The sequence below is a fragment of the Catalinimonas alkaloidigena genome, assembly GCF_029504655.1.
Taxonomy (GTDB): domain Bacteria; phylum Bacteroidota; class Bacteroidia; order Cytophagales; family Cyclobacteriaceae; genus Catalinimonas; species Catalinimonas alkaloidigena.
The window spans coordinates 4,964,572-5,022,242 of sequence record NZ_JAQFIL010000001.1; the positions used below are offsets into that span (position 1 = coordinate 4,964,572).

The window sequence follows — 57,671 nt, forward strand, 5'->3', positions numbered from 1 at the left end:
GGGATATTAAGCCTGGCAGCGGCGATTGCCGTAGCATTTTATGGTTTTTTGGGTATTGAAGTACTGTTTATTACACCAACCGCATTAATAGTAGGTATCCTGGGTGGTGTATTTTTTAGTTATATGGATTTTAAAATACTAGGAAATCAAGACACAATGCGAAATCGGCAAAAAGCAAGAAAGCAAGCTCAGCTTCAGGAAATAGAAGAGCATTCTGACATCATCTAGGATATCATCGTAAGAAGATACGGCTGTTTCCAGCTTTAATAGCTAAGATCAAGATATTCATTTACCACTTTATGAAAGATTTCTTCGGATTAAAGAATAAAGACATCTGGGTATTTGGAGGAGCCGGTTATCTGGGTCAGTCCATTGTAAGCTTTCTACATGATATGGAAGCTAAGGTCTTATGTATTGATCTTGAAGATCGAGCTTTGAATTTTGTACAACAAGCATCATTGGAGGGCAAAGTAAGTACTGCCAGTCTGGATGTACGTAACATCAGCGCATGCAAAGACTTTATTGACAAACAACTTGAGCAGAGGGGAACACCTTTTGGCCTGGTCAATCTCACTTTCACTTCCACTTCTAAAAAATTGGAAGAACTCACTGAAAAGGACGTTGATGATTCAAATCACGGTGGCTTGACTGCTACCTTATTGATTGCCAGACAAGTGGGTAGCGCTATGGCCATAGAAAAAAGAGGAAGTATCGTCCTCTTTTCCAGTATGTATGGCATTGTTTCTCCTAAGCCTGACATTTATGAAGCCCCCATGGTAAAAAACCCCATAGAGTATGGAATAGGAAAAGCAGGGGTTATTCAAATGACGCGCTACCTGGCAGTACACTGGGGCAACATGAACGTTAGGTGCAACTGCATTTCACCGGGCCCCTTTCCCAATCCTACAGTACAAAAAAACAACCCTTTATTTACCGCAAAGCTGGCGCAACAATCCCCTTTAGGCCGCATAGGACAGGCTCACGAAATGTCCGGGTCCGTGGCGTATTTACTCTCCGATTTATCATCCTATGTAAGCGGACATAACCTGATCGTGGATGGAGGGTGGACCTCCTGCTAGATTTGAAATTTGTAATCAGCCTGTTTTAAAATTCAGATTTGGGTTCTTCCAGTGAATTCGGGCTACGTATACACTACCATCACTACCGTACTTTTCTACTCCCTGAGGTTGCATCCATTCAGCTACCGTGACCCATGTTTCATCGGGGCTGACATCTGTCACGCCAAAATTACCCAGGCGTGCTCCTCTTTCAGGTACCAGTACCTGCTCTGTGTTACGAATGACACACAATTTTTCAGGATCTACCTGCGCCATAAATAAGGGGGCTCTATGTCGAAAGACATGATCGTTATTGGCACCTTTGCGGGTATAAAGCAGAAAAAGTCCATCACTATGCGATACCCAGTGCTGCTGCGTATTGTAATTGCCCAATCCTGAGCCATCATCAAATTTCCACTCCTGAATCGGTTCATAATGCAGGCCATCCTCACTTATGCTTACGTACCCACGATTGTCATTGCGGATGGTGAGGTAATACACACCATTGAAGCGTGTGATAGAAGGTTCATGCAAGCCACGGCTCTCATCCTGAATACTGAGTTCATTGCCGTGTTCCAGATGCCGGAGTTCCTTTCCATCAAAACTACATCGGACTACTGTTACCCTGGAATTTGACTGCTTAGGCTTAAAGTAGATTGGAAGCAGTATATTGCCATCTGCCTCATCGTAGCGCTGAACACAACCTGCACCTGCGCTCATAAACTTTTCATCATCGGGCATTATAAGCTTCTTCCAAGCTGACCACTGATTATTGTCAGGCTCATAAATAGCATAGGCGGTATGCCTGGGGCGAGGGTTTCTGATCTCCCACTCAGGGGTGTAGACAATGGTGTGCCCCGTACCTAATAGTGTTTTGGTAGTAGCATGATATCCCGGCCAGAAATCGCTGGCAGCGACCGGATGCTGTACTCCATCAATATTTTCATAGCGAGGGGCCAGGCTTACCAAATGTTGGGGGGGCGTCCAGAATTTACCCAGATCATCAGTATGCATCCCAAACATACCTTTAAAGACATCACTACCGCTGAGGTCTAGCGTATTCATGGTCATGACCACCCGTGGATTACTTTTTTTCTCTGTAAGTGGAATAATCCCTGCCCTGGGATGTGCCCAGCATTTCTCTCCATCAAACAAGCGGGTGGGGACCTCTAAAGACAAGCGGTGTTCAGCCCCATCCTGTTCATCAGAAATTAATCTCTTAACTTTCAAAGATGGCAGTACACTTATTGAAATGCCAGTAATTAATGAAGTTTTTATGAATTCACGACGCTCATTCATTGGGTGGAATTAGGTTGTTATTAGATGGATGATAATCATTCTAAATCAGACATCCAATATATAAATATCATTGGGAATGGTAAAGATAGCGAGGGTACTCCCAGTCATCCTTGAATCCATAGGAATAAACAGTATCATGCTCCTGACTTAGCTGTTCCAGCTTTAGATTATCTCTCAGAGGGTCATCTGTAGCCTCTTGCCATTGCTTCAGCGCTTGCAAAAGCCTCTCTTTAACTTCTACATAAGCTGTATCGTCAGCAAGGTCACGAAATTCCCAGGGGTCATTGATCAAGTCAAACAACTGTATTTCCGGTGAGTTTATCCAGCGGCTGTAAACTTCCTGTATGGAGTCTGGCGCGCTTTCTATTTCTTCCCGTGTAGGAGAGCCATCCAGGGCTTCAGAACGGTTTTCAGTATAAGCCAATGCGCTTTCATTTTTTCTATCCTGCAGTAGGCTATAGATCAATTTGTACTGATGGTCACGCACCGCTCTGCGTGGGAAATAGAGAATAGGGTCACAATTATATTCAGTGAAAAGGTATTCTCTGAAGTCTGTTTCAGTGTCTTCAAAGAGTGGGATCAGGCTTTTTCCACTTACCTTTTCCGGTATAGTTAAGCCAACTACATCAAGTATGGTAGGTACTATATCCACAGAAGAAATCAATGCACCACTCGACCTGCCCGGCTTTATTTTTCCGGGCCACTTCACCAGGAACGGCACTTTGGTAGAAGCTTCGTACACATCAAATTTTCCTCTGGCCATTTCATCGCCATGATCTGACAAATAAATCACCAGTGTATTTTCTTCTTTGCCAGAATGCTCCAGTGCTTCCATCAATTCACCTATGCACTTGTCCAGCCTCAGTAAACAATTATAATAGCTGGCCGTGACATTACGTATTCTTTCATTATCAAACCCTATATAGGCAAAGGGCGTAACATCCTCAGGCAATATGGGATCTTCTGGATATCCATCTACAGAATTTTGCCAGGGATAATGCGCTTCCGGCAAATTGACCATCAGGAAAAAAGGTTTCTCCGAAGTCCGCATCATAGTATCAGCATAGGCGGCATAGCGCCCCAACTCTTTCTTGGAGAAATTTGAGGCTGTAATAGGGTGATAATCTATTGGAAAGCTGCTTTCGGGATTAACATGAAGCTTACCGATCATTCCTGTCTGGTATCCGACTTCCTTTAATAAGCTATATATATTTTCAACATCACTAAGCATATGATAACCCTGGGTTGCCAGACCCAGTTGTCCGTTCTGATGAGGATATAAGCCGGTCAGGATACTACTGCGAGAAGGGCTGCAAACCGACTGTGCGACATAAGCATTCTCAAATAACACCCCCTCTTGCGCTATCTGATCCAGATGAGGCGTACTAATAATGGTATCTCCATAGCATGAGAGATGAGGACCATGATCTTCTGATACGATGAGCAGCATATTAGGCGGCATCTCCCTTTGCTCATAATCTTTATGATCGGGCTGACAGGCCAGGTCAAACAGCATAATGGGTAGCAGAAGACAACGAATCAAAGAGTTTCCCATCTTTAAGTAAAAATGAAGTGAGTGTTTAAGGCTTATAAATTTTGGTCTTTAAGCCATTCTTCTTTACCGGGAAAGTCTTCCTCTTTCCAGCTACCATCATCTTCTTGTGGATGCCATAAATCTAGTCCGGCAAATATCTGAGCGGGATCATTCCTTTTTCCAAATTTTTCAGGTAGTGGCTTGTAGCTGGCCGGTGTGCCGTATGCCAGGGAGTTGGGGGGTATATCTTTCAAAACAGTAGCACCCGCACCAATAAAAACATTGTCTCCAACCTTTACACCCGGACCAATGGTAACTCCCCCTCCTATTACGACCTGCCTGCCTATTTGGGGACCTGATACCCCGGGAGCACGCATGGGGAGCATGGCGTTCAAAAAGTTGACACCAGGTCCGATAAAGGTCATACTGCCAATCACAGTACCACTTGGAATATAAACATGAGCCATAATTTTCACGCCTTTGCCAATCGTAATTTTACCTTCCAGGGTGGTTCCATGCAATATCACTACCCTGTCTCCAATATCACAAGCTGCCCGGATGACTACATTATGTCCACAGGTAAACCTGGAACCAATTTGCGTATCAGCGTAAATCACAGTACCGGAATGTACCCTGCTTAGTTCACCAATTTTAGCGGGCTTTTTCCAGCCTTTGTACTGATACCCTAGTTGTACATTGGGAGCGATTTCACAATCAGGGCCCAGCTCGGCATTTTGAGTAGGTGGTTTTTGGCTCATATATTTTATGTATTGGTAAGCAAGCTAATCATGTGAGGTATATTATGAAACTTCAGCCTTAAAAGGTCTTATCTATCTTAAGGAGTTCTTTTTAATTTTTTTGTAATCTCCATCTTCAAAGACTCCAAATGAATATAAATCCGCGTCCTTCATTACAAATTTTAACCGAACAGTCTTGCCCTTTAAATCTGACAGACTCTTACCGTTACTCCACTGTACCCTATGATTGATGAAATCACCTACGATTGTAGGCGCGTCCTTTTCCCCAAAGCCTTCTATTTCTTTTCCTTTAGCATCCAGTACGATCAGTTTAATGTAGCCAGCGCTTGAACTTGAATAATTCAGATAGAGGTTGGTCCCATCCAATTGTAAAGGTTTGGTAATCAGGCTGCCGGCTTCATAACCCGCACTGATGGAGGCAAAACCATCTGTACGCAAGCTCAGTCTTTCCAGCCATGTATCCTGAGTAGCATAAGCCCGAGTCACATAAATAGACATTTCATCCACTGCAGTAGGTATCACTCCCATAGCTGGTATGTTGCAGCGAGCACTCCAGTTTTGCAGATCTCTACCCGGACGAATGAATGACTCTAAAAATGTACGGTCATATTGATTGCCTCCACGAGATGTCATAAATACTCCATCTGAAATCCCTTGCCATTGAGAAGTAAGGGTTCCGTTAAGAATTAGCTGATTGTCAGAAAGGACTTTTTTATCAGGAAAAAAGCGAAAGGGCATTGAGATTAATATTTGAGGAGCACGGAAATATTTATGCGTAGCATTGGTGTACAAATGCTCAATTTCCGTATCGCCAAAGCCCATAAATTCAGGCTCAGACCAGCTTTTAAAATCTTTGGAGGTAGATCTGGCGATGGTTCTGATACCACCTTCGGGATAGGGAACACCAGGCTTTGCCCCTGTCCAGCTCCTAAAATAGATCACATAGTTTTGCTCCTGCTCATCCCAGCTCAGCGCATTTTGCGAGTCCAAAGCATGATCGGGAAACAAATCTGCTGTATCTGCAGTGTAGCGAGACCAATGGATACCATCAGGAGAAACATATCGCTTTAAGCCAATATGCGTACTATTATCCCGGTTGGCGCCACCTACCCCTTTATATCTCTCTTCCTGAGGCACTCCTTCCCTGTCGTCAAAATAAACTGTAAAATTGTGGGCTACTTCGCTTTCGTCATTTACCATGATGACGTTGTTTTTCTTACTGCCATAAATCTCGTATATGCCCAGATTAGGCTTGGTCCAATGTATGCCATCATGGCTTTCCGCATAGCAGGTTAGGTCAGTACCTTTATGATTGATGTGAGCGCTGCCACGATAGTACATTTGAAAAAAAGTGCCATTATCAATGATGGTAATATAGGCTGGCGTTACACCCTCCCAGGGTTTATCAAAATGCAGCCCTTCCCCAGTAGGATGTGGTTTATGAAGTCTTTGCTCTACATTGTTTAATTCTGAAATTATATAGTTATCGACAAAAAGCTCTCTTTGGTTTTGTAATACTATAGGTGCTTGTGCATTCGCATAGGTGCTCATTGTAGCCGCTATCACTAAACTCAAAATTAGTTTAATCATTATTGTTGTAAGTAATTAGTTTGGTGGTTGTGAATATCTTAAATATGCTATTTTGTATATCAATTCAATATAGCCTAACGTGCCATTCCAGAAAGTATATCTATAGCATCTATAGCAAAGGCATCTCCTGCAGGCGCTTTGTATGGAGGGCAGTATCTGTGAGCATTATAAAGGTCAGCAGGAACTGAATCTTTCCTGCTCATCCACTCTTTAAACAGGCCCGGACGGTAGCGGTAATTTCCAGACATATATTCCATATCATCCGCCCCCTTAGCATCTGGAATGTATCCGTATGCACCATTGGTATAACCACAGGTAAGCACGTAGGGAAGGTCTGCCTCCCTTTTGATTTTAAGCCCAGTCTCTACAAAAGCTTCATAAGGCAGTCCTACAAAGCCTACATCTCCGAAGCGTGCTACTACCATAGGCACCGGCAATTCATCTGGAATATTATTTAAATTAAAAGTAGTGTGTTGTTCCAATGCCCATACATACCAGGGCCTTACCATATCTACCAGTTTGGCTCTATAGGGAGGAGAAAGCGCTTTGGGGAAATTCATGCCAATACACTCTAGTGTATTTTCATCACCATCATTTCCTCTTTTGATAAAATCATCAATACGCTCCAGGTCTTTTCTGAGTTGTGCTTCGCTGGGTAGTTCATTTAATGGGACTTTGACAATAATCTGCTTCAGTTCAATACCACTTCGTTTTGAAGGTTTCAGTCTGGTAGTAGCCAGGATCAATGATTCTCCCAGTTGCTCTCCCAGTTCACGGGCCTGTTCAATAGTACCGGTAAGCATATGCTTAGAATTGATATTTCCGGCACAACCCTGAACAAACGCGACGGGTGCTCCTCCCAGATGCTCAGACAGAATTTCAGATCCCAGTTGTGGAAACTGACCATAACTGATGAGCTTTTCCGGATTGTAGGCGGCTACCGGATGGCCCGTAAAAAAAGATATAGCCGCGATAGGTTTGGCATCAACATCCTTAAATATTACGACAGCTGCATCTGGATCAATCACACCATGATAGCCTTTTCCCTCTATATTTAAGCGATCCTCTTCCCTTACAAAATAGGAGCGTCCGTCTTCACGATACCCTTTGCGATTATAGGTAATTCTGTTTTCCTCAGCTACCCCCCACTCCACAGTTACTGGGGTGCTTTCCTTTGATAATTTTTCAGTGGCTTTCTCTATTTCAGTTTCAAATTCTTTTCCCAGTTCCCAAGTGAGGTATTCTGGACTTGATTGATCCGGCATTTCAGAGAGAAGGAAGTCCACGGTTGGCACCGTATGGTCATGAGAAGAATTAATAATCACAGCTTCTTTAGGAATGTTTAATAAAGCTGATAGTTTCCCAGAGATATAATCAAAAGCTTTTTCATTAACAAGAGCCAATGGTGTTGTAAATAGACATACCTGCTCATCATCATCTTTCAAAAGTAATATGGTGTTTTTTAGATCACCGTATACAGATTTTATTTTATGTCCTGTACGTGAAGAAGTACTGGGGCTGCCAACTTTTGGATGTATGCTAAATGTAACAGCAGATACCTCTAGTTGCGCTGTCTGGGCAAAAGCACCTGCCCCAAAAAAGAGGACCCAGATAAGCAACCAGGGTAAGATCTTGATTCTCATTACAGTAGTATTTTTATGTAATTTTCCTGACCAGAAGTTAGTTTATAAAGCCTGTTTCCGTCGCTTTCATTTTACAGACATAGCTATTCTTTTTATATGCAGTTTCAAATAGTTCAGTCTGATTCTGATAGACTTCCTACCGGGCAAATTCAGACAATGCCTCTATGGCTACTTCAGAGCACATATCTCCGGCAGGGGCTTTGTAGGGTGCTATGTTCTTTTTGTAGCGAAAAAAGCCAGACATGTATTCCCTGTCATCTGCTCCCCGGGCATCCGGAATGTAACCGTAATGGCCGTCGGTATAGCCTCCGGTAATCACGCAGGGTAGTACGGAAGCCTGCTTAATCTTCAGGCCCGTCATCACGAAGGGTTCGTACGGAAGCCCCACAAGCCCTACATCCCCGAAACGGGCTACTACGATTTCTATCGGCAGGTATTCCGGCAGTTCGCCCAGTTTGTCCTGCTCATAGTGCTCTAATGCCCAAACATACCAGGGCCGGACCAATTCAACCAGTTTGGCCCGATAGGGTGGGCTGAGTGCTTTAGGGAAATTCATGCCTACGCAGTGCAAGGTATTCTCGTCTCCGGCATTTCCTCTCCGGATAAAATCATCTATGGTAGCCAGGTCTTTCCGCAGGCTCTCTTCGCTGGGTAGTTCGGCAAAAGGGATTTTCACCTCTTCCCTGCTCCACTCCAGCCCAATACGCTTTGAGGGGCGCAACGTTTTGCTTGCGTGGATGAAGGTTTCACCTAAATATTCCCCCAACTGCCGGGCCTGTTCAATGGTACCGGACAACATATATTTTTCGTTAATGTCGCCCGCGCAGCCCTGCACAAAACCTACCGGAACACCTCCTAGATGCTCAGAGAGCATTTCAGATGCGGTTTGAGGAAACTGCCCGTAACTAATCAGTTTCTCCGGATCATAGGCGGCCACCGGGTGTCCGGTAAAAGAGGTGAGTGCCGCTACTGCTTTATGTTTCTCGTTTTTAAAAACCACCACGATGGCGTCCGGATCAATCAGCCCTCTATACCCTTCGCCAGCCAGTTTGATTCTGTCTTCTTCCCGCATAAAATAAGTCTTGCCATTAGGATAATAGCCTTTACGATTATAAGTAATCCGGTTTTCTTCCGCTTTTCCCCATTCTACATAAACAGGCTCCAGGTTTTTTGATACATAGTCAGCTGCTTGTTGGAGTTTCTTTTTAAAATCAAGCCCTAATTCCCAGGAAAGTACTTGCGGTGAGTCTGCATCAGGTTTTTTATCACTAACATTAAGAAAAGGAATTGTGTGGTTATGAGAACTGGAAGCTGATATTGCGCCCGGATCTATCTTTAAGGTATTTGAGAGTATTTTTACGCTAGCTTTTCTTAGTGCTCCTGATTCCACTCCTAAGGCAGAGGTAATCATACAAAACCTGTTCTCTCCCTGTTTAAAGTAGAGTACCGTAGTTTTTAAATCTCCATAAACTTCTTCTATGAGATGGGCAGTTCTGGTATGCCCACTAGGCGTACCCACTTTTGGCTGTACCGCAAAAGTATAGGCAGCCACTTCCAGTTTTTCCTGCTGGGCGAATAATTCACTATTAATTCCAACGAATAAAAAAAGTATCAGGTAATAGGTTTTCATCTTCATAATGTCTGCAATCCGTATCTATAAAATTTCAAATCAAAATTCGTAAACAGAAAATTACAACTGGCCATATGCTAAATAACCAGTTGTAATCAGAGCTTAACTTAAAGCATAGCAATTAATATCCGGGATTTTGTTGAATCAGGGGTTCTAAGCTTAGAATATCTGACCCAATGGGATAAAGCAAAGCGTTTTCATCTTCTCCTTCCAATCCGGGAACCAACTCCTGTGCCTTACCAAACCTTAGCAGATCCCACCAGTATTTACCTTCATTTAAAAACTCCAGTAGCCTTTCCTTTAAAATAACCTCATCATTAAATTCCTGCGAAGCACTCACAAATACATGTTCTGAGAAAGCATCTCCATAAGCTCTTTGTCGTATCAAGTTGATCTCTTCTGAAGGGTCCTGCCCCAGTGCGTTTTTAGCTTCGGCCCTCATAAGAATAACATCGGCATAACGGTAGATAATATAATCGTCATACATATTACGCGTACTTCCAATAATCTGTCCGGGCCATTTCTGATCTATATTATACAGCAGGCTTGTACCCGCCTCAGTGGTTTCATATACTTCTATAACAGAGCTTTCTTTTCTCAAGTCATCTTCATCAAATTCTTCTGTAACTATTGATGACACTTGCCAATAGGCAGATTTGCCACTATAGGGTGTAATTTTGTCAATGACTTCCTGTGCAGTATTGGGATATGTTGGCGCGGCCAGGGCAGTGACTCCCCCTAATACGGTGCGTACTGACGACTCTCCTTCCTCAAAGTGGACACTCATCAGGATTTCATTATTCCCATTGTTGTCAATCTCAAAAATACTTCCGAAGTCACTTAGCAATTCTACTTCACTATTTTCAATTTCTTCCAGCGCAGAAAGGGCTTCATTGAAGTCAGCATCACCTCCCCCTAATCTTTTGCCAGTCCACAGAAAAACATCCGCTTTGAGCGCATTGGCAGCGGGTCTTGACCACATAATCCGGCCTTCAGCATAAGAATCATCAGAATATAAACTTATTGCCATTTCAAGATCTGATTTTATCAGGTCAAAAACTACGCTTTGGTCCGCACGTTCTTTATAAATCTCCTCAGGGTTAAAACCTTCTGTCGGCTCGGTTACCAGCATAACATCTCCCCAGGTTCTTGTCATGATGTAGTACAGATACGCACGCATAGTGTAAGCCTGTGCAATGATGTTATTTTTTTCAGACTCACTGCTAAACGCTATTTCCGGTACATATTTAATAATCAGATTCGCATCATGCACCACAGAATAGAGGGAGGTCCAATTGGGTCCGGGATTAGCACTGCTGAGCGCATTGGTATAAGCGTAGAAATTTACGGATGGGTCAAAACCAAAGTTTTGCACCCAATTTTCACTCCTTGCTTCTCCCCACACAAAAATATTATTCACCTGTGTTCTCATTCGGGCATACATACCGTTTAAGCCCGCAAATGCTTCTTCCTCTGATTGCCAGAATGAGGTATTACTGATTTGACTTATGGGGGTTAAGGACAAATCATCGGTACAGGCATGCGAAATCAATAACAGAAATAAGCTATATATTGAGATTATGATCGTCTTCTTATTCATGATCTTGCGTATTAAAAGATTATAATGAGGGAGAGATTTTCACACCGAAAGTGATATTTCTGGGGTTTGGATACCTACCATTATCTGTACCACCCTCTTCAGGATTCAAACCGCCGAAGTTTGTAAAATAGTGTAAGTTATTGGCGGTGAGGTTAAAGCGCACATTACTCATTCTGAGTCTTTCGGATATTTCCTGAGGCAGGCTATACACCAGCGAAACTTCACGGATGCAGAGAAAATCTCCGGACTGATAAAACCTAGAGTTACCTCTCCTCAAATTTTGCTTCTGGTTCTGATCAGCCCAATAATATCTTGGTATATCAGTTACATCTCCTTGCTCCTCCCAGGAGCGGGTTATATCCGCACCAATAGCATTCTGTCCACTAAAATTACCTAGCACTCGGGCGGCAGTTTCGTTATAAATGGTGTGCCCCAGCGTATAATCCAAAGCGATGGTCAGCCCCAGATTCTTGTAATTAAAGTTATTACGTATACCTCCGGTCCAATCGGGATATATATTCCCCATATAAACTCGATCTGTTTCGTCAATGATGCCATTTCCGTCTATATCTTTCCAGTTTACATCTCCGCCTCCTTTGGTTTTATCATCTCCGATCACAAGCATATCTACCGGTCCGGCCAGGGCTTCTTCATCTGTAGCATAAATACTCTCCTGCACATAACCATACAAGTCTCCTATCTGCCCTCCTTCCTGCAATCCTCCTTTGTACAGATAGTCACCAGCATCTTCGTCCCATACCAGTATACCACCAATCCTGTTGTTCTCCTGTCCGTTTTCCGGAAGCTCTACTATTTCGGTATTTACATAACCTGCATTCAGGGAGAGGTTCCATTGAAACTCTGATTCCAGAGGTAATACCTGTACCGCTAAAGAGACCTCCAATCCTTTATTTTCAAGGCTTCCCAGATTGGTAAGGATGCTGGAGAAACCGGTACTACTGGGGAGGGCCTGATTTGTCAACAGATTTTCAGTTATTCTACTGTATACATCCACAATACCGGTCACTCTATCGTTAAACAAGCCAAAATCCACCCCAAAATTTAAGGTTTTAGAGCGCTCCCACTGCAGGTCCCTGTTGGCGAGACTCGAATTGTAGATGGCAGCCCCTCCATAATATCTGTCTCCCACAGAATACTGACCTTGTGCTTCGTATGGCCCTAACCCACTGATATTACCATTAACACCATAGCTTGCTCTTAATTTAAGTGTGGTTAGCAGAAAAGCATTCTGATTCCAGAAGTTCTCACGGTGAATATTCCAGCCAGCAGATATGCCGGGAAAGAACCCCCATTTGTCTTCTCCCAGATTAGAAGCTCCATCATAACGGGCACTCAATGTGAGCAGATATTTGAGGTCATAATTGTAGTTTATCCTTCCGAAGTATCCATACAGAAGTTGCTCTGTCTCTTCACCACCTACTGCCCAGGGAGTAGCCGAAGCGTTCAAGGTAGGAATAAGATCAGTTGCCGCATACCTACCTGATGCTGAAGTATATCTGTTCAGGTAATTATAGTAAGAATATCCACCTACGGCATCTACATCGTGTAAGCCAAAATTTTTATAATATTGGAATACCGCATCCGCCTGATATTGGTGTGAAGTGGTCTGCGTGACAGAAGCCTGACGGTTTTCCACATAGGTACCCACGCCATTTTCATAAGCCATTAAAAAGTTTCTGTTATAGAAGTTATCATTTACCATGGAAATTTTTGGCTTGAATGAGAGTCCGGGTAAAAGTTCCCATTCCGCACCGGCGAAAATCATGTAGTTGTCACGCTCTCGCTTGGAGTCATACCTGCTGATGTAGTAGGCTGGATTTCCATTGGTAAAAAGCCTGCCAGGGGCCAGTGACCCATCTTCATATTGATATTTGGAGGTTTGAGCAGTATTGATATTATTTTTGAATACGACTCCGGTATTAGGCACCTGCGTATCCTGGATATTCGCGTATACGATCCCTCCATTAAAACTCAGCCTGTCCGTAACATTGATCACTCCATCCAGGTTGACAGTTAGTCTCCTAAAATCTGTATTGATGGTGGTTCCTTCATTGTCCAGGTATCCTAAGCCGAGATTGAAATTCGCCTGTTCAGAACCACCTGATATATTTAAGCTATGATCGTTGGAGTAAGCACGCTTAAAAATGGTCTCCTGAAAATCCATTCCCTTAAATATAAGCGTCTGAGAAGGATCTAAGGGGTCCTGTATAGTTTCCCACACCGCACCCCACTGATCGGCCGGCAGATCCAGCAGGTATTCATTTTCCGCAGAGAGTAACATGGTAGTAAAGCGGGTATCATTGGTAAGGTCGTTACCTATCCCCCCCGCATTGGCCTGAGTTAAGAAGTTAAGTACACTGGGAGATCTTTCTCCACTGGCAGCGATTCCTAATCGCATATAATACACAAAGTCACTGGGGCTGGCTAAATCATACGTTTTACCTACTTCTGACTGCGTAAGTCTGTAATTGTAGTCCACGCTGATCTGACCTGCTTCTCCGGATTTAGTTTCTACGATTACGACACCATTTGAAGCTCTGGCGCCATAGATAGCAGTAGAAGCAGCATCCTTTAGTACCTGAATTGACTCTATGTCATTTGGGTTGATATAATCTATATCATCTCTGATCACTCCATTCACAACATATAAAGGAGTAGAACCATCTGGATTATTGATTGATGTACCCCCTCTTAATATTATTCTTGGACTTGCTCCGGGCTGGCCGGAAACACTCTGTACCCTCAAACCGGGAATGTTACCCTGAAGTGCAGAAGCTGTATTCGCATATGAAACATTTTCCAGCACATTGTTATCCAGTTTACTTACAGATGAGGTCAGCGTTTCACGGGATTGCTCTCCGTAGCCGATTACAACGACTTCACCTAGCTGCTGAATATCCGGGATAAGGACCACGTCTACCACACTTCGCTGATTTATCATTTCTTCTTCACTCAAATATCCCACAAATGAAAAAACTAAAGTAGCATCAGGAGCAGCCTGAATCCGGTATTCCCCATCGATATTGGTGATGGTTCCCTGATCACTGCCTGAGACAAGAACATTGACACCTGGTAAAGTTTCTCCTTCAGCGGAGGTAACTGTACCCGTAACTATGTTATCCTGGGCGTAAGCAGAAAATGTGGTTATCAACATAAGCACTAAGAGAGACTTGTACCTCTGCATGATTGGCCACCATTGATAATTTTGTAGAAGGTTCCTTTTCATTGGTTAAGTGTTAGATAGTTTACAAATTTTGTGGGTTAGAATATTCAATTACCTTACGTCTTATTTATAGATTTCACACGTTAAACCATTCATTTTCAGACAGTAACAAGCCTATAAAAGCATATTAACAGCTGATTCTACAAAAACATATGGCGAACAAGACAACATTTAGAACGTGCTTTTCATAATGGTAAACAAACATAGTTCCCTCTACCAAATTATACTATTACTATTCTTTACGTTTATGATACTTTCTTTTGAAAAAAATAACTTTATGTTAAGTTATTGTTAAATATCTTGCCGCATTAGCAGAATTATATGCTCTCTATATTACCTTGCTTGGTGGACATGGACTTACCTCAAAAGTCAGAGGCCTGCTTAATAATGCTTAAGCACTATTTATTTTAATTAAATCAAGCCTGAGCTGCTTTATACTTTTAGGGATGAATTTTTTTAAATATCACAATTAACCCCCAGGGGGCTTCAGATCAGACCGGAGAGGTGAAAAAAACAAACTCCTGACTGTTCAGCTTTTGCGCATTCCAGTACAATAACCGGTACAGCAAAGGAGTTTGTTATCACAATCTACCACAAAATTAAAGATCAGGAAAAGTAGTTTAAATATTGGTCATGGTAACTCCCAAATGGCAGTGGCCATATGATAACGCTGATGGCTGCTAGCCTCTGCCGCATAGTAAGCAGTAACTATTTTACCGTCAGGTCGCTGCACTGATGCCGGATAACCTAAATCCCAGGTATCGAGATCGTTCACGATCTGAATTTCATCACTCCAGCTTTTCCCTTCATCCTCACTTATCTTTATCGCAACGCCATAGCTTCCAGCTATACGGTTACCATAAGTGATCAGTAATTTACCGTCGTCGAGACGCATCAGGTGAGCAGGGTGTTGTTTTTCCTGTGTCAGTGGCCCTTCCAGCGTCCAGGTTTTGCCATCGTCAGTACTGCGAAAAAGATCAGTAGCAGCACCGGCTCTCCACCTTCGGGCAGCGGCAATCCACTCTCCATCTCCTAAATGAAATAATGCGGTCTCATTATGCCCACCGCTAAAGGCAGTGTCACCCTGCCCATCACTGATCACAGACATCTGCTCCCAGCTTACACCATCATCATCACTACGGAACATCACTACGATATTGATGCGCTCTTCATTTATCGTTTGGCCTGCATAAGCCAGCATACGGAGTGAACCATCTTCCGCAGGAAGGATATCACCAAAAGGAATGAATTCTGAAGTTTCCTGCTCCCCACTGGAAGCAGGAAAAGTGTCTTTATCAACTTTCCAGGATTTACCGCCATCCGAAGAACGAGCTACCCAGGGTCGGAGCACTGAAACTAATTTATAGTCATGATCATATTCTTCAGTGCGGGTCGCAGGCTCTAATGACCAACCGGATGGTATCACAATCAAATCACCGTTATTTGCCAGGCCAGCAGCCAGGTTCATCCGGTTTGTCATCGGGTCCGGGCTCACCGGACTACCAGTTTTTTCCCAAAATACGCCATCTTTACTCGCCCAGCATTCCACTTCACCAATGGTACGCGCATGACTGGGCTGGTTGAATATTGAAGCTATGATGGTACCATCTTTTAGGGTAGTCAGGTTGGGCCAGGCGCAGACATTGTCAATAGCAATAAAACGGCGCTCAACTTTTGCCATCTGTACACTATCCGTAGAATCCGGAGCAGTGGTCAATATAGCATGACTTTCTTCCTGAGGACTCTCTTTTTTGTCACAGCTAACAGTAAAAATAAGTAGTAAAAGCAAATAGAATGAAAAATCGTAAGCTTTTCTATTGTTCATATTTGAGTAGTTTTATGATCGTTAATCAAATTACTTATAATTACGCGAATTCAATTTACTCTATTTCCAATATAGTTCCGGCTATGTGTCGGGTACCATCCTCAATATTATAATAATAGGTGACAAGCACTCTCTTTTCATCCAGTTGAACTGACCAGGGATAACCGATGTCTGTTGTCCCTCCATCTTCACGTAATATAATCTCCGGAGCCGTTGCATAGTCTGTGCACTCAGGGTTCAGGATACGCGCCCGGATGCCTAGTGGCTCATGCCTGTAACCATAGACGAGCAGTACGCGCTTGTCCGGCAAGCGCATCGCCTGCAGAGGATGCCCCTTAAAACCCATACTTTTCCAGGGCTGGAAGCTTTTGCCTCCATCTGTAGATCGGGCGATACAGGCCTGTCCATCAAAATTAGCAGTCCTCAAAAAGGCCACAAGGTCCCCTTTGGGAGTCTCATAAATAGAAGTTTCATTAAAAGCGACCTCATCATCTACTGCTACCGGACATGAGTATTTCCAGGTGAAGCCCTGATCTTCAGAGATTAAGAGATAGTTAGAAGTCCGCTTGGAATTTTCGGTCAGAGCAGCTACCACCCAAAAGATACGGCCGTCCTTACCTTCGTACAAAGCGCCTCGGTTATGAGCGGGCATGGGCATACCCAGCGCATTGTAGCGAGATTCCGGCTCAATAGTGGGTGGAAAAAATGGTCCTTCCCAGCTATGTCCCATATCTGCGGATCGTAAGCTATAACCTCCAAATGCGATAGAGCCAGGCAAGTTTTCACTGAAGGGCTTTTTAAGATTAGGGACTCCGTCAGGGCGCACAAATGTCCAGGCATAGGACATACAAAGTAAATTTCCATTGCGCAATTGCAAGAGGCAGGGATCCTGTGATCCACCAAACGCAAACGCATGAATGAGTTCTGGTTTCTGCCCCCATTCTTCACCATTGCTGGAGCGTAGGCCTACCAGATAGCTATTAGGGTCTACATGATAAGTTTTTTCTTCTTCAAATATTTTCCGATCAGGGGCTCGCCGGAAGGCCAGGAAAAACTCTCCATCGGCTAATCTCACCACAGAAGGGAAGGCAGCATGGAACATAGAATCCTGATAGATAATAATATCTTTGATTTTGCGTACCCCAAGCGTACTACTGTCTCCCTCTGAAAAGAAAGAATTACCCCAACGCCCATAAACGGGGGTATTCAATCCCAGACAAACTACACCCAAGAAAAGTAAAACAGAAAAAAACTTGTTTAAGGTAATTAATTTTTGAAGCATTATGTCATTTTTTAGTTTGCCTGATAGGCCGGGTTCTGCTCTACAAGAGGTTCCAGACTTAAAACAGAAGTGGATATTGGAAATAATATTTTACCTTCAGGATCATCAAGTGCTGCCAGACCCGGCAACATTTCCACGGCTTTATCAAAACGCACAAGGTCCCACCAGCGCTTGCCTTCAAATCCAAATTCAAGTTTTCTTTCCTCCAGAATGGCCGCATCATTCTCCTCTGCAGAACCATTGACAAACACATGCGCAGCAAAAGCATCTCCGTAAGCTCTTTGTCGTATCATATTCATTTCTGCTGAGGGGTCCTGCCCCAGCCCGTTTTTGGCTTCCGCTTTCATCAAAAGTACATCCGCGTACCGGAATAGAATGTAGTCATCCAGGAACAGTCGGCTTCCACTGACTACTGTACCTCTCCCTTTTACATTCACGGTAGTATAGTAGCTCCCATCGTTAAGATAAATTTCAAAGAAGGTAGCATCCTTTCTGCTATCATCAGTGCTAAAAGAGTCTTTGAATGAATCGGTAGGCACAGTAATGTTGTTTCCCCCGATAGGCAAAAGAAAATCCTGTGTTTCAGAAGTAATATCACTGGGTAACGCACTTTGAATCAGGTACATATCAGCGAAGTAATTGTCACCCGTTTCATACTGTGCAAACTTTACGGACATCAGAATCTCTTCATTGGCTTTGTTGTCATAGTTAAAGATGTCCGAATAGTCAGTTACTAAAGCAACATCTGCTGTTTCTATTTCTTCCAGGGCAGTGAGCGCCGTATTCAGATCGGTAGCCCCACCACCCAGCTGTTTTGCTGTCCAAAGATACACCTCTCCTTTCAGTGCGTTTACTGAAGGTTTAGACCACATGGTCCGGCCAGAGGCAAAAGTATTATCCGGAAAAAGATCCAAAGAAGTATCTATATCTGATTTGATCAGGGAGAATACATTCTCTACAGGCTCACGTTCTTTGATCGTAATTTCTGCGCTTACTCCCTCTACAGGTTCAGTACGTATGATCAGATCACCCCAGGTTTTGGACATCACAAAATATGTATATGCCCGCATGGCATAAGCCTGTGCCAGAATCAGGTTTTTATTAGCATCATCCGTAAACTCAATTTCAGGTACGTACTTGATGATCAGGTTTGCGCTATTGATCAGGGTATAAAAACTCTGCCAGCTGGGCCCTGCATTATCAGGTGTTAACAAGTGATTATAATATTTATCCCATCCTCCTGAACCCACTGTTCCTAACTGAAGTATGTCAGCACGTGCTTCTCCCACATAATACAGATTTCTGGAAGCGATGGTACGTAGGTTAACGTACATGCCTACCAGGGCTCCCTGAGCATCTCCCTCTGTTTTCCAGAAAGAGTTGGAGGTGATTACACTGGTTGGGTCTACTTCCAACTGATCTGAGCAGGAAGTGATGATAAATATGGACATGATAAGCATGCCGATTCGCTGTATCTTTTTCATGAATTCTTGCTTTAAAGGTTTTGTTAGAAGGTTATATTAGCACCAAAGGTAATATTTCTGGGAACAGGATAGCGTCCATAATCCCTACCTCCTTCCTCTGGGTTCAACCCTTTGTAATTAGAAAAATAATGCAGATTATTTCCGGTCGCATTCAGGCGAATGCTATATACTTTGATTTTTTCCAAAAGCGCAGCGGGGACATTATAAGTCAATGTCAGCTCCCGAACTGCCAGGAAGTTACCTGACTCATAGTAAAACTGTCCCAGACGGGAAGGAGAAATATCGGATGCTCCTCTTGCACTGTACCATCCATAAACTGACATATTGGTAATATCGCCTTGCTGTTTCCATGATTGGTCAACCATCTCCTGCGTCATGTTCATGTTCAGCTTCCACATACCATTCATAAATCCACGGGCGTAATTTTGTATTGTATGACCTGTGGTAAAGTCAAAGCGTGCCAGCAAAGAGAAGTTTTTGTAGCTCAGGGTATTGGTGAAGCCACCTGTCCATTCAGGGTAAATATTGCCCATATATACCATATCTCTGGAATCTATGGTGCCATTGCCGTCTGTATCCTGCCAGATGATATTCCCTCCTCTTTTTTCCTGAACACTGGCTCTGATATCTGCTGGTGCTGACACCGCATCCTCATCGGTGGCGTATACCCCTAACTGATAGTATTCATAGTAGTCACCAATGGTACCCCCTTCCTGCAGGCCACCCTTCCAGACGTAATCCTGGGCAGACTCATCCCACACATTGTAGCCACCCACACGATTGTTCTCTGTGCCATTATCCGGAAGTTGAAGTATCTTGTTTGTCACCTTAGCAGCATTGAAAGACACGTTCCACTGAAGTGCTGATTCAGCCGGTAGCACCTGAGCACTTAATTCAATCTCAAATCCTTTATTTTCCAGCGTCCCCAGGTTGGTAAGGATACTACTATATCCGGTAGATGGAGGCAGAGTAAAATCTGTCAGCAGGTTATCTGTTTCTCTGACATAATAATCGAGCATCAGCCCAATGCGATTGTTGAGCAGTCCAAGATCAGCACCAATATCAAATGTAGTAGAACGTTCCCACTGCAGCGCAGGATTGGGAATCACGGAATTATTGATGCCTGACTGTCCATCATAGATTGATCCCACATCATATGATCCCTGAGCGGCAAAGTCGCCAAGCGTACCGATATTACCATTAATACCATAACTAGCTCTGATCTTTAAGTTTGTCAGGTAGTCAGTAGGCATCATATTACTCCAGAATTGTTCCTGATGCACATTCCAACCAGCAGATATGCCCGGGAAAAAGCCCCACTTGTTTTCTGCTCCCAGGTTAGAGGCACCGTCATAACGCATGCTGAGCGAGAGCAGGTATTTGTACTGATAGTTATAGTTGGCCCTTGAGAAATAGCCAAGAATAGTGCGGTCACTTATTGACCCTCCTACGGCAGTAGGTTCTGCGGAAGCATTCAAAGTAGGGATCAAATCGGTAGAAGCACCCTGTCCGGAAGCACTGAAGCCAGAAATTTTTCTACCGAAATAGGAGTAACCTGCTTTTAAATTCAGATTATGATCTCCACCAAATGAATTTACATAAGACAATACAGCATCTGCCTGAACCTGTGTACTTTTACTGAAGTAGGCACTGGCAGCACGACTATCCACATAATTACTGGGGCCATCATAAAATGAAGGCTGGAAAGCATGACCATTCTCAGACTTTTCGTAGAAGGATATCTGAGGTTCAAAAGATAATCCTGGTAAGATAAACCACTGGCTACCAAAGGCTAAAGTAATATTGTCTTCCGTATTATCATTGACCACATTGGTAAGAAAGTATTCAGGGTTCCCTTCAGACCTGCGTTGTCCGGGTGCCAGGGTACCATCTTCAAACATATATTTGGTGGTGGGGGGTAAGGTAGTAGCCCTTGCGAACACACTAGACATGCTCGGTATCTCATTATCACCAGCTCTTGACAACATAGCGCGAGCAGAGAAACTCAAATTTTCGCCAGCCTTTACTTCACCGTTCAGACTCAGTGAAAATCGCTCATAGTCAGATGTGATGGCGATCCCTTCACTGTTCAGATATCCTACACTGGCACTGAAGGAGGCCTTATCAGAACCTCCGGATACAGACAAATGGTGATTATGCGAAATAGCCGTTCTGAACAGGACATCCTGCCAGTCGGTATCCTTAAAAATTATTGTTTGTGAAGGATCTACCGGGTCAGGCATACTTTCCCAGCCTTCGTTAAGTTTATACTCATTCTCTGAAGTAAGATACTGCGTGGTGTAGGCAGTATTATTGGTCAGGTCATTTCCGGTTCCAAAGCCAGAGGCCAGCTGGTTTCGCCCACTGGCATCAGCATAACGGTCGTCGCCCAATACACCAAGTCTGGAGAGGGTTATATAATCTCTTGCATTGGCCAAATCATAGGTTTTGCCTACCTGTGACTGGGTGAGGTCGTAAGAATAGTTTACCCTTACCTTCCCCGATTGCCCTGACTTAGTAGTGACTACCACCACACCATTTGACCCTCTGGCACCATAAATCGCAGTGGATGCGGCATCTTTTAACACCTGAATGGATTCTATGTCTTCCGAGGCGATATTATTCATATCCGGGCGGATCACGCCATCAATCACATACAAAGGATTGGCACCATTGGGATTATTAATGGAGGTTCCTCCCCTCACAACTACCCTGGGTGCTGCTCCCGGTTGTCCGGAGGTACTTTGAACTCTTACCCCAGGTAGCGTTCCCTGCAATGCAGAGGTAGCATTTGGATAAACCACATTTTCTAATACCTCATTATCTAGTTTGGAGACCGAAGTAGAGATCGTTTCTCTTGACTGCTCTCCATAACCAATGACCACCACTTCCCCAAGTTGCTGCACATCAGGTTCCAGCGTCACATTGATCATACTCTGACCATGTACCCCAACTTCCTTTGTATAGTAACCCACAAAAGAAAAAACCAGCGTAGCATCATCGGAAGCCTGTATTTTGTAGGCTCCGTCAATATCAGTAATGGTACCCTGGTTACTCCCTTTAACAAGTACATTTACCCCAGGAAGTGATTCTCCATCAGATGAACTCACTTTACCTGTAACAATACCATCCTGAGCTTGCAAACGGCCGGTAAAAGCGGTTACACAAATACACAAGAACAGGCTACTCTTCAGTATATAGGATGATATACTGCTAATCCGTTGATATAACTTTTTCATAAGCGTATGGAAATAAATTAGTTTTCGCAATAGCGATGGTGCAATAGTTTAATTGTTGCCACTGGTAGTGGGTGTTGGCATACTATCCTATACAATTTTTTTTCACTTTAAACACATACTGTCAAATCCCAGCTAATTTCCTCTCGGGTGTCATGATCTCACGGAAATTGTAGGTTGACAGTCTGAAGTAGATTTGAAATCAGTATACAGCTCAGCGTATAGCTTTCCTGTAATCCTGATACAATGACAAAACATATGTTATGCACCAAAAGTAGAAAAGAGCAACCTATCGTTCTATTACTATCCTTTATATTTGTGGTACTATTTTTCCTGACTATAAAAAGCTAAGCAGAGTACATCCTTATCTATTAAAAGAAATAAGGTTTCCTGTGATACCACGGACAGAACGTATTGCCCGACAGATTGACAATACTAAGCTTGACTTCGTCATCAGAATGAAAAATTGTATTATCATTTACGATAATGGTATAAGATAAAAGAAAATATATTATCCAAATTTGTATGCATAGCGACCATTACTAAAACTTATGGAAAAGCTCAGTCCAGCACAGATCAAAGAGAATTTTGACAGAGACGGTTTTGTCTTTCTTCCAGGATTTTTATCCACTAAGGAGATGGCTGAGTTGAACAGTAAGCTGGAATTGTTTATTAAGGAAAAGGTTCCGGCTTTAGCTGCTCAGCATGCTTTCTATGAAGATAAAAGTGATAGTTCTACCCTGAAGCAATTGTTTGAACTACACACGTATGATACTTTCTTTAAAGCATTACTGTACCAGCGTAAATTAAAAAAACTGGCAGAAGATATCCTGGGAGAAGAAGTGATCGCTCAGAATCTGGAGTATTTTAATAAGCCTGCCCGAATAGGCAAACCTACACCTCCACATCAGGATAACTATTATTTCATGCTAAGCCCACCCTCAGCAATCACCATGTGGCTGGCACTGGAAGATGTAGACGAAACTAATGGCTGTGTACGCTATGTCAGAGGTTCACACCTACAAGGAATGCGTCCTCATGTCAAAACAGAGGTATTCGGATTTTCTCAGGGCATTATCAATTATGGTAGGGAGGAAGACATAAAAAATGAGCTTGCTTTTCCAGCAAGTCCGGGAGACCTGCTCATCCACCACGCTATGACAGTACATCGCGCGGACGCTAACACACATCACTCCCGTTCACGCAAAGCCCTGGGCTTAGTATACTGGGGTAAATGCGTCGCGAAAGAAAATATGGAGATCAAAGAAGCTTATAAAAGGATTGTGGCTGATGAAATCAAGGCCAACGCCATTGAAAAGTCAAGTATATAAACATACCACTTGTTTAGTTAAATCAATCAGCAATCAGACCTATGTTTGTATTGCTGATTTTTTTTTGTAAAAAGGAAACACAGTTGCTATGCTGGCATCTGTAAAATAGCACTAAATTAGTCAGGCGACTTCCACATTGATGTTCACAATCTTTCTGTATTCACTAGGCGTCATTTTTTTATACTTCTTAAACTGACGGTTGAAGTTGGCCAGATTGTTAAAGCCACATTTGTAAGCCACCTCTACAATATGAAAATCACTTTCAGATAATAGCTTACAGGCATACCCTACTCTCAGGGTGTTAACATATTCTACAAAAGTCATTCTGAAATTCTCTTTAAAGAAATTACAGAAAGTTGTTACTGCCATATTGGCTACTTGAGCTACTTCGGATAATGATATTTCTTCCTGAAAATTCAGCATGATGTATTCAGTGACTTTTCTGAACTGATCAGAGCTTCTCAGGGATATTTTCTGTACAAATCCATGGCTCGCCAGCGCTTTATATTCAGTGGTTTGGGAAAGAATATCAAATATGGAAAGTAAGGATGCCAGACGTTGGATGCCGTTCATAGATATCATCTTCTTCATGATCCTATTGATCTCCGTACGGGCCTTTCCATGTATGGCAAGTCCTTGATTTGTACATTTCAGAAAATTAATAAAAGATTCCATTTCAGGGATTTTAAAAAAATCCGCACCTAAAAACTCTTCATTAAAATGGATTACGATCGCATCCGCCACATCACTGGCTTCTCCATTAAAAAACTGTGGATCATTAACCCATACATGTGGCAAATACGGGGGCATAAATACTAAATCCTCATCTTCAAAATATCCAATATGATCACCAACCATTCTTCTTCCGCTACTTTTAATTACCAGCACCAGTTCATACTCCGGATGATAATGCCAGGGACAGGGAAAGTATTCACCGACTTCTCTAAATACTGTAAAAGACTTATCAAATTCCTGGGGTAATCTTTGTTCTACGTATTTCATAGCAGGCAATTTTGTTTAAAACAATATTTTATATAAGTATAAACAATTGAAAGATTATTCTGTAGCTTTTTGAAAGAAAGTATAATAAATGTAAATGATAGTAAAAGGAATTCGGGCAGCATCCTCCTACATTTGTTAATGTAAACATTCCGAACTTTTGTTATACATAAACCTATATATATGAGCAAGAAGAAAGTTATACATCCTGACAGAAGTCCTGACTTTGTTACAGGTGCTTATTCAGATGGCGTGATTATCAACGGCATACTCTACATAAGTGGACAGGCCGCTGTAGATTTCAAAAGCTCCCAATTTGTGTTAGGCACTATACAGGAAGAAACAAAAAGAACGCTGAATAACATCAAAGCAATAGTGGAAGCGGCAGGTGCGGGCATGAATGATGTAGTAAAATGTACTGTCCACCTTTCTGATATTGCCGACTTTGACCAATTCAATGAAGTATATGCACAGTTTTTCTCGGGGATCAGGCCTGCCAGAACTACCGTGCAGTCTGTACTGGGAGAAGGGATAAAAGTAGAAATAGATTGTATTGTTCATCTACCTGCCTGATATAATCTATGATGCTAGAAAATATAGATACCAGTAAAATTCCTATTGGTGTGGTAGGCCTGGGCCTGATGGGGACAAGCATTGCTACTACCTTCATACTGGCAGGCCATCCGGTTGTAGCTTTAGCTCCCATTCCTGAAGATATGAATCATGCTACCACCCACATCAGGAAGCAACTTGAGCACTGTCAGTCAACGGGCTTGCTCTCTAAACCTATCGATGCATACCTCGCTAAGCTTTCAATCACCGAAGACTACCAGCAACTCAAAGACTGTCAGATGGTGCTTGAATGTGTCATTGAAATTTTAGAGATCAAGACAGAAGTATATCATAAAATAGCAGAAGCGATTGAAGATGACGCCATTGTTGCGAGCAATACCTCAGCTATTCCGATCAGCGTGTTGCAAAAAAATATTCCGAACCCGAAACGCTTTCTCGGCATTCATTGGGGCGAACCTGCTTATTTGTCAAGGTTTCTGGAGATCGTTTGTGGTGAACAGACTGACATAAACAAGGCTAAATGGGCGAAAACGCTTGCCCCCTACTGGAGCAAAGAACCAACGCTTTTGCGCAAAGACATCAGAGGATTTGTGACCAACAGGCTAATGTACTCCATTTACCGGGAAGCTTTGACCCTGGTAGAAGAGGGAGAGACTACGCTGGAAGATACTGACAAAGTATTCAGGTACGACGCTGGCTCCTGGATTACACTTATGGGCCTATTCAGGAGAATGGATTTCAATGGTCTGAAAGATTATACTACTATCCTGAACAATCTTTTCCCTGGCCTGAGCAATCGTGAGGACGTGCCTCTGCTAATGCAAAAACTCATTGAAGAGAAGAGCAGGGGCGTTCAAAATACAAAAGGACTTTATCAATATAGCAAGGAGGAAGCTAAACGCTGGGAGGAGGCATTCTCTTTATTCAATGGTGACATATATCACCTGGCTAAAAAGTATCCCGTCAACCTCGCCAAAAATATTAACGCTAAAGATTGAAAAATCTAACCTATGAAAATTGAGACTCATGCAAATTCTGAAGAATTACTAAACAGAGCCAAGAAAGTATTGGCTGGTGGTGTTTCTTCTGAGTTTAGAAAATACAGTTACCCGCATGCGCTATTTTATTCGCATGGCAAAGGAAGTAGAATATATGATGTTGATGGAAATGAATATCTTGACTTTACACTCAGCCAGGGCCCACTTATTTTAGGCCATTCACATCCTGAGGTATTAAAAGCTGTACACGAATATTCTGAAAAAGGACAGCTATTTGCAGGGCAGCATATACAAGAAATAGAACTTGCCGAGAAACTTAACCGTCTCATTCCCTCAGCTGAAATGATGCGCTTCTGCCTGGATGGTTCAGAAGCAGTACATACTGCCTTCAGACTGGCCAGAGCCAAAACCGAAAAGCAAAAATTTTTACGTTTTGAGGGCCACTATCATGGCTGGCTGGATAATGTGTGCTGGGGAATTTCCGCGCCTAGCCTTGACGCGCTCGGCGAGAGAGAATCTCCTACTGTCTCTCCCTGGTCTAATGGCCTTCCTGCTCAGTCTGGAGAAGAATCTATCGTGCTGCCCTGGAATGACCTGGAACTTGTACAAAAAACTGTGGCCAATCACCATCAGGAAATAGCCGCCATCATTACTGAGCCTATCATGTGCAATAATGGCTGTATATTACCGGAAGAAGGATTTCTGCAAGGGCTACGAGATATTTGTGACAAATATAATATCACCTTAATTTTTGATGAGGTCATTACCGGTTTTAGGGTAGGATTGGGTGGCGCGCAGCAGTATTATGGTGTTACGCCTGACCTTTCCATCTTTGCCAAAGCTATGGGGAGTGGATACCCAATCAGTGCTATCGTCGGAAAATCTGCCTGGATGTCGCTGATAGAAGAAGGGAAAGTCATACATGCCGGTACCATGAATTCATGCAATCCTACAGTTGCCGCTGCGCTGGCAACCATTGAAGTACTGGAAAGAGAAAAAGCGCATGAACGAATTTATCGTTTAGGCAGAAAACTTATGATGGGGCTACAACAAGCCGCAGAAGAAAGCGGACACTCCCTGCTGGTTCAGGGCCTTGGCCCTATGCTCCATACCGGTTTTTCACCGCTGGAAAAAGTAAAAGACTACCGGGATACCTTCTCTTATGACAAAAAGCTACTTAGCAGCTTTGTAGCCGGGATGCATCAAAGAGGCATTCGCATTATTGGAAGAGGTTTATGGTATATAAGCGCTGTGCATACTGAATCAGATATTGATTTTGCAATACAAAACGCGCGCGAACTACTTAAGGAAATCAAATAATACATTCAGCTGAGGGATCAGCTGGTAAACCTAGTTATATGAAAAATGACGGGTCCCCCAAGGCCAAAATACTGGTAGTGGGCAGTGACAAGGTAGCCTATAGCCTGGTAGTATGCTTACTACAGGCCGGTCATCCTGTTAAACTTTATACAGAGCAAGGCAAACAGGCCAGGCAGATTATCAACACTCATTTAGATGACTGCTTCAATTTTCAGTCTGAGTACATTTCCGCATCTGCTGATTATGAAGTACTTACTTCATTAGAAGACAAACTGGATGTAGCTATTGCCATGGTCATCACTTCAGAAAACTTATCTGAGAAGAGGGCTGTGCTGGAAAAAACGGAAAAAGCTCTTTCTAAAAATGCTATCATCGCAATCAATACAGAAAGCTTTGCCCTTCAGGAGGTTCACCTGCATGCTACGCATCAGGAACGTGTCATAGGCGCCAATTGGACAGAGCCCGTCCATACTACTTTATTTCTTGAAATCATTACGAATAAACTGACATCGAAAAGTGTAGTAAAAGACTTTTTCCATTTAGCCAAAACGTACTGGAGAAAAGACCCCTACATTCTGAATCACGGCAATGGGATAAGAAGTAAAATGATGTGCGCTATGATACGTGAAGCCTTTTTTCTGATAGAAAAAGGCTATGTAACTCCCGAAGATATTGATCGCGCATGCCGGAATGATCCGGGATACTATTTTCCATTTGCGGGAAACTTCCGCTACATGGACCTGATGGGAGCCTACATTTATGGTGTAGTCATGAAGGATCTGAACCCCAACCTGTCTAAGGAGCGTCACATCCCCGATTTCTTCAACCTGCTTATGGAAAAAGGATGCTACGGAATGGAAAGCGGCCGGGGTTTTTTTGAGTACGATGAAAATGAAGTGAATAATTGGAACAAATTATTCCGTAGGTTTAGCTATGAGATACAGGAAATAATTGAAAAGTATCCGTTCAAATATCTGGAAGAGCTTAAAGAAGAAAATAAGAACAAATGACACCAAGTCTCATTATTGATGCCCACCTGGACCTGGCCATGAATGCGATTGAATGGAACAGAGATCTCTCTCGCCCTCTGCAGGAAATACGGATGAGGGAGATGCATATGCAAGACAAGCCCGACCGGGGAAGAGGTACTGTTTGTATACCGGAACTTAAAAAAGGAAAAATAGGGCTGGTAGTAGCTACTCAACTGTCCAGATATACCCCTCCCGGAAGCGCATTGCCCGGCTGGCACTCTCCTCAACAAGCCTGGGCGATGACGCAGGCGCAGCTCGCCTGGTACAAAGAGATGGAAGCAATAGGAGAAATGGTACAAATTACCAACCTTAACCAGCTAGACCAGCACCTTGCCTTATGGAATGATGATCAAATTCCAGATGAAAACAAGCCTCTTGGCTACATTCTTAGCCTGGAAGGCGCAGACTCCCTGGTAGACATATCTTATTTACATAAAGCTTATGAGTACGGACTAAGAGCTTTAGGATTGTCTCATTTTGGTCCGGGTAGGTATGCTCCGGGCACTAAAATGGAAGGTCCTCTTACTGCTTTAGGGGTTGAACTCCTCAGGGAGATGAACAGCCTGAATATTATTCTTGATGTCACGCATCTCACTGATGAAGGTTTTACGCAGGCACTAGATATTTATGAGGGTCCTATCTGGGCAAGCCATCATAATGTAAGGGAAATAGTACCCACCCAACGGCAACTCACTGATGAACAAATTAAGCTGCTGATTGAACGTGGCGCGGTGATTGGCGGTATGCTGGACTGCTGGGCTATGGATATACGGTTTATAGATACGGTGTCAGACCCCTGGCAACTAAATGTACGCCTGGAAAACCTGGTAGATCACTGGGACCATATCTGCCAGATAGCAGGAAATACAGAACATATCGCTATTGGTAGTGACCTGGACGGTATCTTTGGTACTGAGCAATCTCCCTGGGATATGGATTCTATCGCTGACCTGCAAAAATACCAGGGTATATTAGCTCAAAGAGGTTACACACAGAAAGATATTAATAATATTTTTCATGGCAATTGGTTAAGATTTTTAAGAAAATCCTGGAAAGCATAAGCTAATGAACACTCATACCCTTAAAGCAGGTACTGCTAAAATTGATATTACCCCTCCACTGGGCACTATTATCAATGGAGATCATATTATGCATTATGCCCGCTATATTCATGATCCCCTTTTTGCCAAAGCAATGGTGCTGCATAATGGAAAGTCAACAATCGCCATAATGGTTGTGGATATTTGTGCTATGGACCAGCATTTTTTGGATCAGGTCAAGCAGGAGATACAGGATAAAACTTCCATTCCTGCTACTCATATTCTTATTTCCAGCACACATACACATGCCGCAGGCTCAATTATGAGCTTACTGATGTCTCCGGCTGATCTCCCTTACAGACAACAGTTACTTCCATTACTTGTAGAAGCCGTAGTACAGGCGCATAAGCATTTACAAAACGCTAGAATAGCTTTTGGCGCTGTTGATATTCCGGAACACCTCACCTGCCGAAGGTATCAGATGCAGGAATCTTATACGCCTCAAAACCCCTTAAATGATCAACCAGATCTGGTAAAGACCAACCCTTTCGGACTGGAACATCTCATTGTAAAACCCACTACCCAGACTGATCCCCAGCTTAGTTATCTGGCGGTACAAAGCCATGAGGGCAAATGGCTGGGTCTACTTGCTAATTACTCATTACACTACGTGGGTGACTGGGAAAATGGTACGATTACAGCTGATTATTTTGGTCGGTTCGCTCATTATCTTCAGGCTGAAATATCTGCTGACAATAGTTTTGTAGGGATCATGAGCAATGGCACCAGTGGCGAGGTCAATATCTGGGACTTTCAAAATTCCGATCGGTATCCTCATGAACATTTTGCCAAAAGTGAGCTAATAGGAAGCCAGATTGCTAAAAAAGTAGCTCAATCTTTACAACATATCAGCTGGCAATACGAAGCTGAACTTTCCGCACTATATAGTAAAGTGCAGGTGAAACGGCGTAAGCCTGATGAAGAAGAGTTAGCATCTGCCAGGTCCTTGATAGGACCTGCAGATCTGGAAAATGTAATCGCTGATGAAAATGGATTGAAAACCATATACGCACGCGAACAAATCCTGCTCAATGAACTTCCTGATACTCATGATTTCCCGTTGCAGGCGCTTCGGATTGGTGATGGCATTATTGGTGCATTAGGCGGTGAGTTCTTTTCTGAAACTGGGCTTAAATTAAAAAAAGAAGCAGGTATTGAGCACTACTTTACTATTACGCTGGCCAATGATTACGTAGGCTATGTACCTCCTGCACATGAGTTAGAGAAAGGAGGGTATGAGTGCTGGAGATGTCGTACTTCCTGTCTGGCCCATGAAACAGAAAATCTACTTAGTGAACAACTTTTACAATTAATTCATACCCTCAAGTAAGTGCGCATGAGCAAAAGTAATACGGAAGATAAGTGGTATATCATTGATGAAATAGAAAAGGTGGATTCACCCACTTTGGTAATTTACCCGGAAAGGGTAAAGTCCAATATCCGGCTGTTAAAATCTATGATAGATGATAGCCTTCGACTTCGTCCTCATATTAAAACACATAAAACAAGAGAAGTCAGCAGGCTCCTGATGGAAGAGGGTATCCAAAAGTTTAAATGCGCTACCATCGCCGAAGCCGAGATGCTGGGAAGCTGTCATGCACCGGATGTGCTGCTTGCATATCAGCCGGTGGGGCCAAAACTTGAACGGTTTATAAAGCTTGTTCAGTATTATCCAGACACTCTATTCTCTTGCCTTTGTGATCATCCTGAAGCTGCCCGTCATATGAGTGAACTGGCCGAGTCGCATGAGCTTGTGATACCCATATATATTGACCTTAATGTGGGTATGAACCGTACCGGGATCTCATCAGAAAAAGAGGCCTTTGAACTATCAGAGCTTTGCTCTCACCTGCCTGGATTGCAATTCATGGGTTTTCATGTCTATGACGGGCATTTATCCATCACGGACCTAAATTTAAGGACGAAAGCCTGCAATGAAGGTTATTCAATGGTTGAAAGCCTGGTAGAAACGTTAATTGAGAAAGGATACCCCAAACCTGGGATCGTTGCTGGAGGTTCCCTCTCTTTTCCCATTCATGCTCAACGCAAGGATGTAGAGTGCAGCCCCGGAACTTTTGTGTACTGGGACAAAGGCTATCAGGATCTTTTACCTGAACAGCCCTTTTTACCTGCAGCAGTCCTGCTGAGCCGGGTAGTTTCCCTGCTCGACGAACAGAAATTTTGCCTTGACCTGGGCTATAAAGCTATTGCCGCAGAAAACCCACTAGACCACCGAGTATATTTTCTAAATGCACCTGAGCTGAAAGTAGTTAGCCAGAGTGAGGAGCATCTGGTTGTAGAGGCTGATACAAAACATGGTTGGAAAATAGGTGATGTCCTCTATGCCCTGCCCATCCATATTTGCCCTACCTGTGCCCTTTATGAAACTGTGCAGGTGGTGAGTGAGGGGAAAGTGGCTGACGAATGGGAAGTTGTAGCCAGAAAAAGAAGTATACATATATAAATATTTAACATATCAATTAATCTAGCAACACCCACACATATGAGAGAAAGTAGAGTACTCAGAAAATTAAGAGAGGGAGAAGCCGCCAGTTGTTTTAAGGTAAACCTGGGAGATGGACAGGCTTCAGAAATTGCGTCTATCTCTGGCTTTGACTGCCTGTGGATAGACAGGGAACATCTGGCACAGGACTGGTCGGTACTTGCCAGTCAAATCTGGTCTGCCAAAGCCCATAATACAGATGTTATGGTTAGAGTTCCAAGAGGAAGTTATAGCGATTACATTAAACCTCTGGAAATGGATGCTACGGGCATCATGGTGCCCCATATCATGAGCCTTGATGATGCCAGGAAAGTGGTAGAAATGACCCGCTTCCATCCTATAGGAAAGCGTGCCATTGATGGTGGAAGTGCCGATGGAGCGTATACCAATATGGACTTTACGTCTTATCTGAAACAATCTAATGAACAAAAGTTTATCGTGTTGCAGATTGAAGACCCTGAGCCGCTGGATGAACTGGAGGAAATTGCCGCTCTAGAGGGGTACGACATGCTCTTTTTTGGTCCGGGAGACTTTAGTCAGGCCATAGGTGCTCCGGGAGAGTGGAACCATCCTAAGCTGGTAGAAACGCGAAAGCGGGTGGCAGAGGTAGCCAGAAAACATGGAAAGTTTGCCGCTACATCAGGTAGCATTGATATGCTGCCAGAGTTTAGGTCTTTGGGCTATCAGTTTGTGAGTATAGGGGCCGATGTAGTGGGTTTAAGCCTGTATTGTAAGCAGTTGCAGGAAAAATTTCATCAGACCAAATAAGGGCAGACATGCGCAAAAGACGCTTAGGCAGCACAGAACTTGAAGTTTCGGAAGTAGCTTTTGGAGGCGTAGAAATCGGTATACCCTATGGCATAGGTATCGCCAGCGAGTCCGATATGATCACCGAGAAGGAGGCGATTCATTTGCTTCATACTGCATTGGATGAAGGTATAAATTTTTTTGATACTGCTCGTCTGTATGGCAAAAGTGAAAACATCATGGGCAAAGCATTTCTGGACAGGCGAAACCAGGCCGTTATCGCCAGTAAATGTGTATATATTAAAGATGAAAAAGGCAATATTCCTGATTATCCCCAGCTTAAAAAACTTATAGAATCCTCCTTAGACGCAAGTCTAAAGGCTTTACAAACCGATTATATAGATATATATATGCTGCATCAGGCAGATGAGGAGATAATAACTCACGAGGGCGTATGCAGCATTTTTGAAGATTTAGTACAGTCGGGTAAAATACGGGCAAAGGGAGCATCTGTCTATTCCAGTGAGCAAACACAAACTGCTATAGCAACAGGGCATTGGGATATGATTCAGCTTCCGTTCAACCTCATGGATCAAAGGCAGGCAGATACATTTTCCGCCGCAAAAGAAGCAGGTGTAGGCATCGTTGTTCGTTCTGTCCTATTTAAAGGTATTCTTAGTGAACGTAGTAAGAACCTCCACCCTGCCCTTAAAAAAGTAGAAGCCCATATCAAAAACTATCAATCATTTGTCGACGATACGTTTCCAGACCTGCCTACGCTGGCCAGCAAGTTTGCGCTTTCCTTTGAGGAGGTATCTTCTATATTGGTAGGCATAGACAGAATGGAATATTTGCGTAAATCTCTGGAAGCTGCAGACGGTAAATATATGGATGAAAGTACACTGTTAAGAGCAAGAGCAGCACAATACCCTGACCCTGAATTTCTGGACTTACCTGCCTGGGACAGATCTGGCTGGCTAAAATAAATACACTCTTATAATCTGAACAAATAGCAATATGATAAAACTGGGCATTATTGGCATGAGTCCTGGAAACGCACACCCATATTCATGGTCATCTATCGTCAATGGTTACTATGACGGAGAAGAAATTAGGCGAGTGGGTTATGAGGGCATCACCAATTACCTGAACGCCAACCAGGATACACTAGGTATAGAAGGTGCCACTGTTACCCATGTGTGGACACAAGACAAGTCAATATCAGAAAGTATCATGAAAGCTTCTGGTGTTAAGCATGTTGCTGAGCGTATGGAAGATATGATCGGACAGGTAGATGCGGTTATACTGGCCAGAGATGATGCTGGTGAACATGTTAATATGGCCCGACCATTCCTTGAAGCAGATGTTCCTATTTTTATTGACAAACCTTTGGCTACTACTTATGAAGATCTGGAGTTTTTCACCAGTCAACAGGAAAAGGGTAAGTTTATTATGTCCTGCTCCTCCATGCGTTATTCTACAGAATGCCGTGCTGTTAAGATAGATAAGGATAAATTAGGTAAGATTGAACTCATCACTGCTGTAGGTAAAAAAGACTGGCTTAAATACGGTATTCATATGCTGGAAGCCATTTTTGCTTTTCTGGATGATGCCCAACCTCAAACAGTACAACATCTTGGTTCAACGAATAAAGACATAGTACTCATTGAGTTTGAAAATGGTATCAAAGTAAGTGTACACCTCTTTATGGACATTGCATTAACTTTTCAAATGTCGGTATATGGTCAGAAGGGATGGGAACTTATAGAAATGAAGAACTACTATGCCATGTTCAGAGATAATCTGATAGAATTTATTCGCTCAGTTAATGAAGGAAAGTCCAGGCTTAGCTATGACAAAACGGAAAGACTCATCCGTACACTAATCGGTGCTGTAGAAAGTAGAAACGAGGGAGGTAAGCTCATTTATTTATAAAATATTTTTAAAGTCATTTTTTCAAAAACACCTATAAAATGCACGTAAAAGAGCTTTTAAGCTTAAAAGATAAAGTAGTTTTAGTTACGGGCGGTAGTGGTATGTATGGCCAATCCATTGTGGAAGGCCTGGCGGAAGCGGATGCCAAAGTAATTATCGGCTCTCGTAATAAGGAGCGTGCCCAGGAAGTAGCACAAAGATTTAGCGAGCAGGGATATGATGTACATGCTCTTCAAATAGATCAGTCAGATCATACGTCTGTACTGGATGCAAAACAGGAGCTACTCAACACCTATGGAAAACTGGACGTCTTTATCAACAATGCCGTATCACGTCCGATGAAAGGTTATGATGAGCCTATAAGCCAGTTTGAAGAATCCATGCAGGTGAATGCCACCGGTATGATGGATGTATTAAGAGAACTATCAGAGCTGATTATCCAGAGTGGTGGAGGAAGCATTATCAATATAAGTTCTTTCATGGGCATGTATGGACCGGATTTGTCAAATTACGATGGAACAGATATGGGAACGCCACCTCCTGATTATTTTTTCCATAAAGCAGGCATGATTAATATTACCCGTTATCTGACCCGGGTATTAGCAAATAAAAATATTCGTATCAACTGCATTAGTCCCGGAGGATTATTTAACCACCAGCCTGAGCGCTTTCTTAAGAATTACTGTAAAAAAGTTCCGCTGGGCAGAATGGCTAACAAAGATGACATTAAAGGCCTGGTAGTACTTTTATCTTCAGATGCAGGGGCATATATCAACGGAGAAAATATAGTGATGGATGGCGGATATTGTGCCTAAGAAATAAAGTTGAGCAAAGCCTATGATCAGTGGTGTTTATTCTTTTAGAATAGCTGGAGTTGAAACTGACAGAGTAATATTACCGGAATAACCAGAAGGTACTTTAATAAAACAGAAGCAAACTAAGGTTTTAGCGCCTGTAGATTGATAATGATGCTATGTAGGGTTTAAGCTTCTGTTTGCTAATGAACTCATATGGTTTGCACAAATATTTATGCCTGAAGTCACTTATATATGCTGCGCCAGCAACTTTTATCATCTTATTTATGCAAGAGTAACTCTGCTAAAATAATGATTTACTGTACCCTTTATTCTACTTTCCGAACCTATCATTTTATAAAACAATCAAAACGATGAAATACCATTTCATTTCGCTGTTACTCCTATTACTTTATACTACCTCCTATAGTCAACAGGATGACAGTTCAGAATTTACATCTGAAGCTTTTGAGGAGGCCGTACCCTGGACACATTTAAATTTTCATAACAATCCTGATAACTTTCAATTTGCGATCGTGAGTGACCGGACAGGAGGGCATCGGCCGGGAGTGTTTGGCAAAGCAGTGGAAAAGCTCAATTTACTTCAACCTGAATTTGTCATGTGTGTGGGAGATCTTATTGAGGGTTACAGTAAAGATTCCGCTGTGGTAAACGCACAATGGGATGAGTTTCATGACATATTAGAACCGCTTGAAATGCCATTCTTTTACCTTCCTGGCAACCATGATTTTACCAATGCTATGATGAAAAATCAATGGCTGTATCGCTATGGCAGAGACTATTACTATTTCGTGTACAAAAATGTGCTATTCATCACCATGAATACCAATGATGGCAATGGTGTAGAGGTAAGCAGAGAACAAATTGACTATACCAAACAGGTACTTGAAAAATTTCCCGATGTACGCCATACTTTCATTTTTATGCATCATCCCATTTGGAGCTATGGGAGCACTGATCAGTTTACTGAAATAGAGCAATATCTTGAAGGAAGGAAATTTACAGTATTTGCCGGTCACACCCATAGGTATCTGTTTGAGAAAAGGAAACAAAATAACTATTATGTCTTAGCCACTACGGGTGGAGGGACTCCTTTACAAGGTCCTAAATTTGGTCGGTTTGATCATGTTACCTGGGTTACCATGACTGAAGAAGAACCCACCATTGTTAACCTTAAACTTGATGGTATTATCAATCATGATGTGTCTACTCGTGAAACGGCCCAAATGACAGGATCATTAATCAACAGTACCAGATTTAAAACCCAGGTTCTCCTCTCCCCGAGTAAAAAGGGTGAAGGGATTCGCTCATTTTCAAATATATTTACCAAGGGGCTATTAAAACTTCAGGTTCAAAATACGGCAGATGAGCCCCTGCAGTTCAGTGGTAGCTTCTTTCACAACCATCAAATTGCGGTAGATATCTTAAAGATCAATGAGGATATTCCTCCTAATTCTTCCAAAGAATTTGAGATCAACTTATCTGCGCTGAAAAACATACCCATTGCTGACCTAAATTCACTGGAGATGGATTGGACTATCGGTTATAAAACTGCTAAACTAGAACAACCTTTTCAACTTGAAGGAATTCATAATATTGACATAAACCCGAGTCCTCAACACATTACTTTTTCAGCAGACACTATTTTTCTGGAGGCAGTACCCCTTGAAATAAAGCAACCTTTCCAGGACATTAACATTCATTATACTTTGGACGGTACAGAGCCTACATTGCAGTCTCCTGTATATCAATCTCCTTTAACGCTGGAAGGTACCACCGAGCTAAAAGTAAAGTTCTTTACATCTAAGGGTGATCATTCTGGCCTGATGGCACAAACTTTTAGAAAAACGGCTCCCAAAAAAGCGATAAAACGTAAAAGTAAAGCTGGGCTGAAGTATGCTTATTATGAAGGAGAATTTACCACTCTGCCAGATTATGAGTCTTTAGAGCCAATCAATACAGATGTGATAGCTAGTTTCAATATAGATTCTCTTGCTGGTCCACGGGGAGATTACTATGGGTTTACTTTTGATGGTTTCCTTGAAATTCCAACTGATGGAGTTTATACATTTTATCTGAACTCAAACGATGGCAGCCGACTCTATATTGCCGATGAACTTGTTGTGGATAATGATGGTATCCATATTTCAACCATCAAGCCTGGACAGATTGCTCTAAAAAAAGGAAAGCACCCTATAAAAATTGAGTATTTTGAAGGTAAAGACTATCAAAATTTATGGCTCGGATGGGAAGGGCCTGGCTTTGATAGAGAAAGTGTTCCTTTTAAAAATTTATCTCATTAAGTAATACTCCTGAATATAGCTATATCTCTTTTCATTAGACTTATGGCGCATAAAGCTATATGTTCTCGTTTAGATATATGGACCATTACACATAAAAGAAGCGGGCTACTACCCGCTTCCTTCAGCTAGATTTTTTGTACCCGAAGTCTGGTGAGAGCAGGAATAAAGTATACCGACACATATGATTACAATTATGCTTCCTCCTTGACTCACACTCATTCAGCATCCTCTGCCCTACCTTATCATGAGATCATGACATAGTAAAAGCATTTGACGCTCAGAATCACTTACAGGTGAGGAAGTATACAAGTTTATTGGCGAGCGTTTTTACTTCAACTGTTTGACCAGCACATGCTCGGCGACTTTGTGGCTGACCTGCACTTCTTCATCACGGATTTTCAGCTTTACACTGCCGTCAAACACCTCTTTCTCCAGCACCTGCAAAGTATCTCCTATGCGCAGCCGTATCTTGTCCAGGTACTGCAGCAGGGCCGCCTGATCGCTGGCTACCGACACAAAGGTAATGCTTTGCCCGGCTGAGATTTCTGAAAGTGGCAGGGTAATAGCCTCCGGTAAAATACCGTCTTTGGAGGGTATAGGATCGCCATGAGGGTCAAACTCAGGATTGCCTAAAAAATCATCCAACTTATTGATTAGTAGTTCGGAATGTACATGTTCCAACTGGTCGGCGATTTCGTGTACTTCTTCCCAGCCAAACTTTAGTTTCTCTACCAGAAACACCTCCCAGATTCGGTGCTTGCGTACTACCTGCAATACCACCCGCTTACCCTTTTCCGTGAGGGTCACGCCATGAGATTTTTTGTAATGGATCAGGTTTTTCTCAGATAATTTTCTCAACATATCTGTCACCGAAGCAGGTTTGTTAGAGAGATGATCCGCCAAAGTAGAGGTCCCAACCTTCTCATCCTCCTGCCCTGTGAAATGATAAATCGCTTTCAGATAATCTTCTTCCGTCTTTGAATACATGCCTGTTGTTTTGATACGGCAAAGATAATCAAATCGAAAAGACCTGTATTGAACTACGTATTTAGATTTTCTCCTGAGGTCAAATAATTGCGCTTTCACGCCCCGTGTTCCCACCTACAATACCCCTGGCCATCGGAGAACGCATGCATTCGCATAAGCTGAAAAGCACACAGAGCATGGGCAGGCACAACAGCCGCCCTATCTGTTGAGCAGATGATTATTTTAAAAACTCTGCTTTAAAACTGATATCGGCCGTAATCCCGAAAAAAGGGCGAAAGTATATGCTATCGTCTATATCGATAGGCAGATTGCTGCTGGGATCATTGCTCGCCTGGTTTTGAAGAATCGTTACTCCTCCGGAAAACCTGATGAATTCGTATAGCTGATACCCCAGGCCTAGATACAAAGGGCGCTTTACGATAGGACCACTCACCTTGATACCCTCAACGTTTTCAAAATCTTTAAAATAAAAACCTGCCACTACCGCCGTATTACTCATCAGCTGTGGAGCAAAAGTTTGTTTACCTAAAGGTAAGGTAATGCCTGCCATTCCACCTGAAGAGTTATTTACTCCTTCCAGTTTGTGCTGCAGCAGTATGCCACCATATCCTCCATGGACAATCATAGCACTTTTTATTTTTTCTGTCGGGTATTTACTAATCTCACGGCTATCCACCAGAATTGAAAGCCCCTTGTCCATATGAAGATTCAACTCAAAACCTATCAGGCCCATTAACTCCCCTAGCTGCTGCCGGATCGCCTGTTCTTCATCTTCAGTCTCTGAAGGCTGAAGGTACAGTATTTTCAGTTTGCCCTTCACGATATCTGAAAAGCCTTCAAAAGGAATGTTCCGATGGAAGCGGTAATGGGCGAGCCTGGCCTGTGTCATGGCCTGCATCTCACTAAGCATCAAAGAAATTCTTGACATTTTACGGATTCCCCGCCTGGGCAGATGTAGGCTTTGCCCTACATAGGTTTCCAAAGTGAAAAGCATATCGTTTTTTATCTCCTGAACTTCCCAAGGTTCTGCTTTCCGGTAATAATTAATGAGAAAGTCATACTCCGTATTACTTCTCAGGTAATAGTTAATCGGCAGTAAGAAGTGCTGTGAACGATCATTATAGCTTCGCTTCCATAGATTCTGATAAAGTACATGCTCTCCATGTCTTTTGCCGGACATGATTATCACTTCCACCATGTTGGTACTACCCTCAATCTCTCCGCTCATAAAAAAATATTTCTCTGCCGGCAGAGGCTGATCCATATTAAAGGAGGACCTTTCGTAATCAAAAGTAATGGTCTGTTTCTGTGCCAGCAGCAATGAGCAGCTACATAACAAACCGAGTATGGTCAAACTTATTTTTTTCATTTTATTAAATTTTTGGAGTAAAAAAGGGTTGGTACTCTTGATCAGGCAGTAGGGTTATGTTCCCCCATTGGCCACGCCAGTGAGGGCTAAGTTCTCTCTACTGGCTCAGCAGAAATGGCTGGAATACTTCCGGCTGAAAATTAGCTACCAGACTACCCATACGTACATCATATCCCATCAGAGGAGTGGAAGCAAAGTACTCTCCCCCAGCGGCACTTTCTACCATAGTGGCACTATTGCTGAGCAAAGCAGGAGGATAAGCACTGGCAAATGCCTGTCCTACCATTTTCTTATTACTTGCCATGATGATGTTGCCTTCAGGATCTACAACCATGACAGAAGCTACATACTTCTCTTTTACAAACTGGGCCAGGTAAGTATCAATCTGTTCGCGGTTGTCGCGAATCATTTCAGCCCTTACTGCCCAGGCCAGGGGTTTCATTAGCATATGTACATAAGTCCGATTACTAAATTCAATGAAGGTTTCCGCCTGTATTCTCAGTTCGGCCATCGCCTGACTGTTTTGCTCTGTCAGGGTGGTTATCGCTGCTTCGTGCGCTTGCGTTGCCCTCCGTAAACGGCTCTCCATAATAAAATAGGTGAGTGCCACACTTAGCAGCAGAGCGAGTATCAATATATTTTTGAGGCGATCTTTCAGATTATTTTTGGGCAGCTTTATGTCCTCAAGTTCAGGGGTGTTTTTAGTTTTCATTGTATTGAATTTAAGTGGTTAAATCTTGATTAATGCTTTTCGCGATTCTCACAGCACATTGCCTTAAGCTTCTTTTTCTGACTTTTTGGGCAGCTCATCTTCTTTCTTTTCTTCGTAAAATTTGTTGAATACTTCCGACAGCTCATAGGTCAGATGGTCGTATGCCTCCATAAATTTATCCCGGATATCATCACTCCATTTCTCGATGGAATCGCCTTCCACGATTTTAAGCAGTTGACGTTTCTGCTGCTTCAACCTGCGAATAATCGCACTCGTGGCCTTTTGACTAACTTCCGATTTTCTGTTGAGGCTTTCATTCAATCTTATGATCATATGATCATATTCTTTTATTTTAAGCCTTGCCTTGCTTATAAAATTTTGCTTTTCCATGTGCTTAATGTTAAAAGGGTAATATCAATATGAGTAAAGAAAAAAGACGGAGCGGAAACCAAACCGCCTTTTAGTATTAATTAAGGGTTACCTGAAGATTACTGGTTAACCATGGGTACTACATCATCTGCAAACTGTAACTCCAGCATGCTGATGGCTGACCGATGCTGCTCTATATTTTTGTTCAGCAGCATAAGTTCTTTTTTTAGGTTTTCGATGATCTCATCCAGGGCGATTAGCCGTGAACGGTTGGAGACGTTCTCATTTTTCAGCGTAATCTTTTTCTCTTCTTTGGTTTTTTCCGATGCGATCAGTTCTTCTACTTTAGGTACTCGCTTGCCCAGATTCTTGTACTCTTTTTCATTCTTTTTAAGCGTAGACTTCAACCTTTTCTCCTGCTGCTCATCCGCTTCGATCAGCGCATTGAGTTTCTCTGTTTTGTAGTGTTTTACAAAGTTTTTAGTAAAGCTACGCAGGTTGCTCATTTCCTGGGGGTAGTCCAGGCTGTTCAGCCCAATGTCATAACCCAGCAAAAAAGCTACGGCCAGGGTAGTTTCTCCTCCTTCGGTAAAAAACCTGGCTTTCAGGTCGCCTTCTTTCTGCGCAATGCCGGGGATCAGGACCTCTTCGGCCATGAGCAAATCTCTACCTGACTTTTTAACTTTTACATTCAATTGTCTTTTAGCAAATTTTTTATAACTTTTCTTCAGTGGATCCATAGGTTCATCCACCTGCATTACCCAGGCATCAACCATATGCTTCCCCATTTCTACTTTTTTTTCTACTGGCCGGTACACCTGTGCATAAGCAGTGGAAGCGACCAGCACAGTAAAAGCAATGAACAGTACGTGTAAGGTTTTCATGATGTATGTGATTTAAGGTTTGTGATAAAAACTACTCTTATGACAGCTTATAAGACAGGAAGTCACATTTTTTCGAAAATAATACTTAAGTAAATTTTATCAGTATGCACTATCTTAAACTATGGCCGGGAACAGCCGGGAGCCAGGACAAAAAAAATTTCGGAAAGATGTGACTTTTCAAAAAAACTGCTGTCTAAATAAATTCTTATGATACCTAAACTGTGAAACCCAAACAATTACATAAGCTCAGTGATGAAGAAATTACTGCGTTTATTGTAAAACACAAGGATTCCCGACCATTCCGTATTCTCTATGAGCGGTATGCGAATAAGGTATACGCCAAATGCCTGAGCTTTACCAAAAGTCAGGCGGAGGCCGAGGACCTGGCCCACGATATATTTCTAAAAGTATATCTAAAGCTCAGGACATTTAAAGCGAGTGCCCGGTTTTCTACCTGGCTCTATAGTATTACATATCATTACTGTGTGGACTTTGTCAACAAAGTTCGCAGGGACAAAGCGCATCACGAAGCCTATGTCAGTGAAATAAATGCCTATGAAGAAGACACGCATGAGGAAGAGATTCTTCAGATTCAGATAGAGAAGCTAAAGCAGATATTGGAGCAGATCAAACCGGAAGACAAAGCCTTGCTGCTGATGAAATACCAGGATGATCTGCCCATCAAAGATATTATGGTAATCACTGCGCTCTCAGAAAGTGCGGTAAAAATGCGGTTGAAAAGAGCCAAAGCTAAAATCATTGAATTATCCCGATCATGAACACTAACCCATTTAAAGCACTGGAAGAAGAGGCCCAAGCGCCCGAAAAGCTGGGAGACAAAGTAATGGAAAGCATAGTATTAAGTGAACTGATCATGGATATCGCTGATCTGTTCATCGTAAAAACAGGAAAAACGATTGCCAGCCTTTTTAAAACTGATCAACTTCACAAAAACCCCTAGGTTATGGAAACACTTAGCGAATGGGAAAGCATCGCTTTTTCTTCATTGCATGCCTTTGGCAATACCCTTATGAACGCCCTGCCCAATATATTGGGGGCTGTGGTACTGCTCCTTATCGGCTGGCTCATAGCCCGAACCATGCGCTACATTACCAGAAAGCTCATGCGTACCCACCCCATGCAAAGCATAAGTGAACGCCTTCATGAATTGCCATGGTTAAGAAGTTCGGACGTTAAAACTGAGGGCGCCAATGTCATTGCCAGGTTTGTTTACTGGGTTGTGCTTCTGTTTTTCTTTGTTGCCGCTTCAGAAACGCTGGGGTGGTCGGCAGTTTCTCAAACAATAGGCATGTTGCTAAATTACCTGCCAGCCCTCTTAAGTGCCGTACTGATTGCCATTATCGGCCTGTATATTGCTCAGGTGGTAAAAAACCTCTTACTGACAGCCCTGCACTCCCTGGAAATGCACTCTGCCCATATCATCAGCAGTTTTGTATTCTACATTATTGCTGTTTTTGTAATACTCACCGCACTGGAACAGGCAGGAATTGATACCAGCATAATCACCTCCAATATTACACTGGTCATAGGTGCCATTATGATTGCCTTTGCCATCGCTTTTGCTATGGCCGCCAAAGATATCCTGCAAAATATTTTGTCCTCTTACTACAGCAGGCAAAACTTCCAGGTAGGTAATATCATTAAAATAGGAGAAGTCAAGGGAGAAATTATTCGGCTGGATAATATATCGGTGGTAGTCAAAACTTTTTCTTCTGAAGTGGTATTGCCAGCCCGGCTACTGATCACTGAAAAAGTGGAGAAGATAACAGAATAAACTTCTAAATACGGCTGACTTCGGCTCTCTTTACTATTTTCTTATTCCATCTTTGCATACATGCCTGTTGTTTTGATACAGCAGAGATAATCAAATCGGAAAGACAAGTGAGTAGCACGCATATTTAATTTGGCAGGCTGATAAGAGTCGCTCCAGTCCCCGCTTTGTGAGACCGACAGTCTCCATTGCGGAGCACATCGGCACGGGGTGCCCCCGCACAAACCGCAAGCATCAGTACGCTTATCATCTTAAGTAACTGAGCATAAGTAACAAGGTCTTTTTACTGTAAAATACTGACGTGCAGAATTTTATGCTCGTAATAAAATAGCACCCGGCGTGGGTCGCTGTTGCTTATTGCGCCTCTTCTCAGCCTGCAATGATTATTCGGGTAATACGAGAAATATGTGAGCTTCTTTAATGCTGCTTTCTACCAGCGTTTTTACCTGCTCAATCGCAGCATTTTGTAGCTGCAGAACGCGGATAAGATTCGTAGTATCATCAGGCAGCACACTTACCGCTACTTCAGCATTGGTGGATTGCGCATCGTACATCTTATGCACTTTTTTCACATTGTGCCCCCATTGCATCATGGCTTCATCAGCCTTTTCCAGCTTTTGTACGATTTCCTGCATGCGCTGAAGCAGGTCTGTATTCATTTCCTCTCCCCCTCTTTGTTGCAAGGTATCAATACGCTTGTTCAACAGACTTTTTAAGCGCGCGATCTCATCCATATGAGACATTACTTCCTCATGCACTTCAATAGCTTCCTGATAAATCTCCTGTGCCTGCACATACTTCTCATCGGTAACGCTAGCCTTAGATGAGGGCTGGCAGCTCATGGTGAGCAAAAAAGCTATTACATACAGGTTTATGAAAACACTATGCATATACAAATATGATGGGTTATAGGGTTTAAAAATTATAAATCAGGCTGATCATGATGCGTTCTTTGGACTCAATGGCCGCAACCTCATCACTATTCATCTGCTGGGATACCGGGTTTTTAAAAGTAAACCCAACTGCCACATCACGATAATAAATATCCAGCCCCACCTGAGCCAACCAGACTTCTCCTCCACTGTTCAACTGCCTGATGCCATTATCCGTATGCATCTCTCCGGTTTCGTAGTACATACCGATATTCGGAAGTATGGATAGATACTTCATCTGCCTCCAGTAAAACAGTTGAGTCGAAGCATTCCATTGATTGCCAAAACGATAGCCTTCAGGATTTTCTGTATTCAACTGGGCAGTCGTGCCCAGGTTCAATCCTACGTTCTGGAAACGCACCGTATAAATAGTATTTAGTACAAAGTCAGTACTTCCGGTGCCCAACTGAAAATTAGGATTGACCAATAGTCCCTGATCCTGCTGACGAAAATCTCCGGTAGGCAGTTTTACGCCTCCTCCGGCCAGCCAGGTATGCCGCCAGGGATTCCCCACATCTTCTCCGGTATTGACGAGTGTATAATTCGCTAAGACAGAAATATCACCAAGACCTGCTGCCGTAACTTTCTGATGGCTGCCCTCCATCTGATTGAACGAATAGGGAATGGAAGCAAATAGCTGAATGCGGTCTGTCAGATAAAGCCGGCTCCACAATTCAAAAGTCTGGTAGGTGTCATTGGAATACTCATCTTCCATATACTCGCTATTATGGTCCATACGTGCAAAGAAAGAACTGTAATACCAACGCAATCCCACAAAATTTTTGTCATACTGCGGCAGGATTCCGAAATAATTGCTTCCCAGCGAGCAACCGCAGACATCGCAGGCCAGGCTGGCAGTAAGTGAAATACTAAAAGCAAAAAGCGTAAAGCATATATTTTTCATAATGTCAGTGGTTTGGGTTCGTAAATCGTTGGTCAGCAACAAAGTCGTAGTCGCTGAGGGTTTTGAGGAAAGCAATAATTTTTGTCTGTTCTTCTTCTGTCATGGAAATGCCCAACTGCGCTCCATTGCTGAGCAAAGGATCTAAAGTAGGCGAGTCCACTACCCCACCTGCATAGTGGCGCAGTACCTCTTCCAGCGTCTGGAAACGGGCATTGTGCATATAGGGCGCTGTACGCCCCACATTCCTCAGGCTCGGCACTCTGAACTTGCCCTGATCGGCACTGTGCTCAGTAATTCTGGCCCTACCTTCATCACCGAAACTGGCATTGATTCCATTATTGCGAAAGCTAAAGTCAGAAAACAGTATGCCTTCATGGCAGGAGGCGCATTTCTCTTCAAAAAGCTTCATCCCTTCTAATTCAGCATCCGTCAGGCTTTCCCCTTCGTTTCGCATGTACTTGTCATATTTGGAATTGGCCGAGACCATCATCACCAGAAACTGGGAAAAGGCATGCAGCATATAAGGTGAAGTGATGGTATCTATGCCAAAAGCTTCTTTGAACAATGCCGGGTACTCATCATCCTGGTTAAGCTTATCCACCACATTGGCCAGGCTTTCATCCATCTCCTGCGCATTTTCAATGGCATTGGTAGGCACAAAGTCCAGATGCGTTACGCCTCCATCCCAGAAGAACTCCCGCATAAAAGCAAGGTTGGTCAGAGCGGGAGCATTGCGTGTACCTCTCCGATTATCTACACCTACACTCATAGGATGCTGCGGCCCATCGGCAAAAGCTGTTGCCTGTATGTGACAATTATTGCAGGACACTGAACCGTCACGCGACAGTACAGGATCAAAAAACAGCTTTCTGCCCAGCTCAAATCCTTTCTCTGTCACAGGGTTATTGTCAAAGGTGTAGGTAGGCTCAGGAAAGTTATCCGGTTTAACAAATATATATTTCCGATCTACCATACCTTCTATTTCATCTGTCTGACAGGAAAACAGCAGCGTCAGGCAGACACCGAGTATAAGGCTGCCTACCCATCTGCATACATTTGCGGTAAATCTACTGATGTACATGATCCACAGTGAAGGCAGCAGGTATCTGGTCTGCCAGGGGCGCTCCCAGTAAAGGTGAATGTACGGAGTAGGTTTGTGAAAAATCAATGGCTGCGCCATCCAGAATTTTCAGCAGGTCAAATACGATATGGACCTGCGGTTTCATGTCCTCGCTTACGGTTACCGCTGCGCCTAAGTCAAGCGTAACTGTACGGATGTTATTGACATAATTATCGTCAGGCTCCACCTCTTTCCATCCTCCTACGTGCAGCCCAAAGGTATTTTCCTCAACTAGCCAGCCATCCCCTTCTATCCTTTCCTGTGGAGAGTCGGCAGCTGTGCCTTCTATGCCCAGGTTGATGTAGCCAGCGTTCCAGTTCCAGAACCAGGCGTCTTCGGCAGGGTCCAGTATGCCTCCGGCAGCACCTTCCTGCACGCCTTCTTCAGCGATGCCAAGTATAAACGTGATTTTATCATAGGCTCCTGTAGGAACATCATTCAAAGTAATAAACTGAGAAGAAGCATCACTTTCCAGTACCAGGTAATAGCCTTCCACATCATCAGCATTGGCACTGACGTTCATCACGTCTTCAAACCGCTCTCCATCCGGTCCTTCCAGTTTGATATTGCTGACGTAGTAGCGGAAAGTAGAAAGGTTAAATTCCTGACCCGATGCATTGGCGTAACGATAATCTGTAGAGCCTGCCGGATCAAGCTGCATCTGCTGCGTACCTACATAATTATCAAACTCTACGACAAAAGCGCCGGAAGCTTCGAGAGACATATTCTCATCTTCATCACAGGCAATGAATAGTGTCAGTAATAATATACTTAGTAAAATATTGTGAGTGGTTTTCATCTTTTTTTTAGAATATTGATTATGAATTGTCTGGCTGATCTATTGCAGCTTAGTAATAGGAATAAGCGCTTCTCTCCTGATAGGACATACTTATGCCATCAGATAAAGAAGACCCGTATAAGAAATCAAAATAGTTAGCTCCTCTCTCACCCCTACCGTAATTATTGGGTAAATGTGTTTTCCTGCTATTGCAAAGGATATACTTCAGCTTCCTATAGGCTTCTGGGAAGTATAGTAGTTGAGGGTGGTTTGGGTAAAAAAGGAGCTTACTAAGCTCGGGGAGGATGAAAAAAACCCTGGGAGAGAAGCAGCTGATACTCCTGAGGGGGAAAAGGGAAAAATATCTGTATATAATATTGCGATGCTTTCAGCGCATCTCTGCTTTCCATCTGCATACAAAGTGGTGACCAGCAGAGCTTGACTTCATGCTCATTGGTACTTTCCTGCTGGCTCGCATGGTCTATGCTATCCTGGAGAAAGCACTTTCCATTGCACTGTAATTCCGGTCTGTCCTGGTTTTCACAGAACAATCGCACAAATACCTCCTGGTTGTATTCATAGTTGAGCACAATCAAAGACATCTGCCAGGCATGCAGGCAAAGCAGAACTGCCAGAAAGAGCGATATGTACGATTTAGCGTTCAAAAACAGATAAGTTTATTCAACAGCAGTAATCTCAAACATATTAGCAGCATAATTATCGGCTACACTTTGAGAAAAAGGATCATGCATGACTACCGGATGCTCGGCAAAACTCACCGGATTGGGTTCAGCAAACATAGCAGCTACATCAGCTTCTATGGCTAAGCTTTGCATACCATTATTCTCCAGGCTCAGCGTGGGAAGGCTAAGCTGCTTCAGGTTAAATTTCAGCACTCGGTAATTAGGATCACCCCCGATATGATAGACATAAGCATCATGCATACCCTCTTCTGACGCACCGAACTGCCCTTCCAGCAAGAGAAATTTGTAGCCGGTATTCCAGTCCCAGGCCATCTCATTACTCGGATCCAGAGCCCCCACTTTGTCGGTAGAAGTATTGGCGGCATTGTCTACGCCAATGGCAAATTCCACTTCATTGTATTCTCCGGCAGGAACACCATCTATTTCAATCCGAAAAGCTTCTCCATCTTCGGGGCGCACCAGATGATAGCTGTACGGTTCCAGATAAAAGGCTCCGGTAGAAGAATTCCTGAGCTTTACATTACTGAGATAGTACTTAAAATCCTGAATCACAAAGCTTTCTCCTACGGCATTAGCATAGGTCTGTGTATTAAGCATTAGCACTTCGCCATTCACCAGGTGGGTGAGGTTTAGCGTAAGGGTGGCACCTTGCACCATATCGTCGGTAGATTCTTCCTGGCAGCTGCTTAAGCCTAGCAACAGCAGAAATGAGGTGATGATGTTGATATACTTCATCTTCATAAAATTTGAATGTGTAATAGGTAAACGAAGCTGTCATACCTTAATTTTACGCAAGATCCCTTACCCTGATATTTGTTCCGGGCAATAACTCGCGTAATGAACAGTGAGAAAAGATATGCGTGTGTTATACGCGGGGAGGATGGAAAAATAGCTCAGCTATAGGAGTAGCATGCAGGTTTTCCTGAAAAGCAGAAAATATAATAGCCGGAGATTCAGGCGTTAAGAAGGTGTTTTCCCAATAAGAAGGGATAAAGAAAACCGCAAATACCACATGTGATAGCTGGTTTTGCTCCTGCTGGTCTTCCGCCTGTTTGAGCTTATCCTTAAGAAAACAAGTACCACGACAAACGGTGATCTCCTTTTCTCTTTCTATGCAAAGAAACTCAGCGATGTAGTCCCTGTTCAGCTCAAAGCTCAGCTGCACCGCACTCAACGACATCGCATTGAGGGCAATAATCCAGACAAGGCCTAATGACAGGAATCTTTGCATGGGTATAAATGTAGAAGAGGAAAGGCATATTTGCAACAAAATTGCAGTTTCACTCAAAAAAATAAAGCCCTCAGCGCCAAATAAGACACTAAGGGCTTTATAAGAACTAACAGCTTTAGACGATTCTATTCAATTTCCGGTACCAGGCTGTCATCGATAAACAGCTTGTTCTTTTTAATTTTTAGAGGGTTTCCCAGCTCCTGATAAGGCTTGAAACTTTCCCTGCTTTTCAGTCTGGCACTCAAGCCTCCTGAGATCAGGTCCAGCGCGGTAGCCAGCAGTGGATCGCTTTCATCACCGAAGGGTTTGGCATCCAGCAGATTGTCCTCTACCGGATAGTCGGGCGTAAGCCCTTCACTAAAATCTGTTACACCTTCGGCATTGGTATATTTAAGTACAATCGGCATGATCGCCCAGTCATGACGGGCAGGCTCTGCTAAATCAGGGATCACCCACGAGCCATAATATTTACCCACTGTATGCTCACCTATCATCACCACATCCATATAAGGCTTGAGGCCGTTGATCAGCAGCTCACTGGCAGAAGCGGTTCCGCTCCCGGTCAAAAAGTATATACGGCTCAGGTTCAGGTTATGACCATTGGAGACAAACTTGCTGACCAGATTTTCAGAATCATCGCCTTCGTAAGCTACAATTGATGATTCCAGCAAAGTATTATAGTCAAATTTGACCAGCACTTCTTCGCTGTTAACGACATTTACCGGCGCCAGGGCGCTGGCAAAATACTGCGCGGTATATATCTCTCCTCCCGGATTATAGCGAAGATCAATAATTACCTCCCTTACATTTGCCTGGGCAAATTCGTCCAGCGTACTGCCCAGATTGTTTAACCACTCTTCATTCTCTCCGGAAATAAATTCGGTATATACCATATAGCCCACTTTCTTGCCGGCAGCGGTTTTCACTTCTTTGTACAGGACAGGATCGGTCTCAATCACCTCCGCAAATAATGAAATGGTCTGGTCTGTGGGGTTGATGCCTTCTGCCTCATCATATGCTGCAAGCGTAACCATATACTGGCTTTGGCCGTAAAGCTCATAGTAATTCTCAGTATTTAATGTTTCTCCATCAATAGCCAGAATGATATCGCCTCTCTCCAGACCGGCACGATCTGCCGGTGAGTCAGGGTAAACATATTCTACCACGATAAACACTTCATTGGAAGCAGACAGTAATCCAAAGGCAGGGGAATAGCCCATACTGCTGTACACGCCGCTGAACTCTTCCATCAGCCCTTCGTAATCATCAGTGATATAAGAAAACTCATCTGCATCATTAATGAGAGAGTAGAAGTAATCTTCAGGCTCTTCACCGGAGGAATCAGGAAGGCTCACCTCCTCATTCCAGTAGTAGTAGGAGCTCATCACTTCGTAGATCCAGTTGTTCAGCAGATCGTTCTGTGCGTTGTCTGCCGTATGATCCCCGCTGACGTCATCAGTCGTTAGCGGAGACACAATGTCTTCATCCTGCTTGCAGGCAGGAAGAAGCAAAATTATAAAGCTTAGTGAAGCTAAGAATATCCATACGCTCTTTTTCATGCTCATTGGGTTTGAGAGATTACATCATTAGTCTCTACAGGCTTACTTAATCTTCCTCATCATACTCAGCGGTAGGGTCAAATTTCCATAGGTCGTCAAAACGGGACTGACCGTTTCTTCCGGTAGCCACATAGGCCACAGCCTCTCCTTCTCCTGTAGTCAGTACAAAAGCAACGGCTTCTTCTCTGGAGGCTCCTTCCATACTCGTCATTTGTGCCCAGGTGTCAGTCACCGGACTATATTCCCAGGTATCTCTCACCGCAGAACCTGTAGAGCCGGTGGTGACATAGCCCTTACCGTTAATCGCAAAGCTTACCGCATTCTCTCGGGCAATGGGATCATCTTCTTCGTCCAGGTCCAGCATGGCGGTCCAACGGATGTCAATGGGGTCAAACTGCCAGAAGCCCTGCTCATACAGACCGTTGTTTCTTCCCCCTCCGATATAGGCCATGCCGTCAATGACGAAGGCAAAAGCATCTACCCTTTTGGAACCACTAAACGGAATCTGTGTCCAGTTACCGGAAGCAGGGTCGTATTCCCAGAAATCTTTCAGGTCATTGTCGCCATTGTTGCCTGTCCCCACATAGCCTTTGCCATCAATGCTGAAAGCCACAGCACCAATTCTGGCATCTCCGGGAAAATCTTCTTTCTGTGTCCAACTGTCAGCAGCAGGATCATACTCCCAGAAGTCTTTGAGTTCATTTTGTCCGTCATAACCGCTAGTCACATAGCCTTTGCCATTGACAGCAAATGCAACCGCGGCATTGCGGGCATTGCCGGGAAAACTAGCCCGCTGTACCCAGAAATTTCTCTCTTCATCATATTCCCAGAAATCATTCAGGCGGTCGCTTCCATCATAGCCCAGTCCGACATAGGCACGTGAACCAATGGAGAAGGAAACCGCTCCGCTGCGGGAAGGCCCGTCAAAGTCAGCCACTTCTATCCAGTTGCCTTCAATGTCTGCTTCATCTTCATCATCTGTTGTACAGGCAGACAGGCTTAATGTGATTACTAGCAAGAGTAGTAAGTATTTATTATTCATAGTAATTAATAATTAGTGCTGTTTAATTGTGTATATGAAATCTCTAATCTGGTAATATATTCTTCGTGCTGACTACTGCCCAGATATAGCCGGCTTACACTTTTGTTGTAAGAAGGAACGGTCAGCAGCAGAAAATCTTCGCTGATGGCATCGTTTAGTAGCTTCTCAGTGACATAATCTGTAATGTCAAAGCGATACCGGGTTTTCGCGATCATACTCATCATCCAGCTCTAACAGAGTAGTCCAGACCTGGGTAGACGTGCTGGTAGTACCATATGACAGCAGCGGAATAATTTCATTGTTATGATTGGCAGAAAGAAGGATCAGGCTGTCGGGCAGTGGAAGTTCCTGTGCGTGATTGACCACGGGCTGAATCACTAACTCTGCTTGGGTAACATACATGTATTCTCCCAGCTCAGGAAAATCTTCCAGATGAGGAATGCTCAGCTTAGTCATGATACCCGTGCCTCCCTGGGCATAAGTTTGCATCTGTGTACTACTGTCTGCCAGGGGATTCCTAACATCCTGAAGAACGGACAAGCGTGTAGCCGAGCGGTTGGCAGCAATATGGTTGAATTGCAAGCTGGTATTGGTCAAAGGAAAATCATAGGTACTCCGCTGAACCTCCTCTGTGGTTTCATGATAATAAAGACGCATATATACTTGCTCAGCAGAAGCCGTATAGCCTACAACTGCTGTATTTTGTGTGCTGTCAGCTACCAGGCTAAAGCCGGGTAGATAATCCTGAAAGTCTTCAGTATCCTGAAGAACAGGATCATTGTTGAGGGCCATCTCAAATAAACTTTGCCCCCATTCATCGGACAGACGAATCGCCAGGGAGTCCCTTCCCTGCGCATTAGATAAAAAGTGTACTTCACCTGCTATACTTTCGGCATAAGGTATAGTCTGGGTGTTATAGAAATATGCACCTTCTTCCGGCGATAGTTCTTCGGTAAGACGATGAAGCCTCAGGTGTTGGAGCCGGGTAGTATCCCCGTACACATACTCATGGGCAGTCAGATAAAGCACCAGGGAGTCAAACACAGTGTTTTCAGAAAGAGAAAGCGTCCCGTTCAAGCCCAGCTGAAAATAAGACTGCGCCATAATTTTACCCAGTTGTTCATCTTCATAGTAGCCACTCAGTATCCTTCCGGAACCGGAAGAGACCATGGAATCGGCCAGCACGGTTGCCATATCCAGGCTTAGGGTATCTGTATAGCCCAGGTAAAAGGGAGCAACCAGCTCTTCTTCCAGCATCAGGTCTTCATCGCCGCAGGCGCTCATAAACAGAGTGATCCCGCCAGCTATCCATAGGAAAGCCAAATTTTTTATTCGCATTGTATGATTATTACTTTAAATCAAGGGTGCTTAATGCTTTAAGCAGTTTGCTCAGCAATAGAAAGGGATAATGACTAACAGCCAAAGGTGAAAGAGCCTTTCCTATCAAGCAAAGGCTCCCAGTCCACCATACTCTACTAGCCTCTGCGGTGTCTGTACATACGCTTTACACGGAAATCCATTGTGATCTCTTCTGTCTCTCCATCTAGGGTGCTGGTAGCGATATTGTCGCAGGTGCCATCACCAAAGTCTATGATGGTGGTCACATCATCCACGGTGCTTTCTATAGTTCCGCTGGTGATCCAACGACAGTCACGTGAAGATACCAGAGGACTGGTGATGGTCTTACTATACCTCACTCCATCGGGAGTAGTCCCGCTTGAAGCTCCGCTAGTATGATACACATTATCATCGCGATCTTCCGTATCCTGTCCGCTGACGATCTCGCGGGTGCGGTTGGATGAGCGGGTAAAGGTTTCTCCTTCAGGTGTAGTGATAGCGCTTTCTTCCGTGGTGGAAGTAATGGCCTCACTTATTATGATATGCTGAAAAGTACCTTCAACCTGATGGTCATTTACTGTAAAATCTTCAAAGGTAGTGATGATTTCAGTACCTACTTCATTTCTGGGACCACTGATGGTAGTGATAATTTTTCCTGACATTACCGCTCCATTCCAGAAATCACAGCTATCCCCATAATCCAGGGTCATCACGATTGGGTATTCCTCTCCTTCAGATGTTTCTACTGTCCGTGTGGCACAGCCAAATTTACCCAATCCACCACCGAAACGTCCGTTAATGGCGAAGGATGCAGGCAGGGCATCCTCCACTTCCAGCATAATGCTGCTGAATAAATTTTCAGCAAATGCGGTTTCTTCCAGTATCGTTTCCGAGGAAACGTTTGAAACTTCATCCTCCTTACAGGATACCGCTACCAACATCAATAAAATGCCTGCCATCAGCATCAAATGATGGCTAACTCGTGATTTTGTTTGCTTCTCTCGTTTCATAATTCATAAAGTTTACTTATTTATACTTCATTTTAGGTTTATGCTCACTGTAAGAAGACATAGATCTTCCATCTACCAAAGCGCTCAAAATCGCGCCTGGCGTAAATTTTTCAGGCTTGAAGTCTTAAAAGCTTAGCCTTGATTCAACACTTCTTTACTTAGTCTGCTTTTATCAAATCAATGGTGGACCATCGTCAAAAATTGAAATTCAGAAATATGCTAAACGTACGTTCCATCAGCAACTGATCTACTGTAACAAGTTGTATTGTGCTGGGACTCCTCTCCCTTTGAAAGACACCGAAGCGATCAAACAAAAAAGTCCTGCTACCTACGTTCTGCTGGTCATACAGGTTAAAGACCGATAAGCCTATATTGGCTTTACTTTTCCCAATCTTAAATCCATAGTTTACTGAGGCGTCCATGCGATGATACGCAGGCAGGCGGTTGTTATTTTTCTCATGGTATATCAGCCTTGTTCTTCCGTTTTCATAAGCGAGCTCACTTGGAGCAGAGTATGGTTGACCAGAACCATAGACCCAGTTGAGCGAGAAGGTCCAGGGACTGAACTCCCACTGACTACTCAACTTGAACTCATGGCGCTGGTCACCATCTGCGAAAAAAGGTGCTCCTTCATTAATTTCATTAAACTGCTGCACAGCCGAAGACAGGCTGTAGCTGAGTGAACTGCTGTTATGCTCCCAGTTTTTGCTCAGCATCACATCCAGGCCTTTGACCTCACTTGTGCCGTCGGTGATCACCTTATTAAAATTCCAATAAGGACGCGTACCGCTGACATCCACATAACTTTCATAGCCTCCCCTCATCAGGCCACTGATATTTTTTTGGTATACTTCAGCATCCACTAACCAATTGTTTTTGGTATAGCTAAAGCCCGTCATGTACTGCTGTGATGAAAGTACAGACAGGTTATCACTGCCTGACAGAAGCCAGAAATCCTGATCAAAAGCAAGCCCTAAATTGGAATTGGCTTTGTTGATAAACTGATAGTATTGCCCGGCTGCCCCCTTGAGAAACAGGCCTTCCCTGAGTTCGTAATTTGCCGACAGGCGAGGCTCAACATAAAGCTGCTGATCCGCTGAATAGTAGGTAGTCCGTATGCCAGTATTCACTTCCAGCTTCCCTAACGGTCTATATATATGCTGCACATAGATTCCGCTCTGCGTTCCCTGATTCAGAATCTGAGAGCCTCTTCCCTGCTGTTGATTCTGGTCGGCGTACAGGATTTCGTTAGAGGTCATAAAAAAACCGAAATCTACTTCATGACGGGGGGTAGCAGTGTACTCAAAATCCAGCTTTACGGCATACTCTTCCAGTGTGTTTTCCCTTTCTAATGACATTGAGGCTGCCGGACTGGCAGTGATTTCACCTTCGTAGGCTGCCATAGAAAGCTGGTACTGCGTATGATAATGCGAATAGCCCAGACTGAAATTACTAAACAGTCGATCATTCCAGATACGGCTCCAGCTTATACCCAGCCCCGTATTACCCAATTGATGTTGTTCCTGAATGCTCTCCCCATAGGCTATATTGGGAGAATCAACCCGCAAGTCGGTACTTTTATCATAATCATCTGCCCCTTGATAAAAGCTCAGGCTTAGTTTATCTTTATCACCCGGACGGTAGCTGAACTTAATATTGGTATCATAATAATAGAATAGCTCATGCTCATCACGTCCGCGATTGGAGAACTCGGAAACCAAAGGGGGCAAATCATCATCCGCATACCTGATCAAAGTATTGTATAAGCCTGTTTGCCATATATCAGTGTAGGAGCGCCGGAAAGCAAGAAATGCGGTGGCTTTTTCCCCTATGGGTGTTTCGGCTTTGAGATTAGCACTCAGTGGGTTTAAACCCAGACTCAGAGAGGGCTTGTACTGATTACCACTTTTACCCGTAATGTCTATCACGCCAGATGCTCTGCCGCCATATTTGACGCCAAACCCACCTTTGTATACCCTGATATCTTTGATCGCATCACTATTGAGAGAGCTAAAAAATCCATACAAATGATCCAGATGATAAAGGGTGAAGCCGTCAAAAAGTACGAGGTTCTGGTCAGAAGAACTCCCCCTTATGCTGAGTTTTGCTGAAGTCTCATTGGCGATGCTGATACCAGGTAAGAGCTGCAGGCTACGAAAAACATCCTTTTCACCAATCTGCGGCATGCGTTCTGTTCTGGCGGGATTTACAATATGCTGACCGCTCCTTTTACTTAAAGCTACCAGTCCGATGGCAGGCTGATCCACTACTTCTATCTCACTCAATATTGAATAAGTTGATTTTAAGCTTACCTCTTTCTGTCCCCTACGCTGCCTATCCAGGCTTAGTACCGAAGGGGCATAGCCCAGATGGCTTACGACAAGTGAGTCCTGCAAAGACGACAAATGAGATAATGAGAAGAAGCCTTCCTGATTTGCTACTGTACCCTGTGAAGTACCGGCTATGGAAACTGTGGCATAAGGTATGCGTTCACCCGTTTCAATATCACGAACCACAGCAGCATAGGTATACGCCTGTGCTGATATAGTATTTTTCTCTGAGTTTGCGGCGTATACCAGCTCAGGCAGTGCCCTGCGAATCACCACCTTTCCATTGCCCAGCAGCAGACAGGTCAGAGGCGTACCGGAGAGGATACTTTCCCAGGCTTCCTCCAGAGGCCGCTGCTGAAGCACAAGGTCAACCTGATAGGGCTGGACCAGTTTGCGCTCATAGGCAATTTTCAGATGGTATTTTTTTTGCATATGTTTAATGACTTTCAATAAGCTTTCTCCCTCAAAAACCTCATTTACAAATACTGTTTCTTTATGCTTTTGCCCTATTACTTTAGTAGTAAGAAGTAGACACAGCATTACCGTTAAGGAAAAAAACAGCACTTTTCCCACAGTTAAAGCGTCTAGTGGAAGTCGCTTTACATCTACTTCACTGCTAAATCCAAGAGGCATTAAATTTATTCCTGCCGAATAATCACTTTATTGTTAGCACTATCTAATTCATATGTTAATTCCATGGGCAGGCAGATCATCTGCAATGCTCCATCCAAATCATGATTGGTAAACTGCCCGGAGTATTTTCTTCCCAGTA

Annotated in this window: 50 protein-coding genes (2 of these 50 only partly in view); 18 read left to right on the forward strand and 32 right to left on the reverse strand. The window is 43.4% G+C overall.

Features of this window, described 5'->3' with window-relative positions:
- A protein-coding gene (locus OKW21_RS20215; protein WP_277482665.1) for a sodium:solute symporter family transporter crosses the window boundary here: on the forward strand, positions 1-228 show its 3' end. Its footprint begins 2,268 nt before the window's first position; 228 of the gene's 2,496 nt are visible here — the last part of the coding sequence; its start codon lies off the left edge, out of view; it ends in the stop codon at positions 226-228.
- 71 nt (positions 229-299) lie between these two features.
- On the forward strand, positions 300-1,079 hold the full coding sequence (locus tag OKW21_RS20220) for an SDR family oxidoreductase (RefSeq protein WP_277482668.1): 780 nt from the start codon (positions 300-302) through the stop codon (positions 1,077-1,079).
- A 15-nt stretch (positions 1,080-1,094) separates the two neighbouring features.
- On the opposite strand, the gene OKW21_RS20225 is transcribed toward OKW21_RS20220, so the two are convergent.
- The 12 genes from OKW21_RS20225 to OKW21_RS20280 all read right to left on the reverse strand — a co-directional run bounded on the left by OKW21_RS20225 (position 1,095) and on the right by OKW21_RS20280 (position 22,186).
- Positions 1,095-2,288, reverse strand: coding sequence for a sialidase family protein (locus tag OKW21_RS20225; RefSeq protein WP_277482670.1), 1,194 nt, complete (start codon positions 2,286-2,288; stop codon positions 1,095-1,097).
- Positions 2,289-2,424: 136 nt separating this feature from the next.
- Positions 2,425-3,912 carry a sulfatase family protein gene (locus tag OKW21_RS20230; RefSeq protein ID WP_277482673.1) on the reverse strand — a complete coding sequence of 496 codons (1,488 nt, stop codon included), beginning with the start codon at positions 3,910-3,912 and terminating at the stop codon, positions 2,425-2,427.
- A 32-nt stretch (positions 3,913-3,944) separates the two neighbouring features.
- Positions 3,945-4,649 (reverse strand): acyltransferase, encoded by a 705-nt coding sequence (locus OKW21_RS20235; protein WP_277482675.1) that lies wholly within the window; start codon positions 4,647-4,649, stop codon positions 3,945-3,947.
- A gap of 72 nt (positions 4,650-4,721) precedes the next feature.
- The gene (locus tag OKW21_RS20240; protein ID WP_277482678.1) at positions 4,722-6,239 is read right to left on the reverse strand and encodes a glycoside hydrolase family protein; all 1,518 of its coding nucleotides are present in this window, start codon (positions 6,237-6,239) and stop codon (positions 4,722-4,724) included.
- A gap of 74 nt (positions 6,240-6,313) precedes the next feature.
- Complete coding sequence (locus OKW21_RS20245; protein ID WP_277482680.1) at positions 6,314-7,882, reverse strand: hypothetical protein; 1,569 nt, start codon at positions 7,880-7,882, stop codon at positions 6,314-6,316.
- A gap of 136 nt (positions 7,883-8,018) precedes the next feature.
- Positions 8,019-9,512, reverse strand: a complete 1,494-nt coding sequence (locus OKW21_RS20250; protein WP_277482683.1) for a hypothetical protein — start codon at positions 9,510-9,512, stop codon at positions 8,019-8,021.
- Positions 9,513-9,633: 121 nt separating this feature from the next.
- Entirely contained in the window at positions 9,634-11,112 is a 1,479-nt protein-coding gene (locus OKW21_RS20255; RefSeq protein WP_277482685.1) for a RagB/SusD family nutrient uptake outer membrane protein, read from the reverse strand.
- 19 nt (positions 11,113-11,131) lie between these two features.
- Entirely contained in the window at positions 11,132-14,359 is a 3,228-nt protein-coding gene (locus OKW21_RS20260; protein ID WP_277482688.1) for a SusC/RagA family TonB-linked outer membrane protein, read from the reverse strand.
- Between the two features lie 628 nt (positions 14,360-14,987).
- Positions 14,988-16,181 carry a sialidase family protein gene (locus tag OKW21_RS20265; protein ID WP_277482691.1) on the reverse strand — a complete coding sequence of 398 codons (1,194 nt, stop codon included), beginning with the start codon at positions 16,179-16,181 and terminating at the stop codon, positions 14,988-14,990.
- Positions 16,182-16,236: 55 nt separating this feature from the next.
- A complete protein-coding gene (locus tag OKW21_RS20270; protein WP_277482696.1) occupies positions 16,237-17,463 on the reverse strand; it encodes a sialidase family protein in 1,227 nt (408 codons plus the stop codon).
- A gap of 11 nt (positions 17,464-17,474) precedes the next feature.
- Complete coding sequence (locus tag OKW21_RS20275) at positions 17,475-18,947, reverse strand: RagB/SusD family nutrient uptake outer membrane protein (protein WP_277482697.1); 1,473 nt, start codon at positions 18,945-18,947, stop codon at positions 17,475-17,477.
- Positions 18,948-18,970: 23 nt separating this feature from the next.
- Positions 18,971-22,186, reverse strand: coding sequence for a SusC/RagA family TonB-linked outer membrane protein (locus OKW21_RS20280; RefSeq protein ID WP_277482700.1), 3,216 nt, complete (start codon positions 22,184-22,186; stop codon positions 18,971-18,973).
- A gap of 548 nt (positions 22,187-22,734) precedes the next feature.
- Between OKW21_RS20280 and OKW21_RS20285 the strand changes: the two genes are divergently transcribed.
- Complete coding sequence (locus OKW21_RS20285; protein WP_277482702.1) at positions 22,735-23,514, forward strand: phytanoyl-CoA dioxygenase family protein; 780 nt, start codon at positions 22,735-22,737, stop codon at positions 23,512-23,514.
- A gap of 120 nt (positions 23,515-23,634) precedes the next feature.
- Here the strand turns inward: OKW21_RS20285 and OKW21_RS20290 are convergent, their stop codons facing one another.
- Positions 23,635-24,516 (reverse strand): AraC family transcriptional regulator, encoded by an 882-nt coding sequence (locus OKW21_RS20290; protein WP_277482706.1) that lies wholly within the window; start codon positions 24,514-24,516, stop codon positions 23,635-23,637.
- Positions 24,517-24,696: 180 nt separating this feature from the next.
- Here OKW21_RS20290 and OKW21_RS20295 point away from each other — a divergent pair, with 180 nt between their 5' ends.
- The 12 genes from OKW21_RS20295 to OKW21_RS20350 all read left to right on the forward strand — a co-directional run bounded on the left by OKW21_RS20295 (position 24,697) and on the right by OKW21_RS20350 (position 37,838).
- Complete coding sequence (locus OKW21_RS20295; protein WP_277482708.1) at positions 24,697-25,086, forward strand: RidA family protein; 390 nt, start codon at positions 24,697-24,699, stop codon at positions 25,084-25,086.
- 8 nt (positions 25,087-25,094) lie between these two features.
- Positions 25,095-26,084: a 3-hydroxyacyl-CoA dehydrogenase family protein gene (locus tag OKW21_RS20300; protein WP_277482710.1), complete on the forward strand. Its 990-nt coding sequence runs from the start codon at positions 25,095-25,097 to the stop codon at positions 26,082-26,084.
- A 12-nt stretch (positions 26,085-26,096) separates the two neighbouring features.
- Complete coding sequence (locus tag OKW21_RS20305; protein WP_277482712.1) at positions 26,097-27,404, forward strand: aspartate aminotransferase family protein; 1,308 nt, start codon at positions 26,097-26,099, stop codon at positions 27,402-27,404.
- 38 nt (positions 27,405-27,442) lie between these two features.
- Positions 27,443-28,414 carry a 3-hydroxyacyl-CoA dehydrogenase family protein gene (locus tag OKW21_RS20310; protein WP_277482714.1) on the forward strand — a complete coding sequence of 324 codons (972 nt, stop codon included), beginning with the start codon at positions 27,443-27,445 and terminating at the stop codon, positions 28,412-28,414.
- Entirely contained in the window at positions 28,411-29,496 is a 1,086-nt protein-coding gene (locus OKW21_RS20315; RefSeq protein WP_277482717.1) for a dipeptidase, read from the forward strand. Before OKW21_RS20310 ends, OKW21_RS20315 begins: the two co-directional genes overlap by 4 nt.
- 4 nt (positions 29,497-29,500) lie before the next feature.
- Positions 29,501-30,865, forward strand: a complete 1,365-nt coding sequence (locus OKW21_RS20320) for a neutral/alkaline non-lysosomal ceramidase N-terminal domain-containing protein (RefSeq protein WP_277482719.1) — start codon at positions 29,501-29,503, stop codon at positions 30,863-30,865.
- A gap of 6 nt (positions 30,866-30,871) precedes the next feature.
- Positions 30,872-31,999, forward strand: coding sequence for a D-TA family PLP-dependent enzyme (locus tag OKW21_RS20325; RefSeq protein WP_277482722.1), 1,128 nt, complete (start codon positions 30,872-30,874; stop codon positions 31,997-31,999).
- 39 nt (positions 32,000-32,038) lie between these two features.
- A complete protein-coding gene (locus OKW21_RS20330) occupies positions 32,039-32,806 on the forward strand; it encodes an HpcH/HpaI aldolase family protein (RefSeq protein WP_277482725.1) in 768 nt (255 codons plus the stop codon).
- 8 nt (positions 32,807-32,814) lie between these two features.
- Positions 32,815-33,771: an aldo/keto reductase gene (locus OKW21_RS20335; protein ID WP_277482728.1), complete on the forward strand. Its 957-nt coding sequence runs from the start codon at positions 32,815-32,817 to the stop codon at positions 33,769-33,771.
- A gap of 31 nt (positions 33,772-33,802) precedes the next feature.
- Positions 33,803-34,720: a Gfo/Idh/MocA family protein gene (locus OKW21_RS20340; RefSeq protein ID WP_277482731.1), complete on the forward strand. Its 918-nt coding sequence runs from the start codon at positions 33,803-33,805 to the stop codon at positions 34,718-34,720.
- A 38-nt stretch (positions 34,721-34,758) separates the two neighbouring features.
- Positions 34,759-35,535: an SDR family oxidoreductase gene (locus OKW21_RS20345; RefSeq protein ID WP_277482732.1), complete on the forward strand. Its 777-nt coding sequence runs from the start codon at positions 34,759-34,761 to the stop codon at positions 35,533-35,535.
- Positions 35,536-35,888: 353 nt separating this feature from the next.
- On the forward strand, positions 35,889-37,838 hold the full coding sequence (locus OKW21_RS20350) for a PA14 domain-containing protein (RefSeq protein ID WP_277482734.1): 1,950 nt from the start codon (positions 35,889-35,891) through the stop codon (positions 37,836-37,838).
- A 327-nt stretch (positions 37,839-38,165) separates the two neighbouring features.
- On the opposite strand, the gene OKW21_RS20355 is transcribed toward OKW21_RS20350, so the two are convergent.
- From OKW21_RS20355 to OKW21_RS20375, 5 genes are all read right to left on the reverse strand, one after another.
- Entirely contained in the window at positions 38,166-38,825 is a 660-nt protein-coding gene (locus OKW21_RS20355; RefSeq protein ID WP_277482736.1) for a metal-dependent transcriptional regulator, read from the reverse strand.
- Positions 38,826-39,042: 217 nt separating this feature from the next.
- Complete coding sequence (locus tag OKW21_RS20360; RefSeq protein ID WP_277482738.1) at positions 39,043-40,194, reverse strand: hypothetical protein; 1,152 nt, start codon at positions 40,192-40,194, stop codon at positions 39,043-39,045.
- A 97-nt stretch (positions 40,195-40,291) separates the two neighbouring features.
- Complete coding sequence (locus tag OKW21_RS20365; protein WP_277482739.1) at positions 40,292-40,906, reverse strand: hypothetical protein; 615 nt, start codon at positions 40,904-40,906, stop codon at positions 40,292-40,294.
- 63 nt (positions 40,907-40,969) lie between these two features.
- Positions 40,970-41,296, reverse strand: a complete 327-nt coding sequence (locus tag OKW21_RS20370) for a hypothetical protein (protein ID WP_277482742.1) — start codon at positions 41,294-41,296, stop codon at positions 40,970-40,972.
- A gap of 98 nt (positions 41,297-41,394) precedes the next feature.
- Positions 41,395-42,159: a hypothetical protein gene (locus tag OKW21_RS20375; protein ID WP_277482744.1), complete on the reverse strand. Its 765-nt coding sequence runs from the start codon at positions 42,157-42,159 to the stop codon at positions 41,395-41,397.
- A 221-nt stretch (positions 42,160-42,380) separates the two neighbouring features.
- Here OKW21_RS20375 and OKW21_RS20380 point away from each other — a divergent pair, with 221 nt between their 5' ends.
- Genes OKW21_RS20380 through OKW21_RS20390 form a run of 3 tightly spaced genes read left to right on the forward strand, consistent with a single transcriptional unit; the run spans position 42,381 to position 43,954 of the window.
- Positions 42,381-42,938 (forward strand): RNA polymerase sigma factor, encoded by a 558-nt coding sequence (locus tag OKW21_RS20380; RefSeq protein WP_277482746.1) that lies wholly within the window; start codon positions 42,381-42,383, stop codon positions 42,936-42,938.
- Positions 42,935-43,120 carry a hypothetical protein gene (locus OKW21_RS20385; RefSeq protein WP_277482748.1) on the forward strand — a complete coding sequence of 62 codons (186 nt, stop codon included), beginning with the start codon at positions 42,935-42,937 and terminating at the stop codon, positions 43,118-43,120. Before OKW21_RS20380 ends, OKW21_RS20385 begins: the two co-directional genes overlap by 4 nt.
- 3 nt (positions 43,121-43,123) lie before the next feature.
- Positions 43,124-43,954: a mechanosensitive ion channel family protein gene (locus OKW21_RS20390; RefSeq protein ID WP_277482751.1), complete on the forward strand. Its 831-nt coding sequence runs from the start codon at positions 43,124-43,126 to the stop codon at positions 43,952-43,954.
- 380 nt (positions 43,955-44,334) lie between these two features.
- Here the strand turns inward: OKW21_RS20390 and OKW21_RS20395 are convergent, their stop codons facing one another.
- The 14 genes from OKW21_RS20395 to OKW21_RS20460 form a co-directional block, all read right to left on the reverse strand.
- On the reverse strand, positions 44,335-44,841 hold the full coding sequence (locus tag OKW21_RS20395) for a hypothetical protein (RefSeq protein ID WP_277482752.1): 507 nt from the start codon (positions 44,839-44,841) through the stop codon (positions 44,335-44,337).
- 25 nt (positions 44,842-44,866) lie between these two features.
- Positions 44,867-45,787: a hypothetical protein gene (locus tag OKW21_RS20400; RefSeq protein ID WP_277482754.1), complete on the reverse strand. Its 921-nt coding sequence runs from the start codon at positions 45,785-45,787 to the stop codon at positions 44,867-44,869.
- A gap of 4 nt (positions 45,788-45,791) precedes the next feature.
- Positions 45,792-46,868 (reverse strand): cytochrome-c peroxidase, encoded by a 1,077-nt coding sequence (locus tag OKW21_RS20405; protein WP_277482756.1) that lies wholly within the window; start codon positions 46,866-46,868, stop codon positions 45,792-45,794.
- A complete protein-coding gene (locus OKW21_RS20410) occupies positions 46,855-47,706 on the reverse strand; it encodes an MbnP family protein (protein ID WP_277482758.1) in 852 nt (283 codons plus the stop codon). The genes OKW21_RS20405 and OKW21_RS20410 overlap by 14 nt, the downstream gene beginning before the upstream one ends.
- Positions 47,707-47,975: 269 nt before the next feature.
- On the reverse strand, positions 47,976-48,350 hold the full coding sequence (locus OKW21_RS20415; protein ID WP_277482759.1) for a hypothetical protein: 375 nt from the start codon (positions 48,348-48,350) through the stop codon (positions 47,976-47,978).
- A 12-nt stretch (positions 48,351-48,362) separates the two neighbouring features.
- Positions 48,363-49,124: an MbnP family protein gene (locus OKW21_RS20420; protein WP_277482761.1), complete on the reverse strand. Its 762-nt coding sequence runs from the start codon at positions 49,122-49,124 to the stop codon at positions 48,363-48,365.
- A gap of 130 nt (positions 49,125-49,254) precedes the next feature.
- Complete coding sequence (locus OKW21_RS20425) at positions 49,255-49,620, reverse strand: hypothetical protein (RefSeq protein WP_277482763.1); 366 nt, start codon at positions 49,618-49,620, stop codon at positions 49,255-49,257.
- Positions 49,621-49,745: 125 nt separating this feature from the next.
- Positions 49,746-51,179: a S41 family peptidase gene (locus tag OKW21_RS20430; RefSeq protein ID WP_277482765.1), complete on the reverse strand. Its 1,434-nt coding sequence runs from the start codon at positions 51,177-51,179 to the stop codon at positions 49,746-49,748.
- Positions 51,180-51,225: 46 nt separating this feature from the next.
- Positions 51,226-52,221, reverse strand: a complete 996-nt coding sequence (locus OKW21_RS20435; RefSeq protein ID WP_277482768.1) for a Kelch repeat-containing protein — start codon at positions 52,219-52,221, stop codon at positions 51,226-51,228.
- 5 nt (positions 52,222-52,226) lie between these two features.
- Entirely contained in the window at positions 52,227-52,436 is a 210-nt protein-coding gene (locus OKW21_RS20440) for a hypothetical protein (RefSeq protein ID WP_277482770.1), read from the reverse strand.
- The gene (locus OKW21_RS20445; RefSeq protein ID WP_277482773.1) at positions 52,408-53,559 is read right to left on the reverse strand and encodes a DUF4270 family protein; all 1,152 of its coding nucleotides are present in this window, start codon (positions 53,557-53,559) and stop codon (positions 52,408-52,410) included. The genes OKW21_RS20440 and OKW21_RS20445 overlap by 29 nt, the downstream gene beginning before the upstream one ends.
- 137 nt (positions 53,560-53,696) lie before the next feature.
- Positions 53,697-54,569 carry a hypothetical protein gene (locus OKW21_RS20450; RefSeq protein ID WP_277482776.1) on the reverse strand — a complete coding sequence of 291 codons (873 nt, stop codon included), beginning with the start codon at positions 54,567-54,569 and terminating at the stop codon, positions 53,697-53,699.
- A gap of 194 nt (positions 54,570-54,763) precedes the next feature.
- Positions 54,764-57,532: a TonB-dependent receptor gene (locus tag OKW21_RS20455; RefSeq protein ID WP_277482778.1), complete on the reverse strand. Its 2,769-nt coding sequence runs from the start codon at positions 57,530-57,532 to the stop codon at positions 54,764-54,766.
- 5 nt (positions 57,533-57,537) lie between these two features.
- Positions 57,538-57,671, reverse strand: the 3' end of a protein-coding gene (locus tag OKW21_RS20460) for a FecR family protein (protein ID WP_277482780.1). 865 nt of this gene lie beyond the right edge of the window; 134 of the gene's 999 nt are visible here — the last part of the coding sequence; its start codon lies off the right edge, out of view — the gene reads right to left on this strand; its stop codon occupies positions 57,538-57,540.

Excerpts from the sequence above, each read along its gene's own strand:
- OKW21_RS20405 (WP_277482756.1), bottom strand. The coding sequence starts at position 46,868 with ATGTACATCAGTAGATTTACCGCAAATGTATGCAGATGGGTAGGCAGC.
- OKW21_RS20445 (WP_277482773.1), bottom strand. The coding sequence starts at position 53,559 with ATGCGAATAAAAAATTTGGCTTTCCTATGGATAGCTGGCGGGATCACT.
- OKW21_RS20435 (WP_277482768.1), bottom strand. The coding sequence starts at position 52,221 with ATGAATAATAAATACTTACTACTCTTGCTAGTAATCACATTAAGCCTG.
- OKW21_RS20335 (WP_277482728.1), top strand. The coding sequence starts at position 32,815 with ATGCGCAAAAGACGCTTAGGCAGCACAGAACTTGAAGTTTCGGAAGTA.
- OKW21_RS20255 (WP_277482685.1), bottom strand. The coding sequence starts at position 11,112 with ATGAATAAGAAGACGATCATAATCTCAATATATAGCTTATTTCTGTTA.
- OKW21_RS20430 (WP_277482765.1), bottom strand. The coding sequence starts at position 51,179 with ATGAAAAAGAGCGTATGGATATTCTTAGCTTCACTAAGCTTTATAATT.
- OKW21_RS20350 (WP_277482734.1), top strand. The coding sequence starts at position 35,889 with ATGAAATACCATTTCATTTCGCTGTTACTCCTATTACTTTATACTACC.
- OKW21_RS20340 (WP_277482731.1), top strand. The coding sequence starts at position 33,803 with ATGATAAAACTGGGCATTATTGGCATGAGTCCTGGAAACGCACACCCA.
- OKW21_RS20355 (WP_277482736.1), bottom strand. The coding sequence starts at position 38,825 with ATGTATTCAAAGACGGAAGAAGATTATCTGAAAGCGATTTATCATTTC.
- OKW21_RS20370 (WP_277482742.1), bottom strand. The coding sequence starts at position 41,296 with ATGGAAAAGCAAAATTTTATAAGCAAGGCAAGGCTTAAAATAAAAGAA.
- OKW21_RS20330 (WP_277482725.1), top strand. The coding sequence starts at position 32,039 with ATGAGAGAAAGTAGAGTACTCAGAAAATTAAGAGAGGGAGAAGCCGCC.
- OKW21_RS20280 (WP_277482700.1), bottom strand. The coding sequence starts at position 22,186 with ATGAAAAAGTTATATCAACGGATTAGCAGTATATCATCCTATATACTG.
- OKW21_RS20275 (WP_277482697.1), bottom strand. The coding sequence starts at position 18,947 with ATGAAAAAGATACAGCGAATCGGCATGCTTATCATGTCCATATTTATC.
- OKW21_RS20410 (WP_277482758.1), bottom strand. The coding sequence starts at position 47,706 with ATGAAAACCACTCACAATATTTTACTAAGTATATTATTACTGACACTA.
- OKW21_RS20390 (WP_277482751.1), top strand. The coding sequence starts at position 43,124 with ATGGAAACACTTAGCGAATGGGAAAGCATCGCTTTTTCTTCATTGCAT.
- OKW21_RS20375 (WP_277482744.1), bottom strand. The coding sequence starts at position 42,159 with ATGAAAACCTTACACGTACTGTTCATTGCTTTTACTGTGCTGGTCGCT.
- OKW21_RS20265 (WP_277482691.1), bottom strand. The coding sequence starts at position 16,181 with ATGAACAATAGAAAAGCTTACGATTTTTCATTCTATTTGCTTTTACTA.
- OKW21_RS20395 (WP_277482752.1), bottom strand. The coding sequence starts at position 44,841 with ATGCATAGTGTTTTCATAAACCTGTATGTAATAGCTTTTTTGCTCACC.
- OKW21_RS20310 (WP_277482714.1), top strand. The coding sequence starts at position 27,443 with ATGAAAAATGACGGGTCCCCCAAGGCCAAAATACTGGTAGTGGGCAGT.
- OKW21_RS20245 (WP_277482680.1), bottom strand. The coding sequence starts at position 7,882 with ATGAGAATCAAGATCTTACCCTGGTTGCTTATCTGGGTCCTCTTTTTT.
- OKW21_RS20260 (WP_277482688.1), bottom strand. The coding sequence starts at position 14,359 with ATGAAAAGGAACCTTCTACAAAATTATCAATGGTGGCCAATCATGCAG.
- OKW21_RS20235 (WP_277482675.1), bottom strand. The coding sequence starts at position 4,649 with ATGAGCCAAAAACCACCTACTCAAAATGCCGAGCTGGGCCCTGATTGT.
- OKW21_RS20425 (WP_277482763.1), bottom strand. The coding sequence starts at position 49,620 with ATGCAAAGATTCCTGTCATTAGGCCTTGTCTGGATTATTGCCCTCAAT.
- OKW21_RS20440 (WP_277482770.1), bottom strand. The coding sequence starts at position 52,436 with ATGATCGCGAAAACCCGGTATCGCTTTGACATTACAGATTATGTCACT.
- OKW21_RS20385 (WP_277482748.1), top strand. The coding sequence starts at position 42,935 with ATGAACACTAACCCATTTAAAGCACTGGAAGAAGAGGCCCAAGCGCCC.
- OKW21_RS20345 (WP_277482732.1), top strand. The coding sequence starts at position 34,759 with ATGCACGTAAAAGAGCTTTTAAGCTTAAAAGATAAAGTAGTTTTAGTT.
- OKW21_RS20305 (WP_277482712.1), top strand. The coding sequence starts at position 26,097 with ATGAAAATTGAGACTCATGCAAATTCTGAAGAATTACTAAACAGAGCC.
- OKW21_RS20420 (WP_277482761.1), bottom strand. The coding sequence starts at position 49,124 with ATGAAGTATATCAACATCATCACCTCATTTCTGCTGTTGCTAGGCTTA.
- OKW21_RS20290 (WP_277482706.1), bottom strand. The coding sequence starts at position 24,516 with ATGAAATACGTAGAACAAAGATTACCCCAGGAATTTGATAAGTCTTTT.
- OKW21_RS20250 (WP_277482683.1), bottom strand. The coding sequence starts at position 9,512 with ATGAAAACCTATTACCTGATACTTTTTTTATTCGTTGGAATTAATAGT.
- OKW21_RS20365 (WP_277482739.1), bottom strand. The coding sequence starts at position 40,906 with ATGAAAACTAAAAACACCCCTGAACTTGAGGACATAAAGCTGCCCAAA.
- OKW21_RS20220 (WP_277482668.1), top strand. The coding sequence starts at position 300 with ATGAAAGATTTCTTCGGATTAAAGAATAAAGACATCTGGGTATTTGGA.
- OKW21_RS20240 (WP_277482678.1), bottom strand. The coding sequence starts at position 6,239 with ATGATTAAACTAATTTTGAGTTTAGTGATAGCGGCTACAATGAGCACC.
- OKW21_RS20295 (WP_277482708.1), top strand. The coding sequence starts at position 24,697 with ATGAGCAAGAAGAAAGTTATACATCCTGACAGAAGTCCTGACTTTGTT.
- OKW21_RS20320 (WP_277482719.1), top strand. The coding sequence starts at position 29,501 with ATGAACACTCATACCCTTAAAGCAGGTACTGCTAAAATTGATATTACC.
- OKW21_RS20230 (WP_277482673.1), bottom strand. The coding sequence starts at position 3,912 with ATGGGAAACTCTTTGATTCGTTGTCTTCTGCTACCCATTATGCTGTTT.
- OKW21_RS20400 (WP_277482754.1), bottom strand. The coding sequence starts at position 45,787 with ATGAAAAATATATGCTTTACGCTTTTTGCTTTTAGTATTTCACTTACT.
- OKW21_RS20270 (WP_277482696.1), bottom strand. The coding sequence starts at position 17,463 with ATGCTTCAAAAATTAATTACCTTAAACAAGTTTTTTTCTGTTTTACTT.
- OKW21_RS20450 (WP_277482776.1), bottom strand. The coding sequence starts at position 54,569 with ATGAAACGAGAGAAGCAAACAAAATCACGAGTTAGCCATCATTTGATG.
- OKW21_RS20285 (WP_277482702.1), top strand. The coding sequence starts at position 22,735 with ATGGAAAAGCTCAGTCCAGCACAGATCAAAGAGAATTTTGACAGAGAC.
- OKW21_RS20360 (WP_277482738.1), bottom strand. The coding sequence starts at position 40,194 with ATGAAAAAAATAAGTTTGACCATACTCGGTTTGTTATGTAGCTGCTCA.
- OKW21_RS20300 (WP_277482710.1), top strand. The coding sequence starts at position 25,095 with ATGATGCTAGAAAATATAGATACCAGTAAAATTCCTATTGGTGTGGTA.
- OKW21_RS20455 (WP_277482778.1), bottom strand. The coding sequence starts at position 57,532 with ATGCCTCTTGGATTTAGCAGTGAAGTAGATGTAAAGCGACTTCCACTA.
- OKW21_RS20325 (WP_277482722.1), top strand. The coding sequence starts at position 30,872 with ATGAGCAAAAGTAATACGGAAGATAAGTGGTATATCATTGATGAAATA.
- OKW21_RS20315 (WP_277482717.1), top strand. The coding sequence starts at position 28,411 with ATGACACCAAGTCTCATTATTGATGCCCACCTGGACCTGGCCATGAAT.